The sequence below is a fragment of the Rhodococcus sp. A14 genome, from assembly GCF_011603105.1.
Lineage (GTDB): Bacteria > Actinomycetota > Actinomycetes > Mycobacteriales > Mycobacteriaceae > Rhodococcus_F > Rhodococcus_F opacus.
Window position 1 is genome coordinate 1 of the sequence record NZ_JAAOQS010000073.1, and the last position, 48,516, is coordinate 48,516.

Consider the following 48,516-nt stretch of genomic DNA (forward strand, 5'->3'; position numbering starts at 1 on the left):
GGTATGCAACGGGGTCCGGGGGAGAAAATGCAGGTAGGGGCGCCCCCTGAACCGCGTGGAACCGGACGAATCGGGTGTAACAGAGGTCACATTCGTCACTCTGTTACCGGATCGTATCGACCAGGCAATGCAAAAACTCACTTCTACGGGTTAGCGTCTTGCATCGTCAAACACCGGCGAGGCGTTACACCCAAACGGAGATTCTCACGAAATGTGAGCTAGAACACGGTTGGGGCCGGGTTTTGCCGCACCGACCCTGGAAGGACCCGCACCGATGAATGCACTCCACCGAGATCCCAGCAGCTACATCTCCGCGATGTTCTCGTACGAGTTCCTCGACGGTGGCATCGACTACGATTCCATCGAACAGATCCACCGTGGCGAGTTCGACGAATGGATCTTCGCACTGGCCGGTTCGGGGTTGTTCACCAACGAGGAAGTTCGGTCCATGGTGCAGGAATGGCGCCTGAACCCGAAGACCCTCCTGAACACGCTCCTCGCCGACGCGGACGAAGTCACCGCCAAGCGCTGCGAGGTCACCTGGGCCGCACTCGACCGCGTCGCCCCGTTCGCTCCGTCCGTGCCGGTAGCCGTCTTCGGCTGAAGGCCTTCCCGCCGCAGGGCTCGCCGTCGTCACACGAGTTCGGTTCGATCTCCGTTCACGACGATCGCCTGATCGTCCGTCAAGGTGCGGTACTCGATGCCGGCGAGCCTCAAAGCGTTGACAGTGCGCCGAACGGCGGCCGCGTCCTCCAGGGGCACGGCGTCTTCGGCCCCTGGAAGCTCCGCAGGCGCGTGATGGGGCACGATCGCGAAGCTCACCACGCCCAGGCCGTCCCAGAGCGGCTCCATGCCGCAGGTTGCGACCACCTCCGCCGGGTCATCGGAGGAGTCGAGGCCGTGCAGCGTCGGTGTCATCACACACGCCCCCGCGCTGTAGCCGGCGTACACCAGCGAATCGCTCAGCAGTAGTTCCGGGATCACCCGGTCCGCCCCACTCCGGGCCATCTGCGCGCGCAACACGAACGTGTTCCCGCCGCGCACCCACAGCATGCCGAACCCCTCCAGCCGCTCCTTCAGCGCGGCGGACCGCGCGCGCCCGTCGCTGCCGATGTAGTCGCGCAGATCCACCTCCTCCGGGGTGAAGCCCAGCCGCGTCAGCGGCATCACGTCACTCACGACCGCGGACGTCCGCGCCGTCCGTGGCCACGCGTCCGCGGCCGCGGCAATCACCCCCACGCGCCCCGGACGGCCGACCAGCGACAGCAGAGGCGCGGGATCCGCACCGAACCGATACGAGGACAGGAACAGGCGCACCGCGGTCAGATCGTGAACGCGAGGTTGTCGACGATCCTCTTGCCCACGGCGGTGTCGCCGCTCAATGCGATCTCGTCGCGGTGATCCGCCGCGGTCGTCCGGCCGCCCGCCAACCGGGTGAAGAGTCGGGAGTCGACGGTCACGGTCGTGGTGGCCTCGGACGGTAGTTCGTCGACCACCGAGGCTCTGCCGTCGACGGCGACGTGAATGTTGCGCGCGAGCGGTCCCGTCAGCTCCAGGGTGATCCTCGACCCGTCCGGGGCCTTGCCGCGCTTGCCGACGAGGAACGCGACAGCGCCCGCGATCTCCTCGAACGCGGTCTCCGCGCGCAGGCCTCCCTCGTTGCCGGGCAGCGCGAGGGAGTCGCGCAGGTCGAGCTCGTGCATCCAGCAGTCGAACACGCGGATGCGCATGAACCGGAGGTAGGGCGCCGGACCGACCGGTGTGGTGGTCTCGGCCTCGAACTCCTCGTCGGTCATCTCGCTCAGCTCCGACCGCCTGCGGGCCACGATCGCCCGGAAACGCTCGAGCATCTCGGGGCCGGAGCAGCCCCGCAGGCCCTCGACCCACTCTTCGTTGAACGCCCCGATCTCGTTGCGCACGTGCGCGAGGCCGCGGACGTCGATGCTGGTGTGCGGTGCGGAGATTCCGGCAAGCAGTGACTCGGTGCCGATGAGATGCGCGGTCACGTCGTGGACGGTCCACCCGGGCAGCGCGGTGGGCGTGAACCACGCGTCGCCGGACAACGAGGACAGCACCTCGTCGAGTACATCCCACTCCTCGAACAATGCGTCGAGGATCGGTTCCTTCTGCAGGGCATTCACGGGTGGTACGCCTCCTTTTGCCTCAACTCTAGGACCTCCCGACGGAGCGTCCGAGCGTTTTCGCCGCGGGCGGACGAATGCGCCGGTGACGGCGTCGAAGGTCTCCCCGTCCCGGGTTCGGTGTGGTAGACCGATGGTGAGAATCTCCATTAACAAAAGGAGTGCGGATGTTCCCTGGAAACTTCGTGGCGACCACCCCGGACAAGCCCGCTGTCATTCGTCCCTCGACGGGGGAGCGGCTGACCTACCGGGAGTTGGACGAGCGGTCCACCCGCCTCGCACGGCACCTGCGCTCGCTCGGCCTGAAAGTCGGCGACCACCTGGCGCTCGTGTCGAGCAACGATCTCCGGGTCCTCGAGGTGTACTGGGCGGCGCTGCGATCCGGGCTGTACATCACAGTGGTGAACTGGCACCTCACCCCGGAGGAAGCCGGTTACGTCGTGGACGACTGCGGAGCCGAGGTGCTCATCGTGTCCGCCGACGCGGGCGGCGCCGTGCCGCGCGACCCGAATCAGCTTCCCCGCGTCCGGCACCGTCTCGTGTACGGCGGCGTGCTCGACGGATTCGACAGCTACGACGACGCCGTGGAGGCGCAGTCGGCCGAACCGCTCGATTCGCAGCCCCGCGGGCAGGACATGCTGTATTCGTCGGGCACCACCGGCAGGCCCAAGGGGATCAAACCCGCTCTACCCGAAGGCGAAGTGGACACCACGATGGATCCGTACACCGCGGTGTTCGCCCCGATGTACGGATTCGATTCCGACACCGTCTATCTGTGTCCCGCACCCCTGTATCACGCAGCGCCGCTGCGCTTCTGCGGCACCATCACCTCCGTCGGCGGCACGATCGTCCTGATGGACCGCTTCGACGCCGAGGAATCGCTGCGGCTCATCGAGGAATACCGGGTGACCCACAGCCAGTGGGTGCCGACGATGTTCGTCCGGATGCTCAAGCTGCCGAAAGACGTTCGCGACAAATTCGACGTGTCGAGTCTGAAGGTGGCCATTCACGCGGCGGCACCGTGCCCGCCCGACGTGAAACTCTCGATGATCGAGTGGTGGGGCCCGGTGATCCACGAGTACTACGCGTCCACGGAGGGTGCCGGTGCCACGTTCATCGACAGCGCCCAGGCCCTTGCCAAGCCGGGATCGGTGGGCCACGACGGGGTCATGGGCATCGTGCACATCTGCGACGACAACGGTGCGGACGTACCCGTCGGTGACATCGGAACCGTCTACTGGGAGAGGGAGGAACGGCCGTTCGAGTATCACAACGACCCGGCCAAGACCGAATCCGCGACGCACCCCGACCATCCGACCTGGACCACGAGCGGCGACATCGGGTACATCGACTCCGACCGCTTCCTCTACCTCACCGACCGCGCCGCGTTCATGATCATCTCGGGCGGGGTGAACATCTACCCGCAGGAGTCGGAGAACGTCCTCACCATGCATCCCAAGGTGTTCGATGTCGCGGTCATCGGCGTGCCCGACGAGGAGATGGGCGAACAGGTCAAAGCCGTCGTGCAACTCGTCGAAGGGGTGGAACCGTCCGATGCCGTCGCCCGCGAGTTACTCGACTACGTCCGCGACCGGGTGAGTCACTTCAAGGCGCCGCGCAGCATCGACTTTTCCGACGACCTGCCGCGCACCCCCACGGGCAAACTCGTCAAGCACAAACTTCGTGCCCGGTACCTGAACGCCGGCTGAATTCCCGCACGTCACCTGTCCCGCGCCGAACCGCAGCGCGGGCAGGTGCTCGCGGTGTGATCGGTGAGGAACAACCCGCAGTCGGGGCACACGCGGTCGAGCCAGCAGACGGGATCGCCGCCGAGGTCGTCGTCCGGGTCGGTGATGGGCGGGGCCTCGTCGCGGTGGGTGGTCACAACCGTTCCAGCATGTATTCGGCGAGCACCTCGGCGTGACTGTGACTGACGTCCTTCGTCGCGGTCAGGAGAACGATCGGCCGCCCCTGCGCGAGTTCCTGCACCCGCGCGACAGCCTTCCGTCCGCTCGGCGAGTCGAGCTCGTGGACGTACCGCTCGCGGAACTCGCTGAATGCGGCGACGTCGTGCGAGTACCAGTGACGCAGCTCCGTCGACGGCGCGAGGTCCTTGGCCCAGTCGTCGAAATGGAACGCGTCCCTGCGGAGCCCCCGCGGCCAGAGCCGGTCCACGAACAGTCGGAGTCCGTCGCCCTCGGTCGGATGGTCGTAGACCCGCTCGACGACGACCGGTGGATCCGCGGTGACGTCCTCCGCGCTCCGTTCCTTCGATGTGCTCATGGCCGAACCTCCGCTTCCTTGCGGCTGCCTACCGTCAGACTACGACCAAACGCCCTGTGACCGGGTTCACAAACGAGCAGAAAGATCTGTGAGAACGACTGTTCGGACTCGATTCAGACACCTACCCACGGACTTCTCTGTTCCCTACGTCACGCATTCTCTGGCTACTATCAGCTAACTCAGTCGAGTCGGGGGAAATATTTCCGCTCATCATCGGTTGATCGCCGCTCGTCGCGGCACACACACCATCTACCGCAGGAAGTCGATACATGGATACATCGCAGAGCGCGTCCACTGCGCGCCCGACGGTCGGCGTCGTTCGGGAGTCGAACGACGGTGAGCGTCGGGTGGCGTTGGTGCCGAAGATCGTGGCGTCGTTGATCGCCAAGGGCGTCGACGTGGTGGTCGAGTCGGGTGCCGGTTTGGGCGCGCTGATCCCGGACGAGTTGTACACCGAGGTGGGGGCGAAGATCGCCGACCCGTGGTCGGCGGACGTGGTCGTCAAGGTTGCGCCGCCGTCGGACGAGGAAGTGGGCCGGTTGCATGCCGGGCAGACCCTGATCGGGTTCCTCGCCCCCCGCAACCAGGACAATCAGGTCGCCGCGCTGAAGTCTGCCGGGGTGCAGGCGTTCGCGGTGGAGGCGATCCCGCGGATCTCCCGCGCCCAGGTGATGGATGCGTTGTCGTCGCAGGCGAACGTGTCCGGGTACAAGTCGGTGCTGCTCGCGGCGTCGGAGTCGACCCGGTTCTTCCCGATGCTCACCACCGCCGCCGGCACCGTCAAGCCGGCGACGGTGCTGGTGCTCGGTGTCGGGGTCGCCGGCCTGCAGGCGTTGGCGACGGCGAAGCGTCTCGGTGGCCGGGCCACCGGTTACGACGTGCGCCCGGAGGTCGCCGACCAGGTTCGCTCGGTCGGTGCGCAGTGGCTCGATCTCGGGATCGACGCCGCCGGTGAGGGCGGGTACGCCCGCGAGCTGACCGAGGCGGAGCGGGCGCAGCAGCAGCAGGCGCTCGAGGACGCGATCAAGGGCTTCGACGTGGTCATTACCACCGCGCTGGTGCCGGGCCGTCCGGCACCCCGGTTGGTGACCGCGGCCGCGGTGGAGGGCATGAAGCCCGGATCCGTGGTGGTCGACCTGGCCGGGGAGACCGGCGGCAACTGTGAGCTCACCGAGCCCGGTCAGACCGTGGTCAAGCACGGGGTGACGATCTGCTCGCCGCTGAACCTGCCCGCCACCATGCCCGAGCACGCCTCGGAGCTGTACTCGAAGAACATCTCCGCGTTGCTCGAGTTGATGCTCGTCGACGGGGCGCTGGCCCCGGATTTCTCGGACGAGGTCCTCGCCGCGTCCTGCGTCACCCGTGAGGAGGGTGTGTCCTAGATGTATACCGAATTGTTGGCGAACATCGCGATCCTGGTGTTGTCCGGGTTCGTGGGGTTCGCGGTGATCTCGAAGGTCCCGAACACGTTGCATACCCCGTTGATGTCGGGCACGAACGCCATTCACGGCATCGTCGTCCTCGGTGCGCTGGTGGTGTTGGGCAAGGTCGAGAACCCGCCGTGGGGGCTGCAGGTGATCCTGTTCGTGGCCCTGGTCTTCGGAACGATCAACGTGGTCGGTGGTTTCGTGGTCACCGACCGGATGCTGGCGATGTTCAAATCCAAGCCCACCCCCACCGCTGCTGTTGCCCAGAAGGGTGGGGACCGGTAATGGAATACCTCGTCAACGTGCTGTACATCGTGGCGTTCGCGATGTTCATCTACGGTCTGATGGGTCTGACCGGCCCGAAGACCGCGGTCCGCGGCAACCAGATCGCCGCGGTCGGGATGGGTGTCGCGGTGGTCGCCACCCTGATCGCGATCCGGGACACCTCCAACTGGGTGCTGATCGTCGCCGGTCTGGTGATCGGTGTGATCCTAGGTGTGCCGCCGGCGTTGCGGACGAAGATGACCGCGATGCCGCAGCTGGTGGCCCTGTTCAACGGTGTCGGCGGCGGCACGGTCGCGCTGATCGCGTACGCCGAGTTCCTGGACTCGGACGGGTTCACCGCCTTCCAGCACGGTGAGTCGCCGACGGTGCACATCGTCATCGCGTCGCTGTTCGCGGCGATCATCGGGTCGATCTCCTTCTGGGGTTCGGTGATCGCGTTCCTCAAGCTGCAGGAAACCCTGCCGGGCCGGCCGATCGGCATCGGCAAGCTGCAGCAGCCGCTCAATGCGGTGCTGCTGATCGGGGCCGTCGTATTGGCGGTGATCATCGGGATCAAGGCGATCGAGCCGACCGGACCCACGTCGCAGTGGTGGATCGTGGGGGTGCTGGTGCTGGCGGCGGTGCTCGGGTTGATGGTGGTGCTGCCGATCGGCGGCGCCGACATGCCCGTCGTCATCTCGCTGCTGAACGCGTTGACCGGGTTGTCCGCCGCGGCCGCCGGTCTGGCACTCAATAATCAGGCGATGATCGTGGCCGGCATGATCGTCGGTGCGTCGGGTTCGATCCTGACGAACCTGATGGCGAAGGCGATGAACCGGTCCATCCCGGCGATCGTGGCCGGCGGGTTCGGTGGCGGCGGTGTCGCGGCGGCGGTCGGGGACGGCACCGTGAAGACGGCGAAGTCCACCTCGGCGGCGGATGCGGCGATCCAGATGGCGTACGCCAACCAGGTGATCGTGGTCCCCGGCTACGGGTTGGCCGTCGCGCAGGCCCAGCACGCGGTCAAGGACATGGCCAAGCTGCTCGAGTCGAAGGGCGTCGAGGTCAAGTACGCCATCCACCCGGTGGCGGGCCGGATGCCCGGGCACATGAACGTGCTGCTCGCCGAGGCCGATGTCGAGTACGACGCGATGAAGGAAATGGACGACATCAACGACGAGTTCGCCCGCACCGATGTCACCCTGGTGATCGGTGCGAACGATGTCACCAACCCCGCCGCCCGCAACGATCCGTCGTCGCCGATCCACGGGATGCCGATCCTGAATGTGGATCAGTCGAGGTCGGTGATCGTGCTGAAGCGGTCGATGAACTCCGGGTTCGCCGGCATCGACAACCCGCTGTTCTTTGCCGACACCACCTCCATGCTGTTCGGGGACGCGAAGAAGTCGGTCGCCGAGGTCACCGAGGAACTCAAGGCCCTGTAGGCCCTCCGGGCCCGTGCGCCTTTTTGGTAGCGCCAACTACCAGAAAGGCGCACGGGCGCGAAGCGCCTCAGAGGCGCAGACTGCCGCGGTGCCGGGAGAAGGCGATAGCCGCCGTGTCGGGCCGTCGCTCTTCACGCTCGGCGGCCACGGGGGAGTAGAGCATCAGGGTGGACGCCAGTGTCCACCAGATCGCCAAGATGATCAGGCCGGCCGCGAGGCCGAAGATGCCGACGGGTTCGACCAGCGCGGCGGCCCCCGCGACACCGAGGACGACGGCGAAACCCAGGCCCGCGATGACGGGCCGGAACCGCGGTGCCGACACCAGCAGCGCCGAACCGTACAGCGCGGTGACGGCGACGACGTGCCCGCTCGGCAGGAGCACCGACGGCGCATCCGATTCCCACGCCCGGACTGCGGCACTGGTGAGGTTCGCGCCGATACACAGCAGCAGTACCGCACCCATGCCGTACGAAAGTTTTCGCATCGCCGCGACGATGGCGAGGACCACGGTCGCTGCGAGCACCGTGGTGACGTCGATCGCCTGGATCACAGGTTCGGCGACGGGTCGGAGTGCCTCCGGGAGGACGAGACCCGACGATTCGGGGCGGATGAGGTAGAGCGCGCACAGTGCCACCACACCCGCCGCGGCGAAGGCGAGGCGACGAACACTGCGACGCAGCCTGCTAGTCGATTCGGTCACGCCACACAGTGTGCCAACCGACGCTGAACGATCGATGAGAGGCCGCTGTGAGGTCGGTGAACGGTCCTGTTCGTGCGGCGAACGTGTCAGGTGCGCCGGACCGCCCCCGCGAACGTGGCCGCCACCAGCACGCAGGTCAGCGGCACCACCATCGCGACGGTCAGCGGAACCACCTGGGTGATCCAGCCGATGGTGGCCGGGCCGGCGAGGAATCCGACGTACCCCAGCCCGACCACACGGGACATGTTGGTGCCCGCGGAACCCGCGCCGAGGTTGCCCGCGGCGGTGAAGATCTGCGGCACGCAGCCCGACAATCCCAGGCCGAACAGCGCCCAGCCCAGGATGGTGAGCGGGAGCAGTCCCGAGACGACGACGAGCAGCATTCCGACGGCCGCGATCAGGGTGCCGTAGCGGACGACGGCGACGGGACCGAGCGCGCCGCTCACGCGATCCGCGGTGAACCGGCCCACCGTCATCATCACCGAGAACGCTCCGAACGCGAGGGCGGCGACGGAATCGGACGTTCCGAGGTGCTCCTTGACCTGCAGGGTGCTCCAGTCGTTCGCGACCCCTTCCGACAGCATGAGGACGAAGGCGATGCCACCGAGTGCGAGGACCCGCGTGGACAGCCGGCCCTGTGCCTTCTCGGCGGGAGCGGTGTCGTGCCGAGAGCGGGGACGGTCGGCCATCAGCCACCGCGAGCCCGCGGCGACGGTGACGACCCCGACACCGCCGGCGACCAGCAGCGCCGTCACGGGTGCCCATCCGGCGGCGAGCGTCGCGGCCCCGAGCAGCGATCCTGCCACCCCGCCCACGGAGAACAGGGCGTGGAACGCCGACATGATCGGCCGCCCGTACCGCTGCTCGACTTCGACGGCCTGCGAGTTCATCGACACGTCCAGTGCGCCGTTCGCGAAGCCGAACACGAGCAGGGCGAGACCGAGTTGCCAGGCCGCGGAGGCCAGCCCGGGACCCACGGTGGCGGCCGACAGTACGAGTCCGGCGATGATCACCATCCGCCTGCTGCCGAATCGGTCGGCCAGCGGACCGCTGACCTGCATGCCGCCGATCGCACCGACCGCCAGCAGGAGCAGCAGCGAACCCAGCGTGGAGTGGCTGATACCGGTCCGATCCTCGATCGCCGGAATGTGCACGACCCACATGCCGAGCAGGAACCCGTTGATCCCGAAGATTCCGAACGTTCCCGCACGAGCCCGGCGGAGCGGCTCGTCCACTGGTGCGCGGGTGTCGACCGCGGACGCTCGGGAAGTACTCACCGACCAAACGTACCGAGGATCAGAGGTGCGCGAGCAGTGAGGCGGGATCGTGCAGCATCGCCGCAACGGACGACAGGAACCTCGACCCCTGCTCGCCGTCGACCACTCGGTGATCGAACGACACGCTCAGGGTGGTGACCCACCGCACCGCGAGATCGTCCTCGTGCACCCACGGTCGCCTGGTGACGCTGCCCAGGCACAGGACGGCCGATTCGCCGGGGTTGAGGATCGGCGTGCCCGCGTCGACACCGAACACTCCGACGTTGGTGATCGACACCGTCCCGCCGGTGAGCTGCGCGGGTTCGGCTCTGCCGCTGCGCGCGGTCGCGGTCAGTTCGGTGATCGCGCGGCACAGTTCGAGCAGACTCAGCGACTGCGCCTCCTTGATGTTCGGGACGACCAGACCGCGGGGTGTGGCCGCGGCGATGCCGAGATTGACGTAGTGCTTGGTGACGATCTCCTGGTTCTCCTCGTCCCACGACGCGTTGAGGCTGGGGTTCTCCCGCAACGCGACGATCATCGCCTTCGCCACCAGACTCAGCGGTGTCACCGACAATCCTTCGAATGCGGGGAGGTCCCGCAGGCGCTCGAGCAGTTCCACCGACCGGGTCACGTCGACGGTCACGAATTCGGTGACGTGCGGGGCGGTGAACGCGCTGCGGACCATCGCCGCCGCGGTCTGCTTCCGGATGCTGCGGATCGGGGTGCGGGTCTCGCGCTCCGACGGCTCCGGCGAGTCCGGTGTCGACGGCACCGCCTGCCCGACCGAACCCGCATGGGATTCCACGTCAGTCCGGGTGACGGCACCGGACGGCCCCGTCCCCGCGACGACGGCGAGGTCGACTCCGAGTTCACGTGCGGCGACCCGGGCTGCCGGCGAGGCGTCGGGGCGCCGACGGTCCGGGCCGGGCGTGCCGGTTTCCGGAGCGGTCACCAGCTTCCGCCGGGCCCGTTTGCTCTCGGCAGCGGCCTCGGGCCCGTATCCCACCAGAACGGGCGTGCGCGTGGGAGGTTCCTCGGTGGCCGCATCCGTCGCGATCCGGATGATCGGCGTCCCGACCGGCACGGTCGCACCGGCCGAAACCAGCAATTCCTCCACGACACCCGCGTACGGCGAAGGCAACTCGACGAGCGCCTTCGCCGTCTCGACTTCTCCGATCACCTGATTGAGTTCGATGGTCTGGCCCACCTCGACGGCCCAGGAGACCAGTTCGGCCTCCGTCAGGCCCTCACCGAGATCGGGTAGGCGGAATTCCTGCGCCAACGGACGGCTCCTCTCCTCCGATGGGTGCGATCAGGCCGCGAGGCTGCGATCGACCGCGTCGAGCAGGCGGTCGGCGTCCGGCAGATGGTGCAGTTCCAGCTTCGCCGGGGGATACGGAACGTCGAATCCGCCGACCCTCAGGACGGGCGCGTCCAGCTGGTAGAAGCACCGCTCGGAAATGCGGGCGGCGATCTCCGCGCCCAGGCCGAGGAACGTCGGCGCCTCGTGCGCGACGACGAGTCTTCCGGTCTTGCGTACCGACTCCTCGATGGTGTCGAAGTCGATCGGCGACAGGGAGCGCAGGTCGATCACCTCGAGGGAGTGCCCCTCGTCGGCGGCGATGGACGCGGCCGACAGGGCCGTCGGCACGACGGAGCCGTACGCGACGATGGTGGCGTCCGTGCCCTCCCGGGCCACCCGGGCCCGATGCAGCGGCAGGTCCGGTTCGGCGTCCACGTCGAATTCGGCCTTGTCCCAGTACCGCCGCTTCGGTTCGAAGAACACCACCGGGTCGTCCGCCGCGACGGACTGCTGGATCATGTGGAACGCGTCCGCCGGGTTGCTGGGTGTGACGACGCGCAGTCCGGCGGTGTGGGCGAAGTATGCCTCCGGCGACTCCGAATGGTGCTCGACCGCACCGATGCCGCCGCCGTACGGGATCCGGATCGTGAGGGGCGCGGTGACCCGGCCCTGTGTGCGGTAGTGAATCTTGGCCACCTGGGACACGATCTGGTCGAACGCGGGGTAGACGAAGCCGTCGAACTGGATCTCGCAGACGGGCCGGTAACCGCGCAGGGCCATGCCGAACGCGGCGCCGATGATGCCGGATTCGGCGAGTGGGGTGTCGATGACCCGGTTGTCGCCGAAATCCTTCTGCAGGGTGTCGGTGACGCGGAAGACACCGCCGAGGCGTCCGACGTCCTCACCCATGATCACGACCTTGCGGTCGTGTTCGAGGGCGCGTCGGAGGCCCGCGTTGAGTGCGGCGCCGAGCGAGAGCGTGGTGGTGGTCATGACAGTGCCTCCTCGATGCCGGCGAAGCCCGCGAGGTACGCGGCGTACTGCTCGCGTTCCTCCTCGATGAGTGGGTGGTCGGTGGAATACACGTGCTCGAACAGATCGAGCGGCTGGGGATCGGGCGCATCGATGGTCCCGGACCGCAGTCGCGCCGCGACGTCGTCGGCGGTGGCCTGCACCTCGGCGAGGAACGTGTCGTCGAGCAGGCCTTCCCGGTCGAGGAGGCGCCTCATCCGGTCGATCGGGTCGCGGGCCTTCCAGACCTCGGTCTCGGCCGCCGCCCGATACCGGGTGGGATCGTCCGACGTGGTGTGGGGGCCCATCCGGTACGTGACGGCCTCGATGAACGTCGGCCCACTGCCTTCGCGCGCCCGCTGAGTGGCTTGGCGGGTGACCGCGAGGACCGCGAGGACGTCGTTGCCGTCCACCCGGAGGGCGGGCATGCCGTAACCGGCGGCGCGCTGCGCGATGGGGACGGGACTCTGCAGGTGGACCGGTTCGCTGATCGCGAACTGGTTGTTCTGGCAGAAGAATACGACCGGCGCGTTGTAGCTCATCGAGAAGCCGAGGGCCTCGGCGAGGTCGCCCTGACTGGTGGCGCCGTCGCCGAAGTAGGCGATCGTCGCGATCTCCGCGCCGTCCAGGTGGGCGCCCATGGCGTACCCGGTGGCGTGCAGCCCCTGGGAGCCGACGACGATCGCGGGATTCGTCACGTTCACGGAACTCGGATCCCACGCGGAATGGGCGCATCCCCGCCACATGCGGGTCATCACCCCGGGGTCCACACCCCGGCAGTAGGCGACGGCGTGTTCGCGGTAGCTGATGAACGCGTAGTCGTCGGGGCGGAGGGCGCGGGCGGAGCCGACCTGTGCGGCTTCCTGCCCGAGCAGGGGAGCCCAGAGTCCCAGTTCGCCCTGGCGTTGCAGCGCGACCGCTTCGACATCCATCCGACGCGCGACCACGAGGTCTTCGTAGAGGCCGCGCAGTTGTTCGGGTCCGATGTCGCGGACCAGGCTCGTGTAGTCGGGTCTGAAGACCCGTCGGCCGTCCGGCTGGATGAGCTGGACCGGATAGGCAATCTTGTCGACCATCGGGGTCACCTCGTGTTGTCGAGTCCGTGAACCTTGTGGGTCCGTAGGAGACGGGTACTGCGGTAGGGCAAGTGTGTGTCCTACTTCACAGCATCCACGAGAACGCGAAGTGCGCAAGTGGCACCGCTGACGTCGAGCAGAATGCCCAGTTTTGGGGGTGGCAAGGGTGTCATGCTGCGTCTAATGACCAATTCGGACATCACCGACGCCAGGTTGTTGCTGCAAGGGTCCGAGAACCTCGGATCACCCCGCGAACACGAACCCGATCGAGGCGAGGACGGCCAGCATCGCGAGGTAGACCGCGGGCATTGCGACGGCCCGGGTGTCGGGGTTGCCGTAGTCACCGTGTCGGACGTGAAAGGCGATTGCGCACAAGAGGAGAATCAGCAGCGCCACCGTCGAGATCACTCCCAGGGGAGTCCAGTAGAGGCCGGCGAGAACACCGACACCGCCGGCGAGTTCCGCCACGCCGATCAGCCGGACCTGTTGCCTGCTCAGGCCCCGGGATTGCAACCCCGTCCACGCGGTTCCCTTCAGTCTCAGCTTGGGAATGCTCACGGCGACGGCACTCACGGCGAGGAGCACGCCGCACACGATGAGGAAAACTTCCACGTCGGTCCCTCCAGTTCCGGCCGAATCGGCCTCACTGTTGCCACCCTAGGGCCGCGACCTGCGGCGCGGACCGGTTCCCTCCGCATCGGGCTTCCGAGCGGTTAGCATCGAGCGCGTGAATGCTGTGGGGCTGAACGAAGATGCCGTTTCTGCGTGGATTGCCGGACTCGGTGTGGGGGCGATCGCGCCGCTCAGCTTCGAGAGGATCGGGAACGGTCAGTCGAATCTCACGTACGCGGTCAGTGACGCGGGTGGTGGTCGGTGGGTGTTGCGGCGGCCACCGCTCGGACATCTGCTCGCGTCGGCGCACGACGTGGTCCGCGAACACCGGATTCTGTCCTCTCTCCAGGGATCCGACGTTCCGGTGCCGAAGATCCTCGGGCTCACCGACGATCCGGAGGTCACGGACGCGCCGCTCGTGCTGATGAGCTATGTCGCAGGGGTGGTGATCGACAATGTCGGTGTGGCGAAGAAGCTGACACCCGAGCAGAGGAATGCCGTCGGGCTGGCGATGCCGAAGGCTCTCGCAAAGATCCATGCGGTCGATCTCAAAGATGCCGGGCTGGAGGATCTGGCCAGCCACAAGCCTTACGCGGCACGGCAGTTGAAGCGCTGGAGGGATCAGTGGGAGAAGTCCCGTACCCGTGACGTCCCGGCGATCGAGGACCTGGCGGGCATACTCGAGCGCAACATGCCGGAGCAGACCGAACTGTCGTTGGTGCACGGTGATTTTCACCTGAGCAACGTCATCACCTCGCCCGAGGAGGGTGAGGTGGTCGCGGTGGTCGACTGGGAACTGTGCACGCTGGGCGACCCCCTCGCCGACGTCGGCGCGTTGCTGGCCTACTGGCCCGAGGCGGGCGACGCGGACGCCGGACCGTTCCCCGCCTCCACTCTGGAGGGATTCCCCACCCGGGCCGAACTCGTGGAGGCCTACGTCCACCACACGAAACGCGATGTCACTCAGGTGGGGTACTGGCACGTTCTGGCGTTGTGGAAGCTGGCGATCATCGCCGAAGGCGTCCTGCGCCGGGTGATCGACGACCCCCGGAACAAGGCCGAGACCGGTGCGCCCACGGTCGCGCTGATCGACGGCATCATCGCCCGGGCGGTGGCCACGGCGGAGGCCGAGGGACTGCGCTGATCCCCCTGGTGGTGCCGGACGTTCAGACGTCGTCCGGTGTCACCAGAAGGGTTGCAGCGCTCCGGATTTCGGCAGGAATCGGCACCGGCCTGCGGGTCTTCGCGTCCACGTACACGTGCACGAAGCGGCCGAGAGCTGCGAGTTCGAGCGCGTCGTCGTTCTCGCGGAAGATCGCGAGCGCATACACGATGCTCCGGGTGCCCAGCTTCTCGATGGACAACCCCACCTGCAGACGGTCCGGGAAGGTGAGTTCGCTGACGTACTTGCAGGACGTCTCGGCGACCACACCGATGGCGGGCAGATCGCGGATGTCGGTGCCCGTCGTCGCGATCAGCCAGCCGTTGACGGCCGTGTCGAAGTACGAGTAGTACGTGACGTTGTTGACGTGCCCGTAGTGGTCGTTGTCCTCCCAGCGGGTCGGCACCGGCCACAGGGCGGGGAAGTCGGCGGCGGTCGGCAAGGCGGGGGCGTCGTCGTGTTTCACCGTGCCGACCCTAATGCCACGGATCGCCGGGACCACGCGTCGGGCAGAATCGCGTCCTATGTCTGTGCCCGACAGCGATGTGCGTTCACCCGATTCCGCGGCCCAGCCGATCAGCGCCGGAATCGTCACCGCCCTGGTGGGCTTCACCAGTTCGTTCGCGGTCGTACTCACCGGATTGACGGCGGTGGGCGCGAATTCCGCCGAGGCCGCGTCGGGACTGCTGGCGCTGTGTGTGACGCAGGCGCTCGGCATGTTGTGGATGTCGCGGCACTACCGCATGCCGATCACGCTGGCGTGGTCGACGCCGGGCGCCGCTCTCCTCGCCGGCGCGGGGACGGTGAGCGGCGGCTGGCCCGCCGCGGTCGGGGCGTTCGTCGTCGTGGGGGCGGCGGTGATTCTCACTGGGCTGTGGCCGCGGCTGGGGCGGCTCATCGCGGCCATCCCTCCGGCGTTGGCGCAGGCGATGCTCGCGGGGGTGCTGCTGCCGCTGTGCCTGGCGCCGGTACTGGCGCTGCGTGACGCACCGCTGGCCGTCGCGCCCGTGGTTCTCGTGTGGCTGGTTCTGCAGCGGTACTCGCCGCGGTGGGCGGTGCCGGCGGCGTTCGCGGCTGCCGCAGTGGTGATCGCGATCGGTCTCGCCTCCGGCAGCGACGGACTGGACACCAGCGCGCTCCTGCCGAGACTCGACGTCACGGCACCGGCGTGGACGTGGCAGGCGATGATCGGGATCGCGATCCCGCTGTACATCGTGACGATGGCGTCCCAGAACATCCCCGGGACCGCCGTCATGAATTCCTTCGGCTACCGGGTGCCGTGGCGGCCGGCCATGCTGGTGACCGGTGTCGGGACCCTGGTGGGCGCGCCCGCGGGTGGTCACGCCATCAACCTCGCCGCCATCAGCGCCGCCCTCGCCGCCGCGCCGTCCGCACATCCCGATCCCAGGAAGCGCTGGGTCGCGGCCTTCACGGCAGGCTGGGCCTACCTGGTGCTCGCCGCGTGTTCCGCAGCGGTGGCCACGCTCATCGCCGCGGCCCCCGAGGGCGTCGTGGAGGCGGTCGCCGGCCTCGCCCTCCTCGGCACCCTGGGCGGGGCACTGGCCTCCGCCCTCGACGACGTCCGCGAACGGGAAGGCGCCGTCGTCTCCTTCCTGATCGCCGCGTCGGGGGTGAGCATCCTCGGCATCGGGTCCGCGTTCTGGGCGCTGGTCGCCGGATTGATCGTGCGGGTCGCGGTGAGTTCGCGGCGATAATGGGGTGATGACCACCATCGAGGTAGTGCACGGTGACATCACGACGGTCGAGGTCGACGCGATCGTCAACGCCGCCAACTCCGGACTGCTCGGGGGTGGTGGAGTGGACGGCGCCATCCACCGGGCCGGCGGACCCGAGATCCTCGCCGAATGCAGGCACCTGCGGGCCACCACGTTCCAGGACGGTCTCCCGGCGGGACAGGCGGTCGCGACGACGGCGGGCCGGTTGCCGGCCCGATGGGTGATTCACACCGTCGGCCCCGTGTATTCCGCTACGGACGATCGGTCGGCCACCCTGCGCAGCGCCTACATCACCAGCCTGGCGGTGGCATCCGACCTCGGTGCCCTGTCCGTTGCGTTCCCGCTGATCTCGTCCGGGGTGTACGGCTGGCCCGCGGACGACGCCGTCCGGCAGGCGGTCGGTGCCGTCCGTGAGTCGGACGCCGGAATTCCCCGGGTGCTGTTCGTGGCGTTCGACGCACGGATGGCGTCGCTGCTGCGCGGCGAGGTGAGGTGACGGCGCTGAACACCGATCTCGCGTATCTGACGGCAGGACTGGCTCTTCTGCTGGCCGCCACCGTTCCGCGCCTGTTCCAGGACCGTGCCGTCTCGGCGCCGCTGATCGTCCTGGCGGTCGGAGCGGGGGGCGGCCTGCTTCTCGGCGAGTCGGGAACGGACACCCTGTCGCCGGCACTGCATCCCGCCGTGACGGAACACTTGAGCGAAACCTGCGTCATCGTCGCCTTGATGGGCGTGGGACTGGCGATCGACAGACCACTGGGCTGGCGCACGTGGAATTCGACGTGGCGTCTGCTGCTGATCGCGATGCCTCTCGGTATCGCCGCTGTCGCGCTGCTCGGCTGGTGGGTGGCGGCATTGACCCCCGCCGTCGCGATCCTGCTCGGGGCAGTCCTCGCGCCCACCGACCCGGTTCTGGCGTCCGACGTGCAGGTCGAAGGTCCCACGTCGGGCGGCGAGTCCCATCAGGAGGACGACGAGGTCCGGTTCGCGCTCACCTCGGAGGCCGGGCTCAACGACGCTCTCGCCTTCCCATTCGTGTATCTGGCGCTGTTCATGATCGGCAAAGGGCCGATCGAGCAGTGGATCGTGCAGTGGGCGGCCTGGGAACTGATCGGAAAGGTCGTCATCGGCGCAGCCCTGGGGTGGATTGCCGGTGATCTGTTCGGCCGCGCGGTCTTCCGCTTCCCGATCACACACATGCGCCTGGCCGAACGCAGCGAACCCATCTTCGCGCTCGCCGCCACGTTCGCCGTCTACGGACTCACCGAACTGGCCGGGGGATACGGCTTTCTCGCCGTCTTCGCCTGCGCCGTCGCCATCCGTCGGACGGAGCGGGCCCACGACTACCACGCCGAGATGCACAGCCTGATCGAACAACTGGAACACGTGCTCACCCTCGCCGTCCTGCTCCTGCTGGGGGTGGCACTCACTTCCGGTCTGCTGACCGGACTGACGTGGGGCGGGGTTCTCGTCGCGGCAGCCCTCGTGTTCGTCATCCGGCCGGTGGTGGGATGGCTTTCGCTGCTGGGCTGCGAGGAGATGTCCGGCCCCGAGCGCCGGGTCACCGCATTCTTCGGGGTTCGCGGAATCGGGTCGATCTACTATCTCGCCTACGCCGCTGCGGAAGCCGGCGTGGACGACGAGAAGTGGTTGTGGTCGACGGTGGCCTTCACCGTCGTCCTCTCCGTCCTCGTCCACGGGGTGAGTGCGACGCGGGTGATGCGCCTGCTCGATCTTCGCAGGGAAGGCGGTGCAGTCGCGGACCGATAGCGTCGCGACTGCACCGCTCGACCAGGGGTGGCCTGTTCCGGCTGTTTACTCATTGCGCACGGCGGAGGTGCGCGCCGTGTCTGCCGGGTGCTCCGAGTCCTCGGCTGGGTGGACGAGGACGGGCGGCGCCGCCGAGACCACCGAGGGAGTGGGCCGGTTGCCGGCCTTGATCTCGTTGAACAGGATGTTGAGCAGCACCGCGACGATGCTGGCCGCGCTGATTCCCGAGTCGAAGACGATGTGCACCCATTCCGGGAAGGCCGAGTAGAACTCGGGCACCGCGATCGGTATCACACCGAATCCGAGGGCCACCGCGACGATCACCAAGTTGAGGTTGCCGTCGTACGACACCTTGGACAGGGTCCGGATTCCGCTCGCGGCTACCGAACCGAAGAGGACGATCCCCGCACCGCCGAGGACGGGCAGCGGCACGGAGGCCACCAGCCGGCCCAGGACGGGGAACAGTCCGAGAGCGAACAGAACCGAACCGCCGGCCGCGACAACGTATCGGCTCTTGATCCCGGTGATCGCGACGAGCCCGACGTTCTGAGCGAACGCGCTGGCCGGGAACGTGCCGAACACCGGTGCCACGGTGGTGGCGAGCATGTCGGCGCGGAGACCGTCGCCGACCCGGCGAGCATCGACCTTCGTTTCCACGATCTCGCCGACCGCGAGGATGTCGGCCGTCGTCTCGGTCATGATCACGAGGATCACCACGGTCATCGAGATGATCGCGCCGATCTGGAACAGGGGAGTGCCGAACGAGAACACCTGCGGCAGTTCGAAGATCGCGCCCTTCCCGACGGCGCCGAAGTCGGCCTTGCCGATCAGTGCGGCGAACAGGGTTCCCACGACGATGCCGATCAGGATGGACAGCCGCGACAGGGTTCCCTGGACCAGCCGGCTCACCAGCAACACGACGAACAGGCTGAATCCGGCGAGCCCGATGTTGGACATCGACCCCCAGTCCGGGGCCTTGGCGTTGCCGCCCATCGCCCAGCGCACCGCGACCGGCAGGAGGGAGATGCCGATGACCGTGATGATCGACCCGGTGACGACGGGCGGGAAGTAGCGCACGATCCTGCAGAAGAACGGGCTGATCAACAGGCCGATCACGCCGGCGACCATGATGGCTCCGAACACTGATCGCAGTCCGCCCGGACCGCTGGCCACCGCCACCATGGTGGACACCGAGGCGAAGGAAATGCCCTGCACCAGGGGAAGTTTTGCCCCGAAATAGGGGACGCCGAGGGTCTGCAGCAGTGTGGCCGCGCCACTGACGAACAATGCCGCCGACACGAGCAGCCCGATCTCGACGCCGGTCAGACCGGCGGCGCCGCCGACGATCAGGGGAGGCGCGATCACGCCGCCGTACATCGTCAGGATGTGCTGCAACCCGTAGACGTACGACTTTCCGAGCGGCAACCGCTCGTCCTCGGGTCCGGGAGTTCCGGCAACCCGGTGTCCGATCCGTTTCATCGCCGCGCTCCTAGCAGAATCCGGGAACGGAATCCCAGGCGCGGCCGGCGTCGGGAGCGTCCTCGCGCTCGACGGTCGCCTCGATCAACCCGTAGGGGCGGTCGGCCGCGAAGAACACCTCGCCGGGGTTGTCGAGTCCGAACGGTTCCAGGTCGACGAGGAAGTGGTGTTTGTTCGGCATCGAGAACTTCACCTCGGCGATCTCGGGGTGCGCCTCGAGCACCGCCGAACCCATCTGGAACAGGGACTGCTGCAGCGCGAGCGAGTGCGTCGTGGCGAACGCCTCCAGCATGACTGCCCGCACGTTCTCGAAGGTCTTGTCGAAGTCGACGTCGGTGGTGAGGTACCGCCACCGGGCACTCACCGACGTCGCGAGGATCCGGTCGGACGTTTCCTGCAGGGTGGTGTACTTGTCCTTCGGGTAGCCCCGGAACTCCGAGCCCGTCGACTTCAGCACCACCATGTTGCTGAGCCCGGACACGATCCATGTCCGGTCGCCGTCGATGGTGACCACAGTGTTTCGCCGTTCGTCGCTCGATCGGACGAAGGAATGGTCGTGGCCCTCGCCGTCGACAGTGATCCGCGCCCACGAGTACTGCTCGATCTCCCATCGGCCGCCGGTGATCCACTCGAATTCCCCGGTGAAGTGCTGACCGAGTCGCATGGCGAACGTCTCGATCGAGCCGACGCCGTCGCGGGCGAACGCGTACACCGTGTTCTTCTGGGTGTCCGTGGCCACGACGTGCGCGTTGTCGCCTTCGGTGTGCACCGCGTCGAGGTCGCCGCGCAGTTGCGACGTCACGGTGACGTCTTCGATCTCGTGTCGCTTCGTGTCCCGCGTGATCTTGACCAACCGGACTTCTGCCTTGCCGTACTGGTTCTGGCCGAGCACGATCTTGCTCATGATTAGCTCCCTCGGTAGGTCGAGTATGCGAACGGGCTGAGAAGGACTGGTACGTGGTAGTGCTGTTCGCTGTCGGTCAGGGCGAACGTGATGGTGATGTCGGGGTAGAACGCCGGACGGCCCTTCGCGGCGAAGTAGCGTCCGGTGTCGAAGACGATCCGGTAGGTGCCCGGCTCGAGTCGGGCGGGGCCCAGGGTTGTGACGCGTCCGTCGTCGTCGGTGACGGCGTCGGCCACGGTGATCCATGCGGAGTCGCGCTGGACCGTCAGCGATACCGGCACTTCCCGCGCGGGCACGCCTTCGGCCGCATCCAGCACGTGGGTGGTGACCTGGCTGACGTCGCTCATGCGTCCAGCATCCCGGCGAGACGACGTGCGGCGATGTCGCGCAGTTCCTCTGCAACAACGGCTAATTCGCCGGCCTCGTCGTTGAGAAGCCGACGGTCGAGTGCGGTGAGGATGTCGGACGTGCTCCGGCCGGCGGCGCGGACCAGGAAGACCCGTCCGAATTTGTCCTCGTAGGCACGGTTGCCGTCGGTGAGCCGTTTCCGCGCCGCCGCGTCGGACGAATCGACGTTCGACTGCTCCGAACGTGCCAGGTGCGCCTCGGCGTCGTCGCCTCCCGGGGGTTCACCGATTCGGGGATGGCGGGCGAGGGCTTGCTCGATCTCGTCCGCGGAGAGCGGGCCGGCCCCCGTCCTGGCTGCAGTGAGAAGTGAGGCGCGATCGGTGTACGGCCGGGCGGACACGAGTTCGTCTGCCCACCGGGGAATGTCCAGGCAGATCCGCGCCAGTTCCGTTGCCTCGGACTGTGAAGCCTCGTTGAATCGTTGGAGTCCTGCATCGAGATCCATGCGACCCTTCTTCCACAATGCGAAATAATGATTCCGTATAGAGAAGCGTGACAGGGGTCACAATTCATGTCAAGACCCAAAATTGAATTGATCCAGATTCGGATGCGAGTGCGATCCGTGGCGTGCTGGAGTCTCGACATGTGAAAGCTGTTGTAGAACAACAGTGTACGAACGCGGTCGCGCCGAATTGCGGGTCTCTAGTCCGCGCCGCCCGTATCGTGATCGAACAGGCGGGGAAACACGAACCACAGCGTCGCGAACATCAGCGCGGCCACCACGCCGATCACGATCGCGACCGGACCGCCCACTGCCACTTCGGCAATCAGGAGCACGGTTCCGGTCATGGCTGCGGCGAGAAATCCGACACCCCACAGTGCGAACAGGTTGGCCCTGCGCAGGATGTCGACCCGGCGGCCCTGGCGGAACAGCACCCGGTGCCAGACCGCCGGGGCGATGAGCAGGGCCGAGGACACCGTTGCCAGGAGCACCGTGACGAGATGGAGCATGCGCAGGCCGAACGGCTGCTCCGCGTACGCCTCGGTGAAGGCGACCGCGAGGAGGAAGGCGAACAGGATCTGCACGCCTGCCTGCGCGACACGGAGTTCCTGCAGCAGCTCGCTGAAGTTGCGTGCGAGCCGTTGCGCGGGTGTCTCGGCGGTGCTCACCTCACGACCGTGAGTACTCGGAGGCCCTGCGGATCTCTTCGGGGGACGGGCGCACGCCGGTGTAGAGGACGAACTGCTCCGCGGCTTGCAGTGCGATCACCTCGGCACCGGTGATGACGGTCTTGTGGCGTTCGGCCGCGGCACGGATCAGCGGCGTCGCGGCGGGCATGGCAACCACGTCGAACACGGCCTCCGCCGCGTCGATCGCGTCGAGTTCGAACGCCAGATCTTCGGCCTCGGGACCGCCCGCCATGCCGACGGGGGTGGCGTTGATCAGGAGCCCCGGCCGTGCCGCGCCGAGTTCGGGTTGCCAGTCGAATCCGTACTGCTTCGCGAGGGCGCCGCCCGTCGTCTCGTTGCGGGCGACCACGGTGACGTCGGTGAAGCCGTAGTCGCGCACGGCGGCGACCACAGCTTTGGCCATTCCGCCGCTCCCGGCCACCGCCACGGACAGCGAGTGGTGCAATGCGTTGTCGCGCAACAGGTTCGCGATGGCCTGGTAGTCGGTGTTGTAGGCGTGCAACACCCCGTCCTCGTTGACCACCGTGTTGACGGATTCGATGACCGACGCCGATTCGTGCATCACGTCGACGTACTCGATGATCCGCTCCTTGAACGGCATGGAGACACCGGCACCGCGGATCCCCAGCGCGCGGATGCCGCCGACCGCAGCCTGGAGGTCGTTGGTGGTGAACGCTTTGTAGACGAAATTGAGGCCCAGCTCGCCGTACAGATAATTGTGAAACCGGGTGCCGATGTTGCTCGGTCGGCCGGAGAGCGAGATGCAGAGAAGAGTGTCTTTGTCGAGCTGGTTCATCCGGTAAATACTAGTAGTGGGCTCCCATCCGTGCGCGTTCTCAGCTCCGAATACACGGTGACGACGACAAAGGAGCAGGGCTGCGATGACGACGACGATCGGTGACCGGCACGAGGCGGCGCGGACGCCCCGGAGACGGCGGCACCTGCTCTCCCGCGCGCTCGCCGGAGTGATCGCCGCCGGCATCGTGCTCGGGGTGGGCGAACTGCTGTCGGTGCTGATCGACCCGAACTCGTCGCCGTTCTATGCGGTCGGATCGACGACGGTGGACCGCAGTCCCGCCTGGGCTCGCGAGTTCGCGATCGACACGTTCGGAACCAACGACAAACCCGCCCTGTTCGTCGGCATGACGATCCTCATCGTGCTCCTTGCCGCGATCGCGGGCATCGTCGAGCGTCCCCGCGCCCCGTTCGGCAGCGCGATCCTGGCGGCTCTCGGGCTGGTGGGAATCTACGCCTCGACCCAGCGCCCCAGCGCCACGTGGATGTGTGCGCTGCCGACCGTGGTGGGGGTCGTCGCCGGCATCGCGGTTCTGCGGGTGCTGACGGCCGCCGCGCGGGCACCCGAGCACTCGGACGCCGAGGATTCGTGGTTGCCGCGCCGAACTTTTCTTCTGCTGGCCGCGACCGCCGCCGCGACCGCCGCGGCCGCGGGAGCCGCCGGCCGGTACCTCGGGCAGCAAGCCGCGGGAGCTCTGGACAACCGCAGCGCCTTCACCGTTCCCGAGGTGACGGACCGGGCGGCCCCGATCGCTCCGGGCACCGACATCGACGTGCCGGGCGCCACCCCGTTCGTCACGTCGAACGAGGAGTTCTACCGGATCGACACCGCACTACGGGTCCCACGGTTGACGACGGACGACTGGAAACTGCGCATCCACGGCATGGTGGACCGCGAGGTCACGCTGACGTGGGACGACCTGGTCGCGAGGACGCCCGTGGAACGGGTGGTCACGCTGACGTGCGTGTCCAACGAGGTCGGCGGAAACCTCGCCGGCAACGCCACGTGGATCGGCTACCCGATCAAAGACATCCTCGACGAGGCCGGGGTGCACCCCGACGCCGACATGCTGCTGTCCACGAGTAGCGACGACTTCACGGCGGGCACCCCGGTCGAGGCCTTGCGGGACGGACGCGACGCGATCCTCGCGGTGGCGATGAACGGTGAGCCGTTGCCGTTCGAACACGGTTATCCGGTGCGGCAGGTGGTCCCCGGTCTCTACGGCTACGTGTCGGCCACCAAATGGGTGGTGGATTGGGAACTCACACGCTTCGACAAGGCGGAGGCCTACTGGACGAAGCGCGGATGGTCCGCGAAAGGTCCGATCAAGACCGCGTCCCGGATCGACGTGCCCGCATCGTTCACGCCCACCGCGCCGGGGCCGGTTCTCGTCGCCGGAACCGCCTGGGCACAGCACCGCGGCATCGAGAAGGTGGAGGTGCGGGTCGACAACGGCGAATGGCAGACCGCGACCCTCGCCCCGCAGTACACCATCGACACCTGGCGGCAATGGACCTGGGAGTGGCAGGCCACATCCGGACTGCACACCCTCCAGGTGCGGGCCACGGATCTGGACGGCAACGTTCAGGTGGAGGAGCGGACGCCGCCGATCCCGGGTGGCGCCACCGGCTGGCACACGCGTTCCTTCACCGTGTCCTGAGGCACCGTCTTCTGAGGTGCTCACGGACACCGCTCCGCCACCTCGGCGAGCGCGTCGCGGTCCGCCAGCGTCACCGGAAGCCCGTACTCCACCGCCACCGACAGGTACTTGCCCGCGTAGAAGCAGTGGTACGCCGGATTCGGCGGAAGCCAGTCCTGCGGGGTCCGGTCGCCCTTGTCCTGATTGTCCGCACCGTTGACGGCCAGCAGGTTGAACGTGACGTCGTTGGCGAACCGCAGCCGACGCTCGGGCGACCACGTCGACGCGCCCATGTCCCACGCCGCCGCCAAGGGGTAGACGTGGTCGATCTGTACGGCTTTCGCGTCGGCTCGGTCGAATTGGAGCACCTCGCCGGAACACGGATCGGCGAGGACCCCGCTCAGCACCACGCAGCCGCGGGTGCCGTCGCGGAACGCCACCGAGCGGAGATCGAGCGCGAGAACGTTGTTGCGGGTGTCGCACCCGTCGTGGCCGGCGGCGGCGTCCTGGTCGTCGGTCCAGGCCGGGCCGAAGACGCACAACTCCTTGCCGGAACACCCGCGCTGATATCCGCCGGGGTGCGGACGGGACTCGACCGTCGCGACCCGGCCGAGCAACTCCTCGATGTGTGCGCGGGGCGGACTGCCCGGTGCCGGGCCGGGGCCGCTGAGGTCGAGAAGCGACACCCCGCAACCGCAGACCGTCAGGATCGCCACCAGCCACGCGGCCACGTACAGAAGTCTCATGCGTCCCCCGGCGCTCGACCCATCTCCCCCTACCACCGGGAGTATGCACCGGGCCCTCGACACGTCAAGTGAAGGGGAGGCGCACCGCGGCGATCGACGACAGGTGCGTGCCATCGTGGCCGATCACCCAGGAACCGCCGCTCTGCCGGCATTCCGCGAGCAGATCGAGGGTGCGGAGGAGGAAGAAGATCGCCTCGCTGGGGGTGGGGGTAACCGCAAGCCTGTGTGCCTCACCGTGTTTCATCCCGTCGAGCCACACACCCGACTGTCCGTCCAGTCGAATCGTGACGATGTGCGTGGCATCGACGAAGGCGTACTTCCGTTGCTCCCACGGAGTGGTGAGCGCGTACCCCTGTTCGAGAACCTGGATCAGGATGCTCATGACCGACTCCCGAGTGTCCGGCAGCTACGTCTCTCCAGCATCTACCTCGGAACCGGTGAAAGCCAGACCTGCTAACCGAACTCGATCACGACCTTGCCGCTCGTGTGACCGGACTCGACCATCGCGAGAGCGTCACCGGCGTGCGCGAACGGGAATCGGTGAGCGACCCGCGGATCGAGGGTCCCGTCGGCCACCAGCGCGGCCAGCTCCGCGAACACCGCGGACGTTCGGCGCCGTTCCACCCCCGAGCCGCCGAGATCCCGCGCGGCGAGCGGATCGCCGGTGCTGAGGATCGCCGCCGGATCCGCGACCACCCGCGCCGCCTCGGCGAGCGCGTCACCCCCGACGAGGTCGAAGACGGCGTCGACCGGGCCGGGTATGCGTGCGGCCAGGCCGTCTCCGGACGCCACCCAGGTGGCACCGAGCGATTCGACGATCTCCCGCTTGCTCTCGCTCGCGACTCCGATCACGGTGACGTCCCACGCCGCGGCCAACTGCAGCGCCGCCACCCCCACACCGCCGCCCGCGCCGACGACGAGCAACCGGCTGCCGGGCGCCAGATCCAGGGTGGTCAGCGCGTCGTACGCGGTTCCCGCCGCGACGGGGAGCGTGGCCGCGTCGGCGAACGAGACCGGCTCGGGCTTGTGCGCCGCAGAGGCCGTGTTGACCAGGGTGTACTCGGTGTAGCCGCCGAAGCCGGTGGCGGTCGCGCCGAACACGGCATCGCCGACCGCGAAGCCGGTCACCCGGGGCCCGACATCCGCGACCACACCGGCGACCTCCCGGCCGAGAACGGCGGGAAGGGTGACGGGGACGGTGTCCTTGCGCGTTCCCGCCCGCACCTTCCAATCGGCGGGGTTCACGCCGGCCGCGTGGACGGCGACCAGCAACTGTCCGGGGCCGGGGGAGGGAACGGGGACGTCGAAGAACTGCTGCGTCTCGGGGCCGCCGTACTCGCTGAAGCCGTATGCCATGCTCACGCCCACAGTCCTATCACGAACGGCGCCCGCCCTCGGGGGACGAAGAAGGCCCACCGAACGGGTGTCGGTGGGCCTTCGCGTCGGAACTCAGGAGCCGAACGAGCCCGTGCCTCCGCCGCCACCCATCAACGGTCCGAGAACCTGGATGAGTTGAACGAGGACTTGCAAGATCTGTTCCATGTCCATTTTGTCTTCCTCCGATCACTGCGATCACGTACGGCAGCGATCCCGGTGAGTTACCGGCGTGGACGGCCGCCAACTGGTTCATCGGTGGAATATGGTCGAGGGTTACATGTCACGAGCAGGGATTTCACGCGCTGTCGGTTGCACCTGCTTGGATGGGTGCATGCTGCACGGCCTCTGGACACCGGGTTCGGGTCTCATGCTGTGGGTGGAGGACCGGAATCCGGCCGCCGAGGAGCCGTCGGATGCGGTCGGTCGGGTGCTGGCACGGAAGTTCCGGCATCACGTGAAGGTGCCGATGCCGACGCCGTCGGGGCCGGAGATGCTCGAGTGGGCCGCGGTGGCGCTCGCACCGCCGGACGCGACGGAGTTCCTGCTGTCGGTGTCGGCCCGCGACCCCCGGATAGCTGGGGATCTGCGCTACCTCGCCCACGTCGCCCGCGGTGTCGAGCGGTGGGCACGCGCCGGCCGGGTGGTGCCCGAGGTGCACCGCGCGGAGGGCGGCTGGTGGCCGCGCTGGCGGCTGCTCGGCGGTGAGCGGCAGCGTGCGTGGCTCACGGAGCTGGCCGTCGCGATGCCGCCGGTCCAGCGTCACGGCACGACCCCCCGCGCCGTGCTCGACGACATGGTCACCGAGCTGACCGACCCCGTCGCCCGCCGTGTCCTCGAACGCCGGCATCCGGACGATTCCGCCACCGACGCGGACCATCCGCTGATCGAAGCGCTGCTGCGCGGCGACCAGTTCGACGAGGGCACCGCCCAGCTGTCGGGTTCGCTGGACGGGTGGCGCGACAGCCTCAAAGTGGACGAACCCGAACTGGTGCTGCGGCTCCTCGAGCCGGAAGACGTTGACGTGGAGGGGGACTGGGATCCGGACACGGTGCTGTGGCGACTGGAGGTCTGTCTTCGTCCGGAAGGCGAAGCGCCGGTGCCGATTCCGTTGCATCACACGGAGGCGAGTCGCCTGCAGATCGGGGTGCGCAAGCTGACGGAGGCCGTGGCCGCCTACCCGCGACTGCAGGACGTCCCCAGTGATCCCGACAGCCTGGACCTGATGTTGCCCACCGCCGTGGTCATCGACCTCGTCGGACACGGTGCGGTGGCGTTGAAGGAGAAGGGCATCAGCCTGCTGCTGCCGCGGGCGTGGAGTGTGGCGTCGCCGTCGATGCGCCTGAGGGTGAGCTCGCCGAGCACTCCGGCGAGCGCGGAGAACCGGGCCGTCGGCAAAGACCAGCTGGTGCAGTACAACTGGGAACTGGCACTCGGCGACACGGTCCTCACCGCCGCGGAGATGAATCGACTGGTCAACTCGAAGAGTGATCTCGTGCGGCTGCGCGGCGAGTGGGTGCGGGCGGATCAGGAGGTGCTCTCCCGCGCCGCGCGGTACGTGGCGGAGCGGCACGCGAGCGGCGACCGGGCCATCGTGGACCTGCTGAAGGACCTGATCGCGGACGATCTCTCCGACCTTCCCGTCGAGGAGGTCACGGCCACCGGCTGGGCGGCCGCGTTGCTGGACGGCGACACGAAGCCGCAGGAAGTGCCGACCCCGGACGGGTTGGACGCGACGCTGCGCCCGTATCAGAAGCGGGGACTCGACTGGCTGGTCTTCATGAGCCGCCTCGGCCTCGGCGCCGTCCTCGCCGACGACATGGGTCTCGGCAAGACACTGCAGTTGCTCGCACTGCTGGCACACGAGAACGCCGCGACACCCACCTTGCTGGTGTGCCCGATGTCGGTGGTCGGCAACTGGGAGCGCGAGGCGGCACGCTTCGTTCCCTCGCTGCGGGTGCTCGTCCACCACGGTCCGCAGCGGCTGAGCGGTGAGGACTTCACCGCCGCCGTGACGCAGAGCGATCTGGTGATCACCACGTACGCGCTGCTGGCCCGCGACGTCGCGCACCTGAAGGAGCAGGACTGGCGGCGTGTCGTGCTGGACGAGGCGCAGCACATCAAGAACGCGAAGACGTCCCAGGCGCGGGCGGCGCGGAGCATTCCGGCGGCGCACCGCGTCGCGCTGACGGGCACTCCGGTCGAGAACCGGCTCGACGAACTGCGCTCGATCCTCGACTTCGCGAACTCGGGCATCCTTGGCTCGGAGGCGATGTTCCGCAAGCGCTTCGTGGTGCCCATCGAGCGGGAGCAGGACGAGGCGGCCGTCGCCCGGCTCCGCGCCGTCACGTCGCCGTTCGTGCTGCGCCGCGTCAAGACCGATCCCGCGGTCATCGCCGACCTCCCGGACAAGTTCGAGATGACGGTCCGTGCCAACCTCACTGCCGAGCAGGCCGCGCTGTACCGGGCGGTGGTCGACGACATGATGGCGCAGATCAAGGACAAGAAGGGGATGAAGCGCAAGGGGGCCGTCCTCGCCGCCCTGACGAAACTCAAGCAGGTGTGCAACCACCCGGCACACTTCCTGCGCGACGGGTCGGCGGTGATGCGGCGCGGACAGCACCGCTCCGGCAAGCTGGGGCTCGTCGAAGACATCCTGGACTCGGTGGTCGCGGACGGCGAGAAGGCGTTGCTGTTCACCCAGTTCCGGGAATTCGGCGACCTCGTGACCCCGTACCTCGCGGAGCGTTTCGGTACCCCCGTGCCGTTTCTGCACGGGGGCGTCTCCAAGCAGAAACGCGACGACATGGTGGCCTCGTTCCAGCGGGACGACGGGCCGCCGATCATGATGCTCTCGCTGAAGGCGGGCGGGACGGGCCTGAACCTCACCGCGGCCAATCACGTCGTTCACCTCGACCGGTGGTGGAACCCGGCGGTCGAGAACCAGGCCACGGACCGGGCGTTCCGGATCGGTCAGCGGCGGGACGTGCAGGTTCGCAAGCTCGTGTGCGTCGGCACCCTGGAGGAGCGGATCGACGCGATGATCGCCACCAAGCAGGAGCTGGCGGATCTCGCCGTCGGGACGGGCGAGAACTGGGTGACGGAAATGAGCACCGAGCAACTCGGTGAACTGCTGCGGCTCGGCGACGAGGCGGTGGGCGAATGACGAATCGGCGACCCGGGCCGTACTTCGGCCAACACGGCAAGCGTCGACCGGTGACGGGCGGGCTGGAGGCACGATCCCAGCGCGGATCGTTCGGGCGCACGTGGTGGGGCCGCGAATTCGTCGACATCATCGAGTTCGTCGCCGACAAGGGCCGGATGAGCCGCGGGCGGAGCTACGCGCGCAGCGGACAGGTGATCTCGCTCGAGATCGCCGGGGGGATGGTCACGGGAGAGGTCCAGGGCAGTCAGCTCCAGCCGTTCGTCGCCACCGTCTCGATCGATCGCCTCGACGACGCGGAGGTCGCGGAACTCGTCGCGCTGGTGCGTCGGCAACCCGGCAGTCTCGCGATGCTGGCGGGCGGCGGAGTTCCGGAGGTTCTCGGACCCCTGCTGCTGCCCGCCGGGGCGTCCGCGCTGAACTACGACTGCACCTGCCCGGACGACGGCTGGCCGTGCAAGCATGCGGCGGCGGTCGCGTACCTCACCACCGAACGCATCGACGAGAACCCGCTCGAGATCCTGACGCTGCGCGGCGTCGACCTGGACATGCTGATCGACGGCGTCGGCGGCGACTCCTCCGACGCGGACGTCGACGACTGGTTCGGTGACGAGTCCCAGCTGCCCGACCTGCCCGACGCCGACTTCCGGGCGGCGATCGACGACCTCGACCCGCTGCTGCTGCGGAAGGCGATCCGATCGGTCAGCGAGGACGAGCGCGCGGTGGACGCCGCGATCCGGGAGCTGAAAGCGCTGTACCAGCACTTCCGCTGACCGTGCGATGATGAGAACGCGGAAGTTCGCCTCGTTCCGCGACCCGGGAGCTGGTCAGTCATGTTGACGGTCTACCTGCTCGGCGAACAGCGCGTATCGAACCCGGAGGATGTCAGGGTCGGCCCCATCTCGTCACGGGCGATCGCGTTGCTGGCCTACCTCGTGCTGCACGCCGGTCTCGCTCAGTCCAGGACCCGCCTCGCGGGGCTGTTCTGGCCCGAGTCGAGCGAGCAGCAGGCCCGCACCAACCTCCGGCGGGAACTGCACAATCTCCGCGGCCTCCTCGGATCGGACGGTGCGCTCGCGGCGGACGGGCCGACGCTCACGTGGACGGACTCGTCGTCGTGTCGGGTGGACGTCGACACCTTCCGCAACGAGCGGTCGGCCGCCGTCGCGGCCCTCGTCGATTCCGACCCGCGGGCATTTCTCGATCACGCCGACCGCGCGATCGACACCTATCGCGGCGAACTCATGCCCGGAACCTACGAAGACTGGGTCCTCGAGCACCGCGAGGTGCTGCGCAGGCAGTGCGTCGAACTCTGCGAGGCGACGGTGCGGGTGTTGCGGGAGTCAGGTGACGTGGAGACCGCCACGGCGTGCGCGCGCCGACGTATCCAGCTCGACCCCCTGGAGGAGGTCGGGTACCGGACTCTCATGGAACTGCAGGCCGCGTCGGGCGACCGGGCGGCGGCGATGACCACCTACCACCGATGCGCGGCCGTTCTCGAGACCGAACTCGGCGTCACGCCGAGCGCGGCGACCAGCAGGCTGTTCGACAACCTGCTGGGGGAGCACCCGAGGGTCGGTGCCGGCGCGGCTCGCCGGCCCGAACGCGTCCGGACCGCGGTGCCCGCTCTGATCGGGCGGGAGCGTGAACGCGGGGAGTTGCAACGGCGGTGGCAGCAGTCCCTCGACGGCAGGCAGGGACTGCTGCTCGTCTCGGGGGACGCGGGTGTCGGCAAGACCCGGTTGACCACCGAACTCGCGGAGATCGCTCGCGCAGACGGAGCGGTGGTGGCGACCACGAGGTGTTTCGGACTGCCGGGCCGCGTCGCGCTGGCGCCCGTCGCCGAGTGGCTGCGCAGCCCGGATTTTCGGTCCGCGATCGGGTCTCTGAATCCGTTGTGGCGGGCCGAGGTCGAACGGCTCGTCCCGAGCGCCGAGCCCGGGCCGCGACCGTCGACGTCCCGGGCGATGGTCGACGCATGGCAGCGTCACCGCTTCTTCGAGGGAACGACGCGTGCGGTGCTGTCGTCGGGCCGGCCGGTCCTGCTCGTCCTCGACGATCTGCAGTGGTGCGACGCGGAGACGACGGCCTGGCTGGCCTTCCTGCTCTCACTCGACACCCACATGCGGGTACTGGTGGCTGCGACCGCCCGCACGGACGAGGCGCGGTCGCGACACGATGTGCGGGAAGCGCTGCGGGCCCTCCGGTCGGCACGGCTGGTCACGGACGTCGAGGTGGACCCGTTGACCGCGGACGGGACCGCGGAACTGGCGCGGTCCCTCGGCGGCCGGGCGCTGGACCCGTCGGAGGAGGCGGTCCTGTACGCCGCGACCGGGGGCTACCCGCTGTACGTCGTGGAGGCCGCCAGGATGGTGCCGGGCATGAATGCGACCGGGCGGGGCGGGGCCGCCGACGACCTCGGCGAGGTGCTGCAGCGGCGGCTCGAACAGTGCTCGGAACCCGCGCGGGACGTCGCCGGCCTCGCCGCGGCGCTCGGCACGGATTTCGATCTGGACCTGCTCAGCGAGGCGAGCGACCTGAACGCAGATTCCCTCGTCCAGGCGGTGGACGAACTGTGGCGGCGGAGGATCGTCCGGCCGGCGGGCACCGGCTACGATTTCGTGCACGACCTGGTCCGGGAGGCCGCGTACCGTTCGGTCAGCCCGCCGCGACGCTGGCTCCTGCATCGGCGGCTGGCGCAGGGACTCGAACTTCTCCACACCGGCCGCACCGACGACGTGGCAGCACACCTCGCAGAGCAGTATCGGCGCGGCGGCCGCCCCGACCGCGCACTCCACTATCTGCAGCGCGCCGCCGAGGTGGCAGCCAGCGTGTTCGCGAACGCGGAGGCCCTGCGGCATTTCCGGGACTGCCTCGACCTCCTCGAGGCGATGCCGGTGGGCCGCAACCGGGACGCTCACGAGGTGGATGTGCGGCAGGGCATGTCGGCGCCGCTGACCACCCTGTACGGGTACTCCTCCACCGAGCTCGAGCAGACGCTGGACCGCACAGTGGAGCTGGGGCAGCGTCTGCGCCGGCCGAAAGTCGTGCTCGGTGCCCTGATCGGATTGTTCGCGGCACACTTCGTGCAGGGGCACACCGCGCAGGCCCACGGCATCGGCGTGCGTGCCCTCGAACTGTCCGCAGCCGATCCCGAGTTCGAGGGTCAGGCGCAGTTCGCCGTGGCGGGGGCCGCCCTCGGTCTCGGCCGGCCGAGGGATGCGATCGAACATTTCGACGTCGCGCTGCGATCGTTCTCCGACGACTATTCCTTCATCCTCGGGACCAGGCTCGAGGTGCATGCCCACGCCTGGGAGTCGCACGCGTACTGGATGATCGGTGACGAGCAGAAGGCGGCGCGGTCGTGTGCGGAGGCCCTCGCATTGGGCAGGACCTGCGGCCACCCCTACAGTCTCGCGGTGGCGTTGGGATACGCGGCGGTGCTGTATCAGATCCGCGGCGACGACGCAGCGCTCCTCGCCTCGCTCACCGAGTTGCGGGAGCTGTGCGAGCGCTACCACTTCGCCTACTACAGTCAGTGGTCGCAGATCCTCGAAGGCCGGCTCCTCGGCGGCGAACCGGGAATCGCGAAGATCCGCGAGGGGCTCGCCGAGTTGCGCCGGCAGCGGGCGTTCGCGCGTATGCCGTACTGGCTCTCACTGCTGGCGGAGGTCCAGATCGACGTCGGGTGGAGGGACGCGGCCCGCGCCACGCTCGATGCCGCCCGGATCGCCGCCGAGCAACACGACGACCGCTGGTGGTTGCCGCAGGTGCTGCGACTGCGTGCGGACGCCGGACCGTTCGCGGGCGGGGCGCCGGCGCGAACGGTGCGCGAACGCCGGATTCCTACGGTGTGAATTACCAGGCACGGCCCGTTCCGGGGCCTGCCGATCCGAGGAGAAGGCTATGAGTACCACCACCACGAATTCGACGCCGTCGACGACGACACCGCCGCCCTACGCGGAACTGGCCGCATCGCTACGCGGAGAGTTGATCACCCCCGACGACGCCGGCTACGACGACGCGCGTGCGGTGTACAACGCGATGATCGACCGTCGACCCGCGGCCATCGCGCGGTGCGCCAACGCCGCGGATGTCGTCGCGTGCGTGAAGTTCGCGCGGGAGCATCACGTCGAACTCGCGGTTCGCGGCGGTGGACACAACGCGGGAGGTCTCGGCGTGTGGGACGGTGCCCTCGTGATCGATCTGTCGGGGATGCGCGGAACCACGGTGTCGCCCGCCGACCGGACCGTCCGGGTGGACGGCGGGTGCACCTGGAGCGACGTCGACCATGCGACCGTGCCGTTCGGTATGGCCACCCCGTCCGGGTTCATCGCGTCCACCGGTGTCGGCGGACTGACGCTCGGCGGCGGAATCGGCTACCTGACCCGCCGTTTCGGTCTCACCGTGGATAACCTGCTCAGCGCCGATGTCGTCCTCGCCGACGGCACGCTGGTGACGGCGAGCGAACGATCCCATCCGGACCTGTTCTGGGCGCTGCGGGGAGGCGGCGGAAACTTCGGTGTGGTCACATCGTTCCAGTTCGCGTGTCACGACATCGGCGACCACGGCACCGTCGTCGGCGGGCCGGTGCTGTACGACCTGGAAGACACGCCCGACGTGATGCGGTGGTACCGCGAACTCCTGCCGTCGCTGCCCGAGGAACTCAACGGCTGGATCGGGCTGCTGACCATTCCGCCCGCGCCGCCGTTCCCGGAGGAACTGTGGGGACGCAAGGCGTGCGGCGTCGTCTGGTGCTACACCGGCGACCCGAACAAGGCCGACGCGGTACTCGAACCGATCCGCGACTTCGGAAACCCGCTGCTGGTCGGACTCCACGAAATGCCCTTCACCGCATTGCAATCCGCCTTCGACGGACTTTACCCGGCCGGATTGCAGTGGTACTGGCGCGCCGACTTCGTTCGGGAGATCTCCGACGACGCCATCGACATCCATCTGGAGTTCGGCCGTCAGCTGCCCACCGGTCATTCGACGATGCACATGTATCCCATCGACGGCGCGGCGACGCGGGTCGCCGAGGATGCCACGGCGTTCGCGTACCGGGACGGCGGCTGGGCCGGGGTGATCGTCGGTGTCGACCCGGATCCGGCCAACGCCGACGTCATCACGGACTGGGCCAAGCGGTACTGGGAGGCCCTCCACCCGACGACCGCGGGCGGGGCGTACGTCAATTTCATGATGTCCGAGGGTGAGGACCGCGTGCGTGCCTCCTACCTCGGCAACTACGACCGGCTCGCGCAGGTGAAGGCGAAGTACGATCCGGACAACCTCTTCCATGTGAACCAGAACATCCGTCCCGCGGTCCGGTCGGAGCACTAGGCGCAGCCGTATGGATCCGGGGCAGGTGTGGGCGGCTGCATGGCCCGTCCTGATCGGCGCGGCAACGGGCCTGCTGGCCGTCTGGGTGGTGCTGGCGCTCGTGCTGTGGCGATCGAGACCCGACAGCACCCGGATCGGGGAGACGATCCGGGTGCTCCCGGACGTGCTCCGTCTCCTGCGCCGCCTCGCAGCCGATCCCGACCTGCCCCGGGGGGTGCGCGTCCGGCTCGTCCTGCTGCTGGTCTATCTCGCGGTTCCGATCGACCTGATACCCGACTTCGTCCCCGTCATCGGATACGCCGACGACGTGATCATCATCGGCATCACGCTTCGCTCGGTGATTCGCCGCGCAGGTCCGCAGGTCGTGGCTCGGCACTGGCCGGGCACCCCTGAAGGCCTCGAGGCCGTGCGCCGGGTAACGTGCCTTCCCACCTGCTCGTGACGTCCGGACCGAGAGGATCCCGCCATCAGTACCTCCCGAGACGACCTGCCCGCGTTCACGTACCCCGAGGTGGGGGCGAGCCGCGACGTTCCCTTCCCTGCGGGATATCACCATCTGACCGAGCAGAAGGTGATCGGCTCCGGGGCAGACGCATTCGCCGCAGCCGCCGCCCACCTGTGTGCCTGGGGGATGCACCGCGACGCCGGGCTGGACGTGCGGGCCGACGCTCCGACGGCCTCGCCCGGCACGGCGGTCGAACTGCGATGGGGCATCGGTCCGCTCCGGCTGACGTTCTCCTGCCGCGTCGTGTACGTCCTCGACGAACCGCATCGCAAGGGATTCGCGTACGGGACGCTGCCGGGTCACCCCGAGCGCGGCGAGGAGAGCTTCGTCGTCGAACAGCGGCCGGACGGCACCGTCCTCGCGACCATCTCGGCGTTCTCGAAACCGGATCGGTGGTTCACCCGGCTCGGCGGGCCCGCCGGCCGGGTCGTGCAGAGGGTGATGACGCGCAAATATCTCGAGGCGTTAGCCGAGGCCGCACGGTAGGCCGGAGCGCCCGGATCACGTATTCTCGTGGTTGGACCGGACCGGACGGGACCTTTGCAGCCCGACTGCCTGATCCGATGTGTCTCACCCCTGACAGAGCTGGAGCCGCCGGAATGATGCCCGTACATCTACGCGACAGCGTGATTCCGAAGCACGAGCAACTCCGTGCCATCCTGCTGCACAAGTGCACCAAGGAACTTCAGCCCGGCGACCTGATGACGAGTGAACGAAAACTGATGCAGGACTACGGCGTCAGTCGCATCACGGTTCGTGAGGCGATCGGGCAGCTCGTCAACGAGGGCCACCTCGTGCGGGTGCGTGGCAAGGGCACGTTCGTCGCGCATCGTCCGGTGCAGTCGAAACTCCACCTGGCCTCGTTCACGGAGGAGATGCGGGCGCAGGGGCACAAGCCGACGACGGTGGTGCTCCAGAGCGAGGAGGACGCGGCGCCGGAGGCCACCGCGAAGGCGCTGCGCATCGCGCCGGACACCAGCGCCTATCACGTCAAACGGCTGCGGCTGGCGGACGGCGAACCGGTCAGCGTCGACGACGGCTGGTTCAACGCCGCGCTGCTTCCCGGCCTGCTGGACCTCGACCTCACCGGCTCGATCTACCGGGCGACCGCCGACAAGTACGGCATGCCGATCGACCGGGCGGAGCAGACCGTGAGCGCCGACGGGGCGAGCCAGGAGATCGCGACCCTGCTCGGCATCAAGAAGGGCGCCCCGGTGATGTACTTCGACCGGGTGTCCTTCAGCGGTCCCACACCGGTCGAGCACACCCGCAGCTGGTACCGGTCCGATCGCTACCAACTGCAGATGGAAGTTCAGGGGGAGCGGACTCAGCGCAGCGTCTGAGCCCGGCCGCCCCTCCGTTCTACGGCGCCGTCCAGTCGAACAGGGCGTCGCCGGTGGTCACGTCGGATCCGATGGTGTCGGTGGACACCGAATCCGGCTTGGAGTCCATGACGACGATCGGGCAGATGGCGGAGTGTCCGGTGCCGTCGATCTCGGTCGGATCGAATCGCACCACGGGATCACCCGCGTCGACGTCGTCGCCCTCCGCTGCCAGCAGGGTGAACCCGTCGCCCTTCAGCTTCACGGTGTCGATTCCCAGGTGCACGAGCACACCGCCGCCCGCCGAGCCCAGGATGACGAACGCGTGCGGGTGCAGTTTGAGGATCTTGCCCGGGATCGGCGCGAGCACGTCGAGGGCGCCACGGTCGCGCGCCGGTTCGATCGCGACTCCGGAACCCACCATCTGGCCGGCGAATACGGGGTCGGGCACGTCGGCCAGGGCGAGCACGCGGCCGGGCAGTGGAGCCTGCACGGACAGGCTCACAGGATGTCCTCGATGTCCTCGGCCAGCGTGTCCGCCTCGGGGCCGACGATGACCTGGACGACGCTGCCCGCCTTGAGGACGCCGTGGGCGCCTGCGGCCTTGAGCGCGGCCTCGTCGACCTTGGCGCCGTCCTTGACCTCGGTGCGCAGGCGGGTGATGCAGGCCTCGATCTCGACGATGTTGTCGGCACCGCCGAGGCCGCTGATGATTGCGTCCGCTTTGGACATCGGTTCTCCCTCGTAGTTCGTGTTCGAGCTGCAGGTGATGGTGCCGGATGGGTTAGCTGGATCACATTTGCCTGTTGACATCCTGTGCTCACCTGGTCAAACTAGCAACTGGTTATGACCGGACAGTACCCGTTGGGGGTGCTGGTCCACAATAGTTTTCCCGAAGCCGTACGACGCGCTCGCCGCCACCGGTTTCGGGACTCGCCAGACGCCGATTCGGCGACCGAAGCGCACACAGAGAAGGCCGATATGACTGTCGTAGACAGCCCGAAAAAGGAATCAGCGGTGTTTGCCGGGTTACAGCGCCTCGGGCGCAGCCTGATGCTGCCGATCGCGGTACTTCCCGCGGCCGGCATCTTGCTGCGGCTCGGCCAGGACGACCTCCTCGGCCGATTCGACTCGATGCACACCGCCGCGTCCGTCATCTCCGCAGCCGGCCAGGCCGTGTTCACCTGGCTGCCCCTCATCTTCGCGGTGGGCATCGCCATCGGATGGGCCAAGAAGGCCGACGGTTCCACCGCCCTGGCCGCCGTGGTCGGATACATGGTCATCAACGGCGTGTTCGAGGCCATGTCGCCGGTCGTCCTCGAAGGCAAGACCGATCCGAACGGCGACCAGGCGCTGATCAACTACGGTGTGCTCGCAGGCATCGTGATGGGTCTGCTGTCCGCGATTCTGTGGCAGCGGTTCTACCGCACCAAACTGCCCGACTACCTCGGATTCTTCAACGGGCGCAGGCTCGTTCCCATCCTCACCGCCGTCACCGGTCTCGTCGTCGGCGTCCTGATGGCGTTTCTGTACCCGGCCTTCAACTCCGCACTGACGTGGGTGGGCGAGACCGTCGCCGAGAACTCCGTCGTCGGTGGCGGCGTCTACGGCATGGCCAACCGCCTGCTCATCCCGACCGGACTGCACCACATCCTGAACTCCACCGTGTGGTTCCTCGTCGGCGACTACCAGGACGCGAGCGGCGAACTGGTCCGCGGCGACCTCAACCGGTTCTTCGCCGGCGACCCGAGCGCAGGCATCTTCATGACCGGCTTCTTCCCGATCATGATGTTCGCCCTTCCCGCTGCCGCACTGGCGATCTGGCGCAACGCCCGGCCGTCGCAGAAGAAGGTCGTGGGTGGGATCATGCTTTCCACCGCGCTGACGGCGTTCCTCACCGGCATCACCGAGCCCCTCGAATTCGCGTTCATGTTCGTGGCTTGGCCGCTGTACCTGATCCACGCGTTCCTCACCGGCACCTCGATGGCGCTCGTCAACGCGCTCGGCATCCACGACGGATTCACGTTCTCCGCAGGCTTCTTCGACTACGTGCTCAACTTCGGCAAGGCCACCAACGCGTGGATGCTGATCCCCATCGGGCTCGGGTACGCGGTCATCTATTACGTCCTGTTCAGCTTCGTCATCAAGAAGTGGAACCTGCGCACTCCCGGTCGGGAGGACGACGCGGAAACGAACACCGACACGAACGCCGACACGAACGCCGACACTGAGAAGGCAGGTCAGTGAGCATGGCTACACGAACGGTCCTCATCGGTTCCAAGGTCGGACTGCACGCCCGTCCCGCTGCGAAGTTCACTCAGGCCGCCGCGGCGGTACCGGTCGCAGTGCAGATCGCGGTCGGCGAGTCCGCGCCGGTGGACGCAGGCAGCATGCTCGCGGTGATGACCCTCGGCGCCGAATTCGGTACCGAGGTGACGATCACCGCGGAAGGGGAGGGCAGCGAGGAGGCCCTCGACCGCCTCGCAGACTTGCTCGCCTCCGACCTCGACGCCGCCTGATGTCGACGGCTACGGAAGTTCTCGTACACGGCCTCGGGGTGAGTCCGGGGCTGGTCTGCGCACCCTGGCTCTCGTTCGGGACACCGGTCGCGACGTCGGCCGAAGACCCTGTCGGCGAATCGATCACGGCCGAGACCGCCCGTGTGCGGGACGCCCTCGCGACCGTGTCCGGCGACCTCGAAGCCCGCGCCGCCCAGGTGGACGGCGTCGCGTCCGAGATCCTGCTCGTGTCGGCGGCCATGGCCCGCGACCCGGGAATCGTGTCCGCCGCCGAGGAGAACCTTCGCGCCGGCATGCCGACGGCACACGCCGTGAGCGTCGCGTTCGACGGTTACTGCGCCACACTCGAGGCCCTCGGTGGGTACCTGGCCGAACGCGTCGCGGACCTGCGTGACCTCGGGCATCGCGCGGTCGCGGTGCTTCTGGGAGTGCCGATGCCCGGCATCCCCGATCCCGGGTACCCGTTCGTTCTCGTCGCCAGGGACCTGTCGCCCGCGGACACCGCGATGCTCGGCGGCAGCGACGTGGTCGGTCTGCTCACCGCCGAGGGCGGGCCGACGAGCCACACTGCGATCCTGGCGAAATCCCTCGGTCTGCCGGCGATCGTGAACTGCGCCGACCTCGACCGGTTGGTCGAGGGAAGACCGGTGGTGGCCGACGGGACGACCGGCGAGATCGTCGTCGACCCCGGCGACCTTCGGCAGGCAGAGGTGGCCGAGCAGGTCGCGGAGGCGCGAGCGCGGGTCGCGGCCATGAGTGGACCCGGCCGCACCCGGGACGGGGCACCCGTCGGACTGCTCGTCAACATCGGCACCGTCGACGACGCCACCCGCGCCGCCACCGCGGATTCCGAGGGCGTCGGGCTGTTCCGCACCGAATTCCTATACCTCGGCAGGCAGATCGCGCCCACCCTCGACGAACAGATCGCCACCTACACGTCGGTGCTGGAGCAGTTCGCGGGACGCAAGGTGGTGGTCCGGACCCTCGACAGCGGCTCCGACAAACCACTGCCGTTCCTCGACCTCGGCGCGGAGGAGAACCCGGCACTCGGCGTGCGGGGGCTGCGGGTCGGCACCGTCTACCCGGACGTCCTGGCCACCCAGTTGGAGGCTCTCGGCGCCGCGGCGGCCACCACCGGCGCGGACCTGTGGGTGATGGCGCCGATGGTGGCGACGGCGGAGGAGGCGGAGGGCTTCGCCGCGCTCGCCCGCTCAGCCGGTATCGCCACGGTCGGGGCGATGATCGAAATCCCCTCGGCAGCGCTGCGTGCACGCGACCTGCTCGAGCACCTCAATTTCGTCAGTATCGGGACCAACGACCTGAGCCAGTACACGTGCGCCGCGGACCGGATGGCGGGCAGTCTCGCGCCACTGCTCGACCCGTGGCAGCCCGCCGTCCTGGACCTGATCGGCCTGGTCGGCGCGGCAGGAGCGGAGGCAGGCACACCCGTCGGCGTCTGCGGGGAGGCCGCGTCCGATCCCGCGCTGGCCCCGGTGCTGGTCGGGCTGGGCGTCACCAGCCTGTCGATGGTGGCTCCGTCGCTGGGTGCCGTGCGTGCCAGTCTGGCCGCCACCGACCTCGGCCTGTGCCGGGAGATGGCGGTCGCCGCACGCGGCGCACGGTCCCCGCAGGCCGCACGATCGGCGGTCGCCGCTCTCACATCCGGAGCGCCTCGATGATCCTGCGGGGCAAGGTCGTCGTGGAGGACGGCGTCATCGCCGACGGTGTGGTGGTCACCGACGGCGACCGAATCTCCTGGGTCGGGTCCGCCGTGCGGTACCGCGGAGAAGTGCCGCTACCGGAACCGAGTTCGTCGATACTGCTGCCGGGCCTGATCGACCTGCACTGCCACGGCGGCGCCGGCGCGGGGTTTCCCAACGCCGCCGCCGACGGGGCCCGGCGGGCCGCGGACCATCACCGCGAGCACGGCACCACCGGACTGCTCGGCAGCCTCGTCTCGGCAGGGGAGCAGGACCTGCTCCGGCAGGCCGGAATCCTCGCCGAGCTGGTGGAACGCGGTGAGCTCCTCGGGATCCACCTGGAGGGTCCGTTCATTTCCGGTGCCCGGTGCGGTGCGCAGGATCCCGCGTCCGTGATCCCCGGCGATCCCGGCCTGTTCGAGAGGATCTGCGATGCCGCGCGCGGCACCGTCCGGTCGATGACGCTCGCGCCGGAGACCGCGCACTTCGGAGAACTTCTCGCCGCGATGCGCCGGCGCGACGTGCTACCGAGCCTCGGTCACACCGACACCGACGCGGCGACCACGTCCGCGAGGATCGCCGACGCCGCCGGTGGCCCACTGACCGCCACACACCTGTTCAACGCGATGCCACCACTGCACCATCGCGCGCCGGGACCGGTGGCGGCATTCCTGGCCGCGGCCGGTCGCGGCGACATCGTCGTCGAATTGATCGCGGACGGAGTGCATCTCGCGCCCGAGACCGTGTCGATGGTGTTCGACACCGTCGGGCCCGACCAGATCGTCCTCGTCAGTGACGCCATGGCCGCCGCCGGTGTGACGGACGGCGACTACCAGCTCGGGCCCCTGGACGTGCGCGTCTCGCGCGGTGTCGCCCGGCTCGCGACCACCGACGGGTCCGAGGGGGCCATCGCAGGCGGCACCGCACGGCTGCTGGACGTGGTCCGCACCGCCGTCGTCGACAGCGGTATCCGACTCGTCGACGCCGTCGCTTCCGCCACCAGGACTCCGGCCCGGCTGCTCGGCCTGGAGTCCGAACGCGGCAGCCTCGCCCCGGGCCGCCGCGCCGATATCGTCGTGACCGATCACCAACTGCGCCCCTGCGGCGTGTTCGTCGGCGGAATACCCGCCGAACGGGAAGGACTCGCATGGAAATCGTAATCCGGCAGACGCCGTCGGACGTCAGCTCGACCGTCGCGGACATCGTCGAGGGGTACGTGCGACGCGGTCCGACGACGCTGGGCCTCGCGACCGGCTCGTCCCCGCTCGGAAGCTACCGGGAACTCGCCCGCAGGCACCGTGAGTCCGGACTGGACTTCTCGGACGCGCGCGCCTTCCTGCTGGACGAGTACGTCGGACTTCCGAAAACCCATGACCAGTCGTACTTCTCGGTGATCCGCTCGGAGTTCGTCGACCACGTCAACCTCGACACCGACCGCGTGCTCAGCCCGAACGGCGAATCGCCCGACATCGCCGAGGAAGGTGCGCGGTACGACGCGGCCATCGCCGACGCGGGCGGCGTCGACGTGCAGCTTCTCGGCATCGGGACCGACGGCCACATCGGATTCAACGAGCCGGGCTCCGCGCTGACCTCACGCACCCGCGTCAAGACCCTCACCGAGCAGACCCGCCTCGACAACGCGCGGTTCTTCGACAGCGTCGACGACGTCCCACACCACGTCCTCACTCAGGGGTTGGGCACCATCAGCGAGGCCCGGCACCTGGTGATGATCGCGTTCGGCAAGGGCAAGGCCGAGGCGATCGCCGCCGCCGCGGAGGGACCGCTCTCCGCGTTCTGCCCGGCATCGGTGATGCAGCTGCACCGGCACGTCACCGTCGTGATCGACGAAGCCGCAGCGAGCAAGCTGCAACTCGCCGACTACTACCGGTATGCGCTGGAACACAAGCCTTCCTGGCAGTCGTTCTAGATGACACCCGTACTCGAACTGGCGGTCCAGGACGTCGCGGGCGCCCGGATCGCCCGACACACCGGCGCGGTGCGCGTCGAGTTGTGCACCGCACTCGGCGCGACCGGCGGGTTGACGCCGAGTATCGGCATGATCGAAGCGGTTGCGGCCCAGGGGATCGCGGTGCACCCGCTGATCCGTTGCCGGCCCGGTGGATTCGTCTACGACGCCGACGAGATCGCCGTGATGGCTCGCGACGTTCGGGCCGCGGTGGGCGCCGGCGCGTCCGGGGTGGTGCTCGGTGCGCTCACGCCCGACATGTCCGTCGACCGCGACGCTCTGCGCCGCCTGCTCGACGGCATCGACCCGTACGCGGTGGAGGTGACGTTCCATCGTGCGATGGACGTCGTCGACGACCGGGCGACCGCCGTCGATACGCTCGCGCGGTCGGGCATCATCCGGGTCCTGACCTCGGGCGGAGCGCCGCGGTGCATCGACGGCCTCGACGCCCTGTCCGGCATGGTCGCCCACGCGCACGGCCGGATCCAAGTGATGGCAGGTGGCGGGATCCGCGTCGAGGACATCGCCGCGGTCGCGGGCACCGGCGTCGACGCCGTGCATCTCTCCGCCCGCCGCACCGTCAACGACAGCGGCGGTCCGGGCGGCGGGTCCGGCGGCTACGACGCCGTCGACGAAACCCTCGCGCGGGCAGCGGCGGCGGCGCTGGGGATCTGACTTCGACGGTTCCCTGTGGCCCCCTGTCGAGATCCCTGCGAAGTCTGAATCACTCGCTAGTCCACAATGCCTGCATGGCAGCGACGGGTGACGCCCTTGGCGGCCTTGACAGCGGCGTGTCGCGGGTCGCGACCGTTTTCGATACAGCGTTGTGCCCGTCGGTCGACGGTCCCTTCATTCGGCCCCACCCCAATACACATACGCGGGCCTTTCTGAACCGTCGACGCGGGCTATTGCCACTGGCAAGGGCTGTTGCTAGAATCGAACAGATATTCGAACAACCTTGGGGGAGGTTTGTTGTGGGGGCAGTACTTCTCGAGGAATTGCGCGCATTCACGGCGCGCCTGCAATGTGCCGAGACAACGAGTGGCGATGCGGGATTGGGCATCGATCTGCTCGATGCGATCGAGACGTTGAAGTCGGTCGGGTGTGCGGTGCAGGCGGTGATCACTGACGATGTCGCGACGAGTATCCGAGAGGACCGTAAAGCTCGGAGGCTCCCGCGATCCGAGTGGGCCCGGGGCGTCGGGTCGCAGATTGCGTTTGCGCGCAGAGAATCCCCGAACCGCGGCGGCCGGCATCTCGGATTCGCGCAGGCGCTGGTGCACGAGATGCCGCACACCCTGGCCCTGCTGCGGTCGGGTCGGTTGAACGAATGGCGCGCCACACTGTTGGTGCGGGAGACTGCGTGCCTGTCGGCCGCGGATCGGGGCATCGTGGACCGCCGGTTGTGTTCGGACCCAAACACACTGGACGGGGTCGGCGACCGCGGTCTGATCGCACGGGCCAAGGCGTTGGCGGTGGAACTCGACGCCGCAGCGGTCGTGGCCCGGCACCGCAAGGCTGTGTCCGAACGGCGGGTCACAACACGCCCCGCGCCGGATTCGATGGCGTATCTGAGTGTGCTGATGCCGGTTGAGCAGGCGGTCTGCCTGCAGGCGACCCTGGGGCGGGACGCGGACAGCCTGATCGCCACCGGGAACGGCGGTGGCCGCACCCGCAATCAGCTGATGGTGGACTTGTTGTTCGACCGGGGCACCGGAGCCGAAGTGACGTCGGGTATTCCGGTGACGGTGAACCTCGTGCTCTCCGACGAAACGTTGCTGACCGGCGGGCACGAGGCGGCGCAGCTGCAGGGTTTCGGGCCGGTGCCGGCGGGGATCGCGCGGCAACTGGTCGCCGACGCCATCGATGGAGATGCCGAGACGTCGTTGCAGCGCATCTACGCATGCCCACAGTCGGGGTCGTTGACCGCGCTGGAATCCCAATCCCGAACATTTCCGAAAAGCCTGCGAACGCTGATCGACCTGCGGGATCAGACGTGCCGCACCCCGTGGTGTGACGCCCCGATTCGACACCACGACCACATCCGCTCACACCGCGAATCCGGTGCCACCAGCGCGGAGAACGGGTCCGGGCTCTGCGAGGCCTGCAACTACGCGAAGGAAGCACCAGGCTGGACGGCCCGACCGGTGCACAACCCCGGCCGCACCCATCTCCTCGACGTCGGCACCCCGACCGGGCACCACTACCGATCAACCGCGCCACCGCTCCCGGCCGCGGCACGGCAGTCGGGAGTCGAGGCGGTACTCATCGCACAATTGCGTGCGTCTTGACCCGGCGGCCACGGGATTGGTCGTAGGGTCGTGTGCATGGCCAGCTGGAACGAGTTCGCCGAAGCTGCTCCGCGGATTGCCGCTATCTTCTCCCGTCGACATGCGGCGACCGGAAACCTCTGCATGCTCGGCACGCTTCGCTCCGACGGATTCCCGCGGATCAGCCCGGTCGAGCCGAGATTCTTCGAAAATCAGTTGTGGATCGCCGGAATGCCGAACACCACGAAGTTCCGGGATCTGGCTCGCGATCCGCGCTTCTGCCTCCACACCGCGACCGTCGACACCGAGGTGAAGGAGGGCGACGCAAAACTGTGGGGTGTCGTCGACGACGTCCAGGACAAGGCCCTGCACCAGCGTTTCGCGCAGGCGCTGTTCGACGAGACCGGGTTCGACATCCGGGGGGAGGAATTCGATCACTGCTACCGAGCCGATCTCACCGGTGGCTCGGCAGTGGAGGTCGGCGACGGCCACATGGACATCACCATCTGGAAACCGGGCGAGCCCGAGCACGTCGTGCGAAAGCACTGACTGCTCACTCCTGCCGCGACATGACACGGTCTGGACATACATGGACATCCAACTATAGGATGGGCTACATATTCGGAACTCCCTCACCATCGAGTAAGAAACGGGTTCGCACAATGGTTCAAGAGCTATCCCACTTCGTCGGCGGCAAGCGCGTCCCCGGTGCCTCCAACAAGTTCGGCGACGTCTACGACCCCAACACCGGTGAGGTGCAGGCGCGTGTGCCTCTCGCCGACAAGGCCGAGACCGAGGCGATCATCGCGAACGCGGTGGATGCTCAGCGGGAATGGGCGCTGTTCAACCCGCAGAAGCGGGCCCGCGTCCTGATGAAGTTCCTCCAGCTCGTGCAGGAGGAGATGGATTCGCTGGCGCGCCTCCTGTCGTCCGAGCACGGCAAGACGATCCCCGACGCGAAGGGCGACATCCAGCGCGGCCTCGAGGTTATCGAGTTCGCCCTCGGCGCCCCGCACCTGCTCAAGGGCGAGTACACGGAATCCGCCGGAACCGGCATCGACGTGTACTCGATGCGTCAGCCGCTCGGCGTCGTCGCCGGCATCACGCCCTTCAACTTCCCGGCCATGATCCCGCTGTGGAAGGCCGGTCCCGCGCTGGCCGCCGGCAACGCGTTCATCCTCAAGCCGTCCGAGCGCGACCCGTCGGTGCCGCTGCGTCTGGCCGAGCTGTTCCTCGAGGCCGGTCTGCCCGCAGGCGTGTTCAACGTGGTCAACGGTGACAAGGAAGTGGTGGACGTTCTGCTCACCGACGACCGCGTCAAGGCTGTCGGGTTCGTCGGCTCCACGCCCATCGCGCAGTACATCTACGAGACCGCCGCGGCCCATGGCAAGCGTGCGCAGTGCTTCGGTGGCGCGAAGAACCACGCGATCATCATGCCCGACGCCGACCTCGACGAGGTGGCCGATGCCCTTATCGGCGCAGGTTACGGCTCCGCGGGTGAGCGGTGCATGGCCATTTCCGTCGCGGTCCCGGTGGGCGAGGAGACGGCCGATGCGCTCGTTGCCAAGCTGACCGAACGGGTCGGCAAGCTTACGATCGGCCGCAGCGACGACGAGTCCGCCGACTTCGGCCCGCTGGTCAGCAAGGACGCCCTCGAGCGGGTGAACAACTACATCCAGATCGGCATCGACGAGGGTGCGGAGGCCGTGATCGACGGCCGCGGCTTCACCCTCGAGGGCCACGAGAACGGCTTCTTCGCCGGCGCGACCCTGTTCGACAAGGTCACCACCGACATGCGCGTCTACAAGGAAGAGATCTTCGGACCCGTCCTGCTCGTCGCCCGTGCCGCGGATTACGAGGAGGCACTCCGCCTGCCGACCGAGCACGAGTACGGCAACGGCGTCGCCATCTTCACCCGCGACGGCGACACCGCCCGCGACTTCACGAACCGCGTGAACGTCGGCATGGTGGGCGTCAACGTGCCGATCCCCGTGCCGATCGCGTACCACACGTTCGGCGGCTGGAAGCGCTCCGGCTTCGGCGACCTGAACCAGCACGGTCCCGACTCGTTCCGCTTCTACACCAAGACCAAGACCGTGACGCAGCGTTGGCCCTCGGGCAAGAAGGAAGAGACCAACCACTTCGTCATCCCCACCATGAACTGAACGGACCTCCATGTTCACCTTGACCGATGACGAGCGGGCGATCAGCGACACTGCCCGTGACTTCGCGGCCGAGCATCTCGCGCCGCACGCTGTGGAGTGGGATCAGGCCAAGCATTTCCCGGTGGATGTCCTGCGTAAGGCGGCGTCGCTGGGGATGGGTGGGATCTACATCCGCGAGGACGTGGGTGGGTCCGAGCTGACTCGTGTCGACGCGGCCCGCATCTTCGAGCAGCTCGCGAAGGGGTGCCCGTCGATCGCCGCGTACATTTCGATCCACAACATGGTCACCTGGATGATCGACCGGTTCGGCACCGAGGAGCAGCGCCGCGCGTGGGTGCCGGGGCTGTGTTCGATGGATCAGCTGGGCAGTTATTGCCTGACCGAGCCGGGTGCCGGTTCGGATGCGGCGGCGTTGAGCACGAGGGCGGTCCGGGACGGCGACGACTACGTCCTGACCGGGGTCAAGCAGTTCATCTCCGGTGCCGGCACCTCCGATGTGTACGTGGTGATGGCCCGCACCGGGGAGAGCGGTCCCCGCGGGATCTCGGCGTTCATCGTCCCGAAGGGGTCGCCGGGTCTGTCGTTCGGGCCGAACGAGGTGAAGATGGGCTGGAACGCCCAGCCCACCCGTCAGGTGATCTTCGAGGACGTGCGGGTGCCGGCGGCGAATCTGCTCGGGTCCGAGGGTGGTGGTTTCCGGATCGCGATGGCCGGCCTGAACGGTGGCCGGCTCAACATCGCGGCGTGCTCGGTGGGCGGCGCGCAGACCGCGCTGGAGCGGGCCGTCGCCTACCTGACGGACCGGAAGGCGTTCGGGTCGCCGCTGATCGACTCGCAGGCACTGCAGTTCCAGCTCGCCGACATGCGCACCGAACTGGAGGCGGCCCGCACCCTGCTGTG

Annotated in this window: 49 protein-coding genes; 27 read left to right on the forward strand and 22 right to left on the reverse strand. The window is 68.1% G+C overall.

What is annotated here, in order from left to right; all coding sequences use genetic code 11:
• Nucleotides 1–274 precede the first annotated feature (274 nt).
• Complete coding sequence (locus G9373_RS30145; protein WP_005254150.1) at nucleotides 275–604, forward strand: hypothetical protein; 330 nt, start codon at nucleotides 275–277, stop codon at nucleotides 602–604.
• 29 nt (nucleotides 605–633) lie between these two features.
• Here G9373_RS30145 and G9373_RS30150 read toward each other — a convergent pair whose 3' ends face one another.
• Both G9373_RS30150 and G9373_RS30155 read right to left on the reverse strand, forming a co-directional pair.
• On the reverse strand, nucleotides 634–1,317 hold the full coding sequence (locus G9373_RS30150; RefSeq protein ID WP_167118335.1) for a Type 1 glutamine amidotransferase-like domain-containing protein: 684 nt from the start codon (nucleotides 1,315–1,317) through the stop codon (nucleotides 634–636).
• A 5-nt stretch (nucleotides 1,318–1,322) separates the two neighbouring features.
• Nucleotides 1,323–2,141 (reverse strand): maleylpyruvate isomerase family mycothiol-dependent enzyme, encoded by an 819-nt coding sequence (locus G9373_RS30155; RefSeq protein WP_054248203.1) that lies wholly within the window; start codon nucleotides 2,139–2,141, stop codon nucleotides 1,323–1,325.
• Nucleotides 2,142–2,308: 167 nt separating this feature from the next.
• On the opposite strand from G9373_RS30155, the gene G9373_RS30160 reads away from it, so the two are divergent.
• Nucleotides 2,309–3,850 carry an AMP-binding protein gene (locus tag G9373_RS30160; RefSeq protein ID WP_054248204.1) on the forward strand — a complete coding sequence of 514 codons (1,542 nt, stop codon included), beginning with the start codon at nucleotides 2,309–2,311 and terminating at the stop codon, nucleotides 3,848–3,850.
• A gap of 11 nt (nucleotides 3,851–3,861) precedes the next feature.
• On the opposite strand, the gene G9373_RS30165 is transcribed toward G9373_RS30160, so the two are convergent.
• On the reverse strand, nucleotides 3,862–4,026 hold the full coding sequence (locus G9373_RS30165) for a hypothetical protein (protein WP_164709606.1): 165 nt from the start codon (nucleotides 4,024–4,026) through the stop codon (nucleotides 3,862–3,864).
• Nucleotides 4,023–4,424 carry a DUF488 family protein gene (locus G9373_RS30170; RefSeq protein ID WP_005566697.1) on the reverse strand — a complete coding sequence of 134 codons (402 nt, stop codon included), beginning with the start codon at nucleotides 4,422–4,424 and terminating at the stop codon, nucleotides 4,023–4,025. Before G9373_RS30170 ends, G9373_RS30165 begins: the two co-directional genes overlap by 4 nt.
• A gap of 269 nt (nucleotides 4,425–4,693) precedes the next feature.
• On the opposite strand from G9373_RS30170, the gene G9373_RS30175 reads away from it, so the two are divergent.
• The 3 genes from G9373_RS30175 to G9373_RS30185 are packed head-to-tail and all read left to right on the forward strand — an operon-like array spanning nucleotide 4,694 to nucleotide 7,560.
• A complete protein-coding gene (locus G9373_RS30175) occupies nucleotides 4,694–5,806 on the forward strand; it encodes a Re/Si-specific NAD(P)(+) transhydrogenase subunit alpha (protein WP_007300560.1) in 1,113 nt (370 codons plus the stop codon).
• Entirely contained in the window at nucleotides 5,807–6,136 is a 330-nt protein-coding gene (locus G9373_RS30180) for an NAD(P) transhydrogenase subunit alpha (RefSeq protein ID WP_167118339.1), read from the forward strand.
• Nucleotides 6,136–7,560, forward strand: a complete 1,425-nt coding sequence (locus tag G9373_RS30185; protein ID WP_167118342.1) for an NAD(P)(+) transhydrogenase (Re/Si-specific) subunit beta — start codon at nucleotides 6,136–6,138, stop codon at nucleotides 7,558–7,560. Before G9373_RS30180 ends, G9373_RS30185 begins: the two co-directional genes overlap by 1 nt.
• A gap of 67 nt (nucleotides 7,561–7,627) precedes the next feature.
• Here G9373_RS30185 and G9373_RS30190 read toward each other — a convergent pair whose 3' ends face one another.
• The 6 genes from G9373_RS30190 to G9373_RS30215 all read right to left on the reverse strand — a co-directional run bounded on the left by G9373_RS30190 (nucleotide 7,628) and on the right by G9373_RS30215 (nucleotide 13,521).
• Nucleotides 7,628–8,260, reverse strand: coding sequence for a hypothetical protein (locus G9373_RS30190; protein WP_007300562.1), 633 nt, complete (start codon nucleotides 8,258–8,260; stop codon nucleotides 7,628–7,630).
• Nucleotides 8,261–8,346: 86 nt separating this feature from the next.
• Nucleotides 8,347–9,495 carry an MFS transporter gene (locus G9373_RS30195; RefSeq protein ID WP_005566706.1) on the reverse strand — a complete coding sequence of 383 codons (1,149 nt, stop codon included), beginning with the start codon at nucleotides 9,493–9,495 and terminating at the stop codon, nucleotides 8,347–8,349.
• A gap of 61 nt (nucleotides 9,496–9,556) precedes the next feature.
• Nucleotides 9,557–10,801, reverse strand: coding sequence for a dihydrolipoamide acetyltransferase family protein (locus G9373_RS30200; RefSeq protein ID WP_054248205.1), 1,245 nt, complete (start codon nucleotides 10,799–10,801; stop codon nucleotides 9,557–9,559).
• Between the two features lie 30 nt (nucleotides 10,802–10,831).
• A complete protein-coding gene (locus tag G9373_RS30205) occupies nucleotides 10,832–11,815 on the reverse strand; it encodes an alpha-ketoacid dehydrogenase subunit beta (protein ID WP_005262606.1) in 984 nt (327 codons plus the stop codon).
• Complete coding sequence (gene pdhA / locus G9373_RS30210; RefSeq protein WP_054248206.1) at nucleotides 11,812–12,909, reverse strand: pyruvate dehydrogenase (acetyl-transferring) E1 component subunit alpha; 1,098 nt, start codon at nucleotides 12,907–12,909, stop codon at nucleotides 11,812–11,814. Before pdhA ends, G9373_RS30205 begins: the two co-directional genes overlap by 4 nt.
• 243 nt (nucleotides 12,910–13,152) lie before the next feature.
• Nucleotides 13,153–13,521 carry a DoxX family protein gene (locus G9373_RS30215; protein WP_005262604.1) on the reverse strand — a complete coding sequence of 123 codons (369 nt, stop codon included), beginning with the start codon at nucleotides 13,519–13,521 and terminating at the stop codon, nucleotides 13,153–13,155.
• Between the two features lie 115 nt (nucleotides 13,522–13,636).
• On the opposite strand from G9373_RS30215, the gene G9373_RS30220 reads away from it, so the two are divergent.
• Nucleotides 13,637–14,665, forward strand: coding sequence for a phosphotransferase family protein (locus tag G9373_RS30220; protein ID WP_037206299.1), 1,029 nt, complete (start codon nucleotides 13,637–13,639; stop codon nucleotides 14,663–14,665).
• A 22-nt stretch (nucleotides 14,666–14,687) separates the two neighbouring features.
• Here G9373_RS30220 and G9373_RS30225 read toward each other — a convergent pair whose 3' ends face one another.
• Nucleotides 14,688–15,149, reverse strand: a complete 462-nt coding sequence (locus G9373_RS30225; protein WP_120661434.1) for a thioesterase family protein — start codon at nucleotides 15,147–15,149, stop codon at nucleotides 14,688–14,690.
• Between the two features lie 58 nt (nucleotides 15,150–15,207).
• Here G9373_RS30225 and G9373_RS30230 point away from each other — a divergent pair, with 58 nt between their 5' ends.
• Genes G9373_RS30230 through G9373_RS30240 form a run of 3 tightly spaced genes read left to right on the forward strand, consistent with a single transcriptional unit; the run spans nucleotide 15,208 to nucleotide 18,189 of the window.
• Complete coding sequence (locus tag G9373_RS30230; RefSeq protein ID WP_120660595.1) at nucleotides 15,208–16,398, forward strand: benzoate/H(+) symporter BenE family transporter; 1,191 nt, start codon at nucleotides 15,208–15,210, stop codon at nucleotides 16,396–16,398.
• A gap of 7 nt (nucleotides 16,399–16,405) precedes the next feature.
• A complete protein-coding gene (locus G9373_RS30235) occupies nucleotides 16,406–16,915 on the forward strand; it encodes an O-acetyl-ADP-ribose deacetylase (protein WP_054248790.1) in 510 nt (169 codons plus the stop codon).
• Complete coding sequence (locus G9373_RS30240) at nucleotides 16,912–18,189, forward strand: cation:proton antiporter (protein WP_005262594.1); 1,278 nt, start codon at nucleotides 16,912–16,914, stop codon at nucleotides 18,187–18,189. The genes G9373_RS30235 and G9373_RS30240 overlap by 4 nt, the downstream gene beginning before the upstream one ends.
• Before the next feature lie 45 nt (nucleotides 18,190–18,234).
• Here G9373_RS30240 and G9373_RS30245 read toward each other — a convergent pair whose 3' ends face one another.
• The 6 genes from G9373_RS30245 to G9373_RS30270 all read right to left on the reverse strand — a co-directional run bounded on the left by G9373_RS30245 (nucleotide 18,235) and on the right by G9373_RS30270 (nucleotide 22,907).
• Entirely contained in the window at nucleotides 18,235–19,668 is a 1,434-nt protein-coding gene (locus G9373_RS30245) for a nucleobase:cation symporter-2 family protein (RefSeq protein WP_005566673.1), read from the reverse strand.
• Between the two features lie 10 nt (nucleotides 19,669–19,678).
• The gene (gene pucL / locus G9373_RS30250; RefSeq protein ID WP_005566671.1) at nucleotides 19,679–20,572 is read right to left on the reverse strand and encodes a factor-independent urate hydroxylase; all 894 of its coding nucleotides are present in this window, start codon (nucleotides 20,570–20,572) and stop codon (nucleotides 19,679–19,681) included.
• A gap of 2 nt (nucleotides 20,573–20,574) precedes the next feature.
• Nucleotides 20,575–20,919, reverse strand: coding sequence for a hydroxyisourate hydrolase (gene uraH / locus G9373_RS30255; RefSeq protein ID WP_005566669.1), 345 nt, complete (start codon nucleotides 20,917–20,919; stop codon nucleotides 20,575–20,577).
• Nucleotides 20,916–21,425, reverse strand: a complete 510-nt coding sequence (gene uraD / locus G9373_RS30260; protein ID WP_005566668.1) for a 2-oxo-4-hydroxy-4-carboxy-5-ureidoimidazoline decarboxylase — start codon at nucleotides 21,423–21,425, stop codon at nucleotides 20,916–20,918. The genes uraH and uraD overlap by 4 nt, the downstream gene beginning before the upstream one ends.
• 197 nt (nucleotides 21,426–21,622) lie before the next feature.
• Complete coding sequence (locus G9373_RS30265) at nucleotides 21,623–22,090, reverse strand: DUF6328 family protein (protein WP_005566666.1); 468 nt, start codon at nucleotides 22,088–22,090, stop codon at nucleotides 21,623–21,625.
• A 1-nt stretch (nucleotide 22,091) separates the two neighbouring features.
• Nucleotides 22,092–22,907, reverse strand: coding sequence for a shikimate 5-dehydrogenase (locus tag G9373_RS30270; protein WP_005264949.1), 816 nt, complete (start codon nucleotides 22,905–22,907; stop codon nucleotides 22,092–22,094).
• Nucleotides 22,908–22,992: 85 nt separating this feature from the next.
• On the opposite strand from G9373_RS30270, the gene G9373_RS30275 reads away from it, so the two are divergent.
• On the forward strand, nucleotides 22,993–24,567 hold the full coding sequence (locus G9373_RS30275; protein WP_167118345.1) for a molybdopterin-dependent oxidoreductase: 1,575 nt from the start codon (nucleotides 22,993–22,995) through the stop codon (nucleotides 24,565–24,567).
• A gap of 20 nt (nucleotides 24,568–24,587) precedes the next feature.
• Here G9373_RS30275 and G9373_RS30280 read toward each other — a convergent pair whose 3' ends face one another.
• From G9373_RS30280 to G9373_RS30290, 3 genes are all read right to left on the reverse strand, one after another.
• Nucleotides 24,588–25,292, reverse strand: coding sequence for an HNH endonuclease family protein (locus G9373_RS30280; protein ID WP_167118348.1), 705 nt, complete (start codon nucleotides 25,290–25,292; stop codon nucleotides 24,588–24,590).
• A gap of 64 nt (nucleotides 25,293–25,356) precedes the next feature.
• Nucleotides 25,357–25,674, reverse strand: a complete 318-nt coding sequence (locus tag G9373_RS30285) for a hypothetical protein (RefSeq protein WP_005252838.1) — start codon at nucleotides 25,672–25,674, stop codon at nucleotides 25,357–25,359.
• 71 nt (nucleotides 25,675–25,745) lie between these two features.
• A complete protein-coding gene (locus tag G9373_RS30290) occupies nucleotides 25,746–26,648 on the reverse strand; it encodes an NADP-dependent oxidoreductase (RefSeq protein ID WP_064080126.1) in 903 nt (300 codons plus the stop codon).
• Between the two features lie 352 nt (nucleotides 26,649–27,000).
• On the opposite strand from G9373_RS30290, the gene G9373_RS30295 reads away from it, so the two are divergent.
• From G9373_RS30295 to G9373_RS30325, 7 genes are all read left to right on the forward strand, one after another.
• On the forward strand, nucleotides 27,001–29,832 hold the full coding sequence (locus tag G9373_RS30295; RefSeq protein WP_167118351.1) for a DEAD/DEAH box helicase: 2,832 nt from the start codon (nucleotides 27,001–27,003) through the stop codon (nucleotides 29,830–29,832).
• Nucleotides 29,829–30,602 (forward strand): SWIM zinc finger family protein, encoded by a 774-nt coding sequence (locus tag G9373_RS30300; RefSeq protein ID WP_054248054.1) that lies wholly within the window; start codon nucleotides 29,829–29,831, stop codon nucleotides 30,600–30,602. The genes G9373_RS30295 and G9373_RS30300 overlap by 4 nt, the downstream gene beginning before the upstream one ends.
• A 60-nt stretch (nucleotides 30,603–30,662) precedes the next feature.
• Nucleotides 30,663–33,686 carry an AAA family ATPase gene (locus G9373_RS30305; protein ID WP_054248055.1) on the forward strand — a complete coding sequence of 1,008 codons (3,024 nt, stop codon included), beginning with the start codon at nucleotides 30,663–30,665 and terminating at the stop codon, nucleotides 33,684–33,686.
• A gap of 49 nt (nucleotides 33,687–33,735) precedes the next feature.
• The gene (locus G9373_RS30310) at nucleotides 33,736–35,169 is read left to right on the forward strand and encodes an FAD-binding oxidoreductase (RefSeq protein ID WP_005563045.1); all 1,434 of its coding nucleotides are present in this window, start codon (nucleotides 33,736–33,738) and stop codon (nucleotides 35,167–35,169) included.
• A gap of 10 nt (nucleotides 35,170–35,179) precedes the next feature.
• Complete coding sequence (locus G9373_RS30315) at nucleotides 35,180–35,611, forward strand: DUF1232 domain-containing protein (RefSeq protein WP_005563044.1); 432 nt, start codon at nucleotides 35,180–35,182, stop codon at nucleotides 35,609–35,611.
• 69 nt (nucleotides 35,612–35,680) lie between these two features.
• Nucleotides 35,681–36,160 carry a DUF1990 domain-containing protein gene (locus G9373_RS30320; protein WP_005563043.1) on the forward strand — a complete coding sequence of 160 codons (480 nt, stop codon included), beginning with the start codon at nucleotides 35,681–35,683 and terminating at the stop codon, nucleotides 36,158–36,160.
• Between the two features lie 113 nt (nucleotides 36,161–36,273).
• The gene (locus G9373_RS30325) at nucleotides 36,274–37,017 is read left to right on the forward strand and encodes a GntR family transcriptional regulator (RefSeq protein WP_005563042.1); all 744 of its coding nucleotides are present in this window, start codon (nucleotides 36,274–36,276) and stop codon (nucleotides 37,015–37,017) included.
• Between the two features lie 19 nt (nucleotides 37,018–37,036).
• On the opposite strand, the gene G9373_RS30330 is transcribed toward G9373_RS30325, so the two are convergent.
• Together G9373_RS30330 and G9373_RS30335 are read right to left on the reverse strand one after the other, a co-directional pair.
• On the reverse strand, nucleotides 37,037–37,501 hold the full coding sequence (locus G9373_RS30330) for a PTS glucose transporter subunit IIA (protein ID WP_167118354.1): 465 nt from the start codon (nucleotides 37,499–37,501) through the stop codon (nucleotides 37,037–37,039).
• Complete coding sequence (locus G9373_RS30335; protein WP_005563039.1) at nucleotides 37,498–37,728, reverse strand: PTS glucose/sucrose transporter subunit IIB; 231 nt, start codon at nucleotides 37,726–37,728, stop codon at nucleotides 37,498–37,500. Before G9373_RS30335 ends, G9373_RS30330 begins: the two co-directional genes overlap by 4 nt.
• A 249-nt stretch (nucleotides 37,729–37,977) precedes the next feature.
• Between G9373_RS30335 and G9373_RS30340 the strand changes: the two genes are divergently transcribed.
• The 10 genes from G9373_RS30340 to G9373_RS30385 form a co-directional block, all read left to right on the forward strand.
• Nucleotides 37,978–39,243, forward strand: a complete 1,266-nt coding sequence (locus tag G9373_RS30340) for a PTS transporter subunit EIIC (protein ID WP_052023922.1) — start codon at nucleotides 37,978–37,980, stop codon at nucleotides 39,241–39,243.
• A 2-nt stretch (nucleotides 39,244–39,245) separates the two neighbouring features.
• The gene (locus G9373_RS30345; RefSeq protein ID WP_037240048.1) at nucleotides 39,246–39,515 is read left to right on the forward strand and encodes an HPr family phosphocarrier protein; all 270 of its coding nucleotides are present in this window, start codon (nucleotides 39,246–39,248) and stop codon (nucleotides 39,513–39,515) included.
• Nucleotides 39,515–41,194 carry a phosphoenolpyruvate--protein phosphotransferase gene (ptsP, locus tag G9373_RS30350; RefSeq protein WP_167118358.1) on the forward strand — a complete coding sequence of 560 codons (1,680 nt, stop codon included), beginning with the start codon at nucleotides 39,515–39,517 and terminating at the stop codon, nucleotides 41,192–41,194. Before G9373_RS30345 ends, ptsP begins: the two co-directional genes overlap by 1 nt.
• Nucleotides 41,191–42,375 (forward strand): amidohydrolase family protein, encoded by a 1,185-nt coding sequence (locus tag G9373_RS30355; protein WP_167118361.1) that lies wholly within the window; start codon nucleotides 41,191–41,193, stop codon nucleotides 42,373–42,375. The genes ptsP and G9373_RS30355 overlap by 4 nt, the downstream gene beginning before the upstream one ends.
• Nucleotides 42,363–43,142: a glucosamine-6-phosphate deaminase gene (gene nagB / locus G9373_RS30360; protein ID WP_005265206.1), complete on the forward strand. Its 780-nt coding sequence runs from the start codon at nucleotides 42,363–42,365 to the stop codon at nucleotides 43,140–43,142. The genes G9373_RS30355 and nagB overlap by 13 nt, the downstream gene beginning before the upstream one ends.
• Nucleotides 43,143–43,856: a copper homeostasis protein CutC gene (locus tag G9373_RS30365; RefSeq protein WP_005563032.1), complete on the forward strand. Its 714-nt coding sequence runs from the start codon at nucleotides 43,143–43,145 to the stop codon at nucleotides 43,854–43,856.
• Between the two features lie 299 nt (nucleotides 43,857–44,155).
• Complete coding sequence (locus G9373_RS30370) at nucleotides 44,156–45,472, forward strand: HNH endonuclease signature motif containing protein (protein WP_167118364.1); 1,317 nt, start codon at nucleotides 44,156–44,158, stop codon at nucleotides 45,470–45,472.
• A 36-nt stretch (nucleotides 45,473–45,508) separates the two neighbouring features.
• Complete coding sequence (locus tag G9373_RS30375; protein WP_005564062.1) at nucleotides 45,509–46,000, forward strand: pyridoxamine 5'-phosphate oxidase family protein; 492 nt, start codon at nucleotides 45,509–45,511, stop codon at nucleotides 45,998–46,000.
• A 113-nt stretch (nucleotides 46,001–46,113) separates the two neighbouring features.
• A complete protein-coding gene (locus G9373_RS30380; protein ID WP_005564060.1) occupies nucleotides 46,114–47,616 on the forward strand; it encodes a CoA-acylating methylmalonate-semialdehyde dehydrogenase in 1,503 nt (500 codons plus the stop codon).
• Between the two features lie 10 nt (nucleotides 47,617–47,626).
• On the forward strand, nucleotides 47,627–48,516 hold an 890-nt coding region (locus G9373_RS30385), incomplete at its 3' end, for an acyl-CoA dehydrogenase family protein (protein WP_167118367.1).

Coding starts and splice junctions, on each gene's coding strand:
- uraD (WP_005566668.1), bottom strand. CDS start 21,425: ATGGATCTCGATGCAGGACTCCAACGATTCAACGAGGCTTCACAGTCC.
- G9373_RS30170 (WP_005566697.1), bottom strand. CDS start 4,424: ATGAGCACATCGAAGGAACGGAGCGCGGAGGACGTCACCGCGGATCCA.
- pucL (WP_005566671.1), bottom strand. CDS start 20,572: ATGAGCAAGATCGTGCTCGGCCAGAACCAGTACGGCAAGGCAGAAGTC.
- G9373_RS30345 (WP_037240048.1), top strand. CDS start 39,246: ATGGCTACACGAACGGTCCTCATCGGTTCCAAGGTCGGACTGCACGCC.
- G9373_RS30340 (WP_052023922.1), top strand. CDS start 37,978: ATGACTGTCGTAGACAGCCCGAAAAAGGAATCAGCGGTGTTTGCCGGG.
- uraH (WP_005566669.1), bottom strand. CDS start 20,919: ATGAGCGACGTCAGCCAGGTCACCACCCACGTGCTGGATGCGGCCGAA.
- G9373_RS30315 (WP_005563044.1), top strand. CDS start 35,180: ATGGATCCGGGGCAGGTGTGGGCGGCTGCATGGCCCGTCCTGATCGGC.
- G9373_RS30290 (WP_064080126.1), bottom strand. CDS start 26,648: ATGGCATACGGCTTCAGCGAGTACGGCGGCCCCGAGACGCAGCAGTTC.
- G9373_RS30230 (WP_120660595.1), top strand. CDS start 15,208: ATGTCTGTGCCCGACAGCGATGTGCGTTCACCCGATTCCGCGGCCCAG.
- G9373_RS30245 (WP_005566673.1), bottom strand. CDS start 19,668: ATGAAACGGATCGGACACCGGGTTGCCGGAACTCCCGGACCCGAGGAC.
- G9373_RS30380 (WP_005564060.1), top strand. CDS start 46,114: ATGGTTCAAGAGCTATCCCACTTCGTCGGCGGCAAGCGCGTCCCCGGT.
- G9373_RS30275 (WP_167118345.1), top strand. CDS start 22,993: ATGACGACGACGATCGGTGACCGGCACGAGGCGGCGCGGACGCCCCGG.
- G9373_RS30300 (WP_054248054.1), top strand. CDS start 29,829: ATGACGAATCGGCGACCCGGGCCGTACTTCGGCCAACACGGCAAGCGT.
- G9373_RS30185 (WP_167118342.1), top strand. CDS start 6,136: ATGGAATACCTCGTCAACGTGCTGTACATCGTGGCGTTCGCGATGTTC.
- G9373_RS30285 (WP_005252838.1), bottom strand. CDS start 25,674: ATGAGCATCCTGATCCAGGTTCTCGAACAGGGGTACGCGCTCACCACT.
- G9373_RS30325 (WP_005563042.1), top strand. CDS start 36,274: ATGATGCCCGTACATCTACGCGACAGCGTGATTCCGAAGCACGAGCAA.
- G9373_RS30305 (WP_054248055.1), top strand. CDS start 30,663: ATGTTGACGGTCTACCTGCTCGGCGAACAGCGCGTATCGAACCCGGAG.
- G9373_RS30175 (WP_007300560.1), top strand. CDS start 4,694: ATGGATACATCGCAGAGCGCGTCCACTGCGCGCCCGACGGTCGGCGTC.
- pdhA (WP_054248206.1), bottom strand. CDS start 12,909: ATGGTCGACAAGATTGCCTATCCGGTCCAGCTCATCCAGCCGGACGGC.
- nagB (WP_005265206.1), top strand. CDS start 42,363: ATGGAAATCGTAATCCGGCAGACGCCGTCGGACGTCAGCTCGACCGTC.
- G9373_RS30355 (WP_167118361.1), top strand. CDS start 41,191: ATGATCCTGCGGGGCAAGGTCGTCGTGGAGGACGGCGTCATCGCCGAC.
- G9373_RS30335 (WP_005563039.1), bottom strand. CDS start 37,728: ATGTCCAAAGCGGACGCAATCATCAGCGGCCTCGGCGGTGCCGACAAC.
- G9373_RS30180 (WP_167118339.1), top strand. CDS start 5,807: ATGTATACCGAATTGTTGGCGAACATCGCGATCCTGGTGTTGTCCGGG.
- G9373_RS30310 (WP_005563045.1), top strand. CDS start 33,736: ATGAGTACCACCACCACGAATTCGACGCCGTCGACGACGACACCGCCG.
- G9373_RS30205 (WP_005262606.1), bottom strand. CDS start 11,815: ATGACCACCACCACGCTCTCGCTCGGCGCCGCACTCAACGCGGGCCTC.
- G9373_RS30235 (WP_054248790.1), top strand. CDS start 16,406: ATGACCACCATCGAGGTAGTGCACGGTGACATCACGACGGTCGAGGTC.
- G9373_RS30145 (WP_005254150.1), top strand. CDS start 275: ATGAATGCACTCCACCGAGATCCCAGCAGCTACATCTCCGCGATGTTC.
- G9373_RS30280 (WP_167118348.1), bottom strand. CDS start 25,292: ATGAGACTTCTGTACGTGGCCGCGTGGCTGGTGGCGATCCTGACGGTC.
- ptsP (WP_167118358.1), top strand. CDS start 39,515: ATGTCGACGGCTACGGAAGTTCTCGTACACGGCCTCGGGGTGAGTCCG.
- G9373_RS30160 (WP_054248204.1), top strand. CDS start 2,309: ATGTTCCCTGGAAACTTCGTGGCGACCACCCCGGACAAGCCCGCTGTC.
- G9373_RS30375 (WP_005564062.1), top strand. CDS start 45,509: ATGGCCAGCTGGAACGAGTTCGCCGAAGCTGCTCCGCGGATTGCCGCT.
- G9373_RS30270 (WP_005264949.1), bottom strand. CDS start 22,907: ATGAACCAGCTCGACAAAGACACTCTTCTCTGCATCTCGCTCTCCGGC.
- G9373_RS30295 (WP_167118351.1), top strand. CDS start 27,001: ATGCTGCACGGCCTCTGGACACCGGGTTCGGGTCTCATGCTGTGGGTG.
- G9373_RS30365 (WP_005563032.1), top strand. CDS start 43,143: ATGACACCCGTACTCGAACTGGCGGTCCAGGACGTCGCGGGCGCCCGG.